Origin of the sequence: Desulfoscipio geothermicus DSM 3669 (assembly GCF_900115975.1) — a bacterium.
In the GTDB taxonomy this organism is placed as follows: Bacteria; Bacillota; Desulfotomaculia; order Desulfotomaculales; family Desulfallaceae; genus Desulfoscipio; species Desulfoscipio geothermicus.
On the sequence record NZ_FOYM01000022.1, the window covers coordinates 1 to 55,472 of the forward strand.

66 protein-coding genes and 5 pseudogenes (1 of these 71 running past the window's edge) are annotated in these 55,472 nt (G+C 48.9%); 37 read left to right on the forward strand and 34 right to left on the reverse strand.

The window, feature by feature from the left end; translation table 11 throughout:
* Positions 1-685: 685 nt before the first annotated feature.
* From BM299_RS20040 to BM299_RS12890, 7 genes are all read right to left on the reverse strand, one after another.
* Positions 686-928, reverse strand: a complete 243-nt coding sequence (locus tag BM299_RS20040) for a helix-turn-helix domain-containing protein (protein ID WP_092484962.1) — start codon at positions 926-928, stop codon at positions 686-688.
* Positions 929-949: 21 nt separating this feature from the next.
* Positions 950-2,251 carry a multicopper oxidase domain-containing protein gene (locus BM299_RS12865; RefSeq protein WP_092485144.1) on the reverse strand — a complete coding sequence of 434 codons (1,302 nt, stop codon included), beginning with the start codon at positions 2,249-2,251 and terminating at the stop codon, positions 950-952.
* A 35-nt stretch (positions 2,252-2,286) separates the two neighbouring features.
* The gene (locus BM299_RS12870; RefSeq protein ID WP_092484965.1) at positions 2,287-3,483 is read right to left on the reverse strand and encodes a multicopper oxidase domain-containing protein; all 1,197 of its coding nucleotides are present in this window, start codon (positions 3,481-3,483) and stop codon (positions 2,287-2,289) included.
* A 30-nt stretch (positions 3,484-3,513) separates the two neighbouring features.
* Complete coding sequence (locus tag BM299_RS12875) at positions 3,514-4,566, reverse strand: multicopper oxidase domain-containing protein (RefSeq protein ID WP_092484968.1); 1,053 nt, start codon at positions 4,564-4,566, stop codon at positions 3,514-3,516.
* A 97-nt stretch (positions 4,567-4,663) separates the two neighbouring features.
* The gene (locus tag BM299_RS12880) at positions 4,664-9,331 is read right to left on the reverse strand and encodes an SdrD B-like domain-containing protein (RefSeq protein WP_092484971.1); all 4,668 of its coding nucleotides are present in this window, start codon (positions 9,329-9,331) and stop codon (positions 4,664-4,666) included.
* Positions 9,332-9,523: 192 nt separating this feature from the next.
* Positions 9,524-10,003, reverse strand: a complete 480-nt coding sequence (locus BM299_RS12885) for a hypothetical protein (RefSeq protein WP_092484974.1) — start codon at positions 10,001-10,003, stop codon at positions 9,524-9,526.
* Positions 10,004-10,370: 367 nt separating this feature from the next.
* On the reverse strand, positions 10,371-10,919 hold the full coding sequence (locus BM299_RS12890; RefSeq protein WP_092484977.1) for a hypothetical protein: 549 nt from the start codon (positions 10,917-10,919) through the stop codon (positions 10,371-10,373).
* Positions 10,920-10,983: 64 nt separating this feature from the next.
* Here BM299_RS12890 and BM299_RS20045 point away from each other — a divergent pair.
* Both BM299_RS20045 and BM299_RS12895 read left to right on the forward strand, forming a co-directional pair.
* A pseudogene (locus BM299_RS20045) lies at positions 10,984-11,120 on the forward strand (ParB N-terminal domain-containing protein); the annotation flags it as partial.
* A 120-nt stretch (positions 11,121-11,240) separates the two neighbouring features.
* Positions 11,241-12,536: a glutamate-5-semialdehyde dehydrogenase gene (locus BM299_RS12895; RefSeq protein ID WP_092484980.1), complete on the forward strand. Its 1,296-nt coding sequence runs from the start codon at positions 11,241-11,243 to the stop codon at positions 12,534-12,536.
* Between the two features lie 87 nt (positions 12,537-12,623).
* Here BM299_RS12895 and rd (BM299_RS12900) read toward each other — a convergent pair whose 3' ends face one another.
* The 6 genes and pseudogenes from rd (BM299_RS12900) to BM299_RS12925 form a co-directional block, all read right to left on the reverse strand.
* Complete coding sequence (gene rd, locus BM299_RS12900; RefSeq protein ID WP_092484983.1) at positions 12,624-13,310, reverse strand: rubredoxin; 687 nt, start codon at positions 13,308-13,310, stop codon at positions 12,624-12,626.
* 25 nt (positions 13,311-13,335) lie between these two features.
* Positions 13,336-13,908, reverse strand: coding sequence for a rubrerythrin (gene rbr / locus BM299_RS12905; protein WP_281246380.1), 573 nt, complete (start codon positions 13,906-13,908; stop codon positions 13,336-13,338).
* Between the two features lie 62 nt (positions 13,909-13,970).
* Positions 13,971-14,165: a rubredoxin gene (gene rd / locus BM299_RS12910; protein WP_092484985.1), complete on the reverse strand. Its 195-nt coding sequence runs from the start codon at positions 14,163-14,165 to the stop codon at positions 13,971-13,973.
* A 21-nt stretch (positions 14,166-14,186) separates the two neighbouring features.
* Positions 14,187-14,561, reverse strand: coding sequence for a desulfoferrodoxin (locus tag BM299_RS12915; protein WP_092484988.1), 375 nt, complete (start codon positions 14,559-14,561; stop codon positions 14,187-14,189).
* Positions 14,562-14,628: 67 nt separating this feature from the next.
* Positions 14,629-15,804, reverse strand: coding sequence for an FprA family A-type flavoprotein (locus BM299_RS12920; RefSeq protein WP_207545183.1), 1,176 nt, complete (start codon positions 15,802-15,804; stop codon positions 14,629-14,631).
* A 272-nt stretch (positions 15,805-16,076) separates the two neighbouring features.
* Positions 16,077-16,232, reverse strand: a pseudogene (locus tag BM299_RS12925) (transposase); the annotation flags it as partial.
* 59 nt (positions 16,233-16,291) lie between these two features.
* Here BM299_RS12925 and BM299_RS12930 point away from each other — a divergent pair.
* Entirely contained in the window at positions 16,292-16,606 is a 315-nt protein-coding gene (locus BM299_RS12930) for a DUF1801 domain-containing protein (protein ID WP_131820645.1), read from the forward strand.
* Between the two features lie 150 nt (positions 16,607-16,756).
* Here BM299_RS12930 and BM299_RS12940 read toward each other — a convergent pair whose 3' ends face one another.
* Positions 16,757-17,230 (reverse strand): hypothetical protein, encoded by a 474-nt coding sequence (locus BM299_RS12940; protein WP_207545184.1) that lies wholly within the window; start codon positions 17,228-17,230, stop codon positions 16,757-16,759.
* Positions 17,231-17,329: 99 nt separating this feature from the next.
* Here BM299_RS12940 and BM299_RS12945 point away from each other — a divergent pair, with 99 nt between their 5' ends.
* From BM299_RS12945 to BM299_RS12975, 7 genes and pseudogenes are all read left to right on the forward strand, one after another.
* Positions 17,330-17,584: a type II toxin-antitoxin system prevent-host-death family antitoxin gene (locus BM299_RS12945; RefSeq protein WP_092484997.1), complete on the forward strand. Its 255-nt coding sequence runs from the start codon at positions 17,330-17,332 to the stop codon at positions 17,582-17,584.
* Positions 17,585-17,815: 231 nt separating this feature from the next.
* A complete protein-coding gene (locus BM299_RS20560; RefSeq protein ID WP_483863695.1) occupies positions 17,816-18,010 on the forward strand; it encodes a hypothetical protein in 195 nt (64 codons plus the stop codon).
* A complete protein-coding gene (locus BM299_RS20565; RefSeq protein ID WP_483863696.1) occupies positions 18,003-18,266 on the forward strand; it encodes a phage portal protein in 264 nt (87 codons plus the stop codon). The genes BM299_RS20560 and BM299_RS20565 overlap by 8 nt, the downstream gene beginning before the upstream one ends.
* A 382-nt stretch (positions 18,267-18,648) precedes the next feature.
* The gene (locus BM299_RS12960) at positions 18,649-18,936 is read left to right on the forward strand and encodes a type II toxin-antitoxin system Phd/YefM family antitoxin (RefSeq protein ID WP_092485000.1); all 288 of its coding nucleotides are present in this window, start codon (positions 18,649-18,651) and stop codon (positions 18,934-18,936) included.
* Positions 18,920-19,237 (forward strand): type II toxin-antitoxin system RelE/ParE family toxin, encoded by a 318-nt coding sequence (locus BM299_RS12965; RefSeq protein WP_092485002.1) that lies wholly within the window; start codon positions 18,920-18,922, stop codon positions 19,235-19,237. The genes BM299_RS12960 and BM299_RS12965 overlap by 17 nt, the downstream gene beginning before the upstream one ends.
* A gap of 253 nt (positions 19,238-19,490) precedes the next feature.
* A pseudogene (gene larB / locus BM299_RS12970) lies at positions 19,491-19,841 on the forward strand (nickel pincer cofactor biosynthesis protein LarB); the annotation flags it as partial.
* A gap of 11 nt (positions 19,842-19,852) precedes the next feature.
* The gene (locus tag BM299_RS12975; protein WP_092485005.1) at positions 19,853-20,254 is read left to right on the forward strand and encodes a DUF6920 family protein; all 402 of its coding nucleotides are present in this window, start codon (positions 19,853-19,855) and stop codon (positions 20,252-20,254) included.
* A 225-nt stretch (positions 20,255-20,479) separates the two neighbouring features.
* On the opposite strand, the gene BM299_RS12980 is transcribed toward BM299_RS12975, so the two are convergent.
* The 4 genes from BM299_RS12980 to BM299_RS12995 all read right to left on the reverse strand — a co-directional run bounded on the left by BM299_RS12980 (position 20,480) and on the right by BM299_RS12995 (position 24,875).
* Positions 20,480-20,659, reverse strand: a complete 180-nt coding sequence (locus tag BM299_RS12980; RefSeq protein ID WP_092485008.1) for a hypothetical protein — start codon at positions 20,657-20,659, stop codon at positions 20,480-20,482.
* A 245-nt stretch (positions 20,660-20,904) separates the two neighbouring features.
* Positions 20,905-22,263 (reverse strand): acetyl-CoA hydrolase/transferase family protein, encoded by a 1,359-nt coding sequence (locus tag BM299_RS12985; RefSeq protein WP_092485011.1) that lies wholly within the window; start codon positions 22,261-22,263, stop codon positions 20,905-20,907.
* 262 nt (positions 22,264-22,525) lie between these two features.
* A complete protein-coding gene (locus BM299_RS12990; protein WP_245779772.1) occupies positions 22,526-23,917 on the reverse strand; it encodes a sigma-54 interaction domain-containing protein in 1,392 nt (463 codons plus the stop codon).
* A 70-nt stretch (positions 23,918-23,987) separates the two neighbouring features.
* Positions 23,988-24,875 carry a DMT family transporter gene (locus BM299_RS12995; protein WP_092485017.1) on the reverse strand — a complete coding sequence of 296 codons (888 nt, stop codon included), beginning with the start codon at positions 24,873-24,875 and terminating at the stop codon, positions 23,988-23,990.
* A 211-nt stretch (positions 24,876-25,086) separates the two neighbouring features.
* Here BM299_RS12995 and BM299_RS13000 point away from each other — a divergent pair, with 211 nt between their 5' ends.
* A complete protein-coding gene (locus BM299_RS13000) occupies positions 25,087-25,437 on the forward strand; it encodes an Asp23/Gls24 family envelope stress response protein (protein ID WP_092485020.1) in 351 nt (116 codons plus the stop codon).
* Between the two features lie 281 nt (positions 25,438-25,718).
* On the opposite strand, the gene BM299_RS13005 is transcribed toward BM299_RS13000, so the two are convergent.
* Both BM299_RS13005 and BM299_RS13010 read right to left on the reverse strand, forming a co-directional pair.
* On the reverse strand, positions 25,719-26,768 hold the full coding sequence (locus BM299_RS13005; RefSeq protein WP_092485023.1) for a phosphodiester glycosidase family protein: 1,050 nt from the start codon (positions 26,766-26,768) through the stop codon (positions 25,719-25,721).
* Positions 26,755-27,123 (reverse strand): hypothetical protein, encoded by a 369-nt coding sequence (locus BM299_RS13010; protein WP_092485026.1) that lies wholly within the window; start codon positions 27,121-27,123, stop codon positions 26,755-26,757. Before BM299_RS13010 ends, BM299_RS13005 begins: the two co-directional genes overlap by 14 nt.
* A 163-nt stretch (positions 27,124-27,286) precedes the next feature.
* On the opposite strand from BM299_RS13010, the gene BM299_RS13015 reads away from it, so the two are divergent.
* The gene (locus BM299_RS13015) at positions 27,287-28,492 is read left to right on the forward strand and encodes a metallophosphoesterase (RefSeq protein ID WP_165608315.1); all 1,206 of its coding nucleotides are present in this window, start codon (positions 27,287-27,289) and stop codon (positions 28,490-28,492) included.
* A gap of 127 nt (positions 28,493-28,619) precedes the next feature.
* On the opposite strand, the gene BM299_RS13020 is transcribed toward BM299_RS13015, so the two are convergent.
* Complete coding sequence (locus tag BM299_RS13020; protein ID WP_092485031.1) at positions 28,620-28,880, reverse strand: hypothetical protein; 261 nt, start codon at positions 28,878-28,880, stop codon at positions 28,620-28,622.
* Positions 28,881-29,091: 211 nt separating this feature from the next.
* Here BM299_RS13020 and BM299_RS13025 point away from each other — a divergent pair, with 211 nt between their 5' ends.
* The 6 genes from BM299_RS13025 (at position 29,092) to BM299_RS13055 (ending at position 31,997) form a co-directional block, all read left to right on the forward strand.
* Positions 29,092-29,295, forward strand: a complete 204-nt coding sequence (locus BM299_RS13025) for a helix-turn-helix transcriptional regulator (RefSeq protein WP_165608316.1) — start codon at positions 29,092-29,094, stop codon at positions 29,293-29,295.
* 133 nt (positions 29,296-29,428) lie between these two features.
* Positions 29,429-30,040, forward strand: coding sequence for a tetratricopeptide repeat protein (locus BM299_RS13030; RefSeq protein WP_092485039.1), 612 nt, complete (start codon positions 29,429-29,431; stop codon positions 30,038-30,040).
* 572 nt (positions 30,041-30,612) lie between these two features.
* Complete coding sequence (locus tag BM299_RS13040) at positions 30,613-30,843, forward strand: DUF1659 domain-containing protein (RefSeq protein ID WP_092485044.1); 231 nt, start codon at positions 30,613-30,615, stop codon at positions 30,841-30,843.
* A 56-nt stretch (positions 30,844-30,899) separates the two neighbouring features.
* A complete protein-coding gene (locus tag BM299_RS13045; RefSeq protein WP_092485045.1) occupies positions 30,900-31,133 on the forward strand; it encodes a DUF2922 domain-containing protein in 234 nt (77 codons plus the stop codon).
* Between the two features lie 105 nt (positions 31,134-31,238).
* Positions 31,239-31,391, forward strand: coding sequence for a YvrJ family protein (locus BM299_RS13050; protein ID WP_092485047.1), 153 nt, complete (start codon positions 31,239-31,241; stop codon positions 31,389-31,391).
* The gene (locus tag BM299_RS13055; protein ID WP_092485049.1) at positions 31,392-31,997 is read left to right on the forward strand and encodes an N-acetylmuramoyl-L-alanine amidase; all 606 of its coding nucleotides are present in this window, start codon (positions 31,392-31,394) and stop codon (positions 31,995-31,997) included.
* 134 nt (positions 31,998-32,131) lie between these two features.
* Here the strand turns inward: BM299_RS13055 and BM299_RS13060 are convergent, their stop codons facing one another.
* From BM299_RS13060 to BM299_RS13070, 3 genes are read right to left on the reverse strand one after another with little or no spacing between them, the layout of a single operon-like run.
* Positions 32,132-32,662, reverse strand: a complete 531-nt coding sequence (locus BM299_RS13060) for a (Fe-S)-binding protein (protein ID WP_092485051.1) — start codon at positions 32,660-32,662, stop codon at positions 32,132-32,134.
* A 17-nt stretch (positions 32,663-32,679) separates the two neighbouring features.
* Positions 32,680-33,840, reverse strand: coding sequence for an aminotransferase class V-fold PLP-dependent enzyme (locus BM299_RS13065; protein WP_092485054.1), 1,161 nt, complete (start codon positions 33,838-33,840; stop codon positions 32,680-32,682).
* 47 nt (positions 33,841-33,887) lie between these two features.
* On the reverse strand, positions 33,888-34,082 hold the full coding sequence (locus tag BM299_RS13070; RefSeq protein WP_066633234.1) for a hypothetical protein: 195 nt from the start codon (positions 34,080-34,082) through the stop codon (positions 33,888-33,890).
* Positions 34,083-34,400: 318 nt separating this feature from the next.
* Here BM299_RS13070 and BM299_RS13075 point away from each other — a divergent pair, with 318 nt between their 5' ends.
* The 6 genes from BM299_RS13075 to BM299_RS13100 all read left to right on the forward strand — a co-directional run bounded on the left by BM299_RS13075 (position 34,401) and on the right by BM299_RS13100 (position 37,906).
* Entirely contained in the window at positions 34,401-35,141 is a 741-nt protein-coding gene (locus BM299_RS13075; RefSeq protein ID WP_281246382.1) for a cytochrome c biogenesis CcdA family protein, read from the forward strand.
* The gene (locus BM299_RS13080) at positions 35,090-35,272 is read left to right on the forward strand and encodes a thioredoxin family protein (RefSeq protein ID WP_342741336.1); all 183 of its coding nucleotides are present in this window, start codon (positions 35,090-35,092) and stop codon (positions 35,270-35,272) included. The genes BM299_RS13075 and BM299_RS13080 overlap by 52 nt, the downstream gene beginning before the upstream one ends.
* Positions 35,273-35,287: 15 nt before the next feature.
* Positions 35,288-35,677, forward strand: coding sequence for a putative zinc-binding protein (locus tag BM299_RS13085; RefSeq protein ID WP_092485060.1), 390 nt, complete (start codon positions 35,288-35,290; stop codon positions 35,675-35,677).
* Between the two features lie 445 nt (positions 35,678-36,122).
* On the forward strand, positions 36,123-37,166 hold the full coding sequence (locus BM299_RS13090; RefSeq protein ID WP_092485063.1) for a permease: 1,044 nt from the start codon (positions 36,123-36,125) through the stop codon (positions 37,164-37,166).
* Between the two features lie 114 nt (positions 37,167-37,280).
* Positions 37,281-37,520, forward strand: coding sequence for a thioredoxin family protein (locus BM299_RS13095; protein WP_092485066.1), 240 nt, complete (start codon positions 37,281-37,283; stop codon positions 37,518-37,520).
* A gap of 47 nt (positions 37,521-37,567) precedes the next feature.
* On the forward strand, positions 37,568-37,906 hold the full coding sequence (locus BM299_RS13100; protein ID WP_092485069.1) for an ArsR/SmtB family transcription factor: 339 nt from the start codon (positions 37,568-37,570) through the stop codon (positions 37,904-37,906).
* 151 nt (positions 37,907-38,057) lie between these two features.
* Here BM299_RS13100 and BM299_RS13105 read toward each other — a convergent pair whose 3' ends face one another.
* From BM299_RS13105 to BM299_RS13135, 7 genes are all read right to left on the reverse strand, one after another.
* Positions 38,058-39,056 carry a cation diffusion facilitator family transporter gene (locus tag BM299_RS13105; RefSeq protein WP_092485072.1) on the reverse strand — a complete coding sequence of 333 codons (999 nt, stop codon included), beginning with the start codon at positions 39,054-39,056 and terminating at the stop codon, positions 38,058-38,060.
* A gap of 22 nt (positions 39,057-39,078) precedes the next feature.
* Positions 39,079-40,080: an arsenic resistance protein gene (locus tag BM299_RS13110; protein WP_092485074.1), complete on the reverse strand. Its 1,002-nt coding sequence runs from the start codon at positions 40,078-40,080 to the stop codon at positions 39,079-39,081.
* A gap of 130 nt (positions 40,081-40,210) precedes the next feature.
* Positions 40,211-40,702, reverse strand: a complete 492-nt coding sequence (locus BM299_RS13115; protein WP_245779774.1) for a putative zinc-binding protein — start codon at positions 40,700-40,702, stop codon at positions 40,211-40,213.
* Between the two features lie 682 nt (positions 40,703-41,384).
* Entirely contained in the window at positions 41,385-41,549 is a 165-nt protein-coding gene (locus BM299_RS19420) for a hypothetical protein (protein ID WP_165608314.1), read from the reverse strand.
* Between the two features lie 49 nt (positions 41,550-41,598).
* Positions 41,599-41,886 carry a hypothetical protein gene (locus tag BM299_RS13125; RefSeq protein ID WP_092485083.1) on the reverse strand — a complete coding sequence of 96 codons (288 nt, stop codon included), beginning with the start codon at positions 41,884-41,886 and terminating at the stop codon, positions 41,599-41,601.
* Positions 41,887-42,037: 151 nt separating this feature from the next.
* The gene (locus BM299_RS13130; RefSeq protein ID WP_092485086.1) at positions 42,038-42,964 is read right to left on the reverse strand and encodes a permease; all 927 of its coding nucleotides are present in this window, start codon (positions 42,962-42,964) and stop codon (positions 42,038-42,040) included.
* Between the two features lie 17 nt (positions 42,965-42,981).
* Entirely contained in the window at positions 42,982-43,368 is a 387-nt protein-coding gene (locus BM299_RS13135; RefSeq protein WP_245779775.1) for a PadR family transcriptional regulator, read from the reverse strand.
* A gap of 146 nt (positions 43,369-43,514) precedes the next feature.
* Between BM299_RS13135 and BM299_RS13140 the strand changes: the two genes are divergently transcribed.
* The 3 genes from BM299_RS13140 to BM299_RS13150 are packed head-to-tail and all read left to right on the forward strand — an operon-like array spanning position 43,515 to position 44,682.
* A complete protein-coding gene (locus BM299_RS13140; RefSeq protein ID WP_092485089.1) occupies positions 43,515-43,871 on the forward strand; it encodes a YnfA family protein in 357 nt (118 codons plus the stop codon).
* On the forward strand, positions 43,868-44,191 hold the full coding sequence (locus tag BM299_RS13145; protein ID WP_092485092.1) for a YnfA family protein: 324 nt from the start codon (positions 43,868-43,870) through the stop codon (positions 44,189-44,191). Before BM299_RS13140 ends, BM299_RS13145 begins: the two co-directional genes overlap by 4 nt.
* Before the next feature lie 17 nt (positions 44,192-44,208).
* Positions 44,209-44,682, forward strand: a complete 474-nt coding sequence (locus tag BM299_RS13150) for a (2Fe-2S)-binding protein (protein WP_245779778.1) — start codon at positions 44,209-44,211, stop codon at positions 44,680-44,682.
* Here the strand turns inward: BM299_RS13150 and BM299_RS13155 are convergent.
* Positions 44,679-45,650, reverse strand: a pseudogene (locus BM299_RS13155) (permease). The gene BM299_RS13150 and the pseudogene BM299_RS13155 overlap by 4 nt on opposite strands.
* Positions 45,651-46,133: 483 nt before the next feature.
* On the opposite strand from BM299_RS13155, the gene BM299_RS13160 reads away from it, so the two are divergent.
* From BM299_RS13160 to BM299_RS13200, 9 genes are all read left to right on the forward strand, one after another.
* On the forward strand, positions 46,134-47,318 hold the full coding sequence (locus tag BM299_RS13160) for an SAM-dependent methyltransferase (RefSeq protein ID WP_092485094.1): 1,185 nt from the start codon (positions 46,134-46,136) through the stop codon (positions 47,316-47,318).
* Positions 47,319-47,351: 33 nt separating this feature from the next.
* Positions 47,352-47,882, forward strand: coding sequence for a (Fe-S)-binding protein (locus BM299_RS13165; protein ID WP_092485097.1), 531 nt, complete (start codon positions 47,352-47,354; stop codon positions 47,880-47,882).
* A gap of 84 nt (positions 47,883-47,966) precedes the next feature.
* Positions 47,967-48,701, forward strand: coding sequence for a DUF169 domain-containing protein (locus tag BM299_RS13170; protein WP_207545185.1), 735 nt, complete (start codon positions 47,967-47,969; stop codon positions 48,699-48,701).
* Positions 48,702-48,877: 176 nt separating this feature from the next.
* The gene (locus BM299_RS13175; protein ID WP_165608317.1) at positions 48,878-49,243 is read left to right on the forward strand and encodes a carboxymuconolactone decarboxylase family protein; all 366 of its coding nucleotides are present in this window, start codon (positions 48,878-48,880) and stop codon (positions 49,241-49,243) included.
* 250 nt (positions 49,244-49,493) lie between these two features.
* On the forward strand, positions 49,494-50,708 hold the full coding sequence (locus BM299_RS13180; protein WP_092485103.1) for a tungsten cofactor oxidoreductase radical SAM maturase: 1,215 nt from the start codon (positions 49,494-49,496) through the stop codon (positions 50,706-50,708).
* Positions 50,709-50,853: 145 nt separating this feature from the next.
* Positions 50,854-51,102 (forward strand): hypothetical protein, encoded by a 249-nt coding sequence (locus BM299_RS13185; protein ID WP_092485106.1) that lies wholly within the window; start codon positions 50,854-50,856, stop codon positions 51,100-51,102.
* Positions 51,103-51,305: 203 nt separating this feature from the next.
* Entirely contained in the window at positions 51,306-52,370 is a 1,065-nt protein-coding gene (gene arsB / locus BM299_RS13190) for an ACR3 family arsenite efflux transporter (protein WP_092485109.1), read from the forward strand.
* Positions 52,371-52,430: 60 nt separating this feature from the next.
* Positions 52,431-52,793, forward strand: coding sequence for an ArsR/SmtB family transcription factor (locus tag BM299_RS13195; RefSeq protein ID WP_165608318.1), 363 nt, complete (start codon positions 52,431-52,433; stop codon positions 52,791-52,793).
* 49 nt (positions 52,794-52,842) lie between these two features.
* Positions 52,843-53,559: a metallophosphoesterase family protein gene (locus BM299_RS13200; RefSeq protein ID WP_092485115.1), complete on the forward strand. Its 717-nt coding sequence runs from the start codon at positions 52,843-52,845 to the stop codon at positions 53,557-53,559.
* 632 nt (positions 53,560-54,191) lie between these two features.
* Here BM299_RS13200 and BM299_RS13205 read toward each other — a convergent pair.
* A pseudogene (locus BM299_RS13205) lies at positions 54,192-54,341 on the reverse strand (IS3 family transposase); the annotation flags it as partial.
* 42 nt (positions 54,342-54,383) lie between these two features.
* Between BM299_RS13205 and BM299_RS13210 the strand changes: the two are divergent.
* Entirely contained in the window at positions 54,384-54,647 is a 264-nt protein-coding gene (locus BM299_RS13210) for an SPOR domain-containing protein (RefSeq protein ID WP_245779776.1), read from the forward strand.
* A gap of 425 nt (positions 54,648-55,072) precedes the next feature.
* Here BM299_RS13210 and BM299_RS13215 read toward each other — a convergent pair whose 3' ends face one another.
* Positions 55,073-55,472 carry the 3' portion of a DUF5714 domain-containing protein gene (locus BM299_RS13215; RefSeq protein ID WP_425429490.1) on the reverse strand. The gene runs 377 nt beyond the window's last position, so 400 of the gene's 777 nt are visible here — the last part of the coding sequence; its start codon lies off the right edge, out of view; its stop codon occupies positions 55,073-55,075.

Genomic DNA, 55,472 nt, shown 5'->3' on the forward strand with positions numbered 1-55,472 from the left:
CATAAATAGACATGATTTTTGTCAAAATAGCCATGGTATTTTTGGTAATTATTTCTTTATTTTTCATGATAGAGACGGCTTTTCGAACAGGCTCTAGAAGATGAAATTTCTAAGTTGGTAATTGGATTATATGACGAGACTTCTGGTTCACCACTACCTGAAATGAAAAATATTGCCAAAGAATGTCTTGATATATGGGATTTGATGTTTGAAAAGCAAATTGGGCCAATTAGATTCTTAAGTCAAAAACTGATGGAAAGGTGAAAAGTATTTTTAGAGTGATTTCATAGATGTAGGATGGCTTGCGCTATCTGCTGAGAAATACAATGATTCATAAATAGAATACAAAGAAAATTTATCTGATTCCTATATAAAACATTATACCCGCCAAGGCCCTTCTAGCATCAGGCGGCATCTTTTTTGTATCCTCAGGGCACGTTGAGTGCATAGTTCTGATAACTCGTAAAGAAAATCACCAAAGAACCACTATGTATATAGTGGTTTGAATCAGCATAAAACACTATATATACGATTTTAGAAGTGAAAAAATAGGGCCGTTTTTTCCCAAAAATTGATGATAAACCACTGATAAAAACTTGGTTATTTTAAATTTTGTAAAAAAGTAATATATCAACATTTATCGAACATTCTTGGTAATATGACACCGGTGCGGGAGAGTGGTTAATTAATACTTTTCCTGCACCGGTGTTTGTATAGATGGTCTGTCCCAGGATATATGTTTGACAAAAGTTAGATGCCGATCTTCCCTTTCATCAGAGACTTTGCGGCTTTTTCCTTTGTCTGAACGGTAGCCGGGCTTTAATCCTTCCAAGCCACCCCGGCGGTAGGCAAAAAGCCAGGCTTGCATGGTCTTGGGGTTATAGTTTTTCAGGCGCACCGTAAACCTATTCAGAGAGAAAGTACGCATGCTGGAGAGCAACACCCCGGCTTAATTGGAACGGGCCATCCAGGGATTGTAAAACGGAGGTATAGGGCAGGGGATTGCGCTGCACCGGTTTGAATAGCCCGAAAAACCTGCGGAATTATATGCTCGGATTCTGTAAGTATAGGTCATAAGCGGATACACGTTATAATCTGTATAATTAGTCAGGTTGGGAGTACTTAATACAGCAATGGTCTGAAAATGTTCGGTTCCGGTTTTACGCTCCAGCACGAAACCTAACTCGTTTGTTGACCGGTCTTTCCAGTTGAGATGGACTGCAAGTGGACGCCACGATGCCCGGCAGGTAAGGTCCGACGGCGCTTCGGGTAATTCAACGGGTTCAGGTGGTGTCACATCCAACCGGGTAGCCATCCCGCCGGGGAACTGGGTTACATTATAAAGGTGATGAAGGTCCCGGTCATGTAGATAATATTGTCCTTCGGCCTCAGCAGTAAAAATAAGGTCGTAAGTCTCTCCTGAAGCAATGGTGATTGTGTTTTTTAAATAAGTTGCATCAATGGAGCCCTGTCGGGGTTTTAAAGGCCAGCTGTCCACAGCCGCCACCCGGGCGGTAATGCCTTCGAGGCGGAAAGTGTGGTTTTGTGAGCCGGCATTTACGCATCTTAAAAGAACCTTTTGTCCGGTGGCAGCGTTAATTTTGGAACTCACCGGCTGGTTAACGAGGAAATCTGACTGATCGGGCAGCACGGTATGGGGAAATGAACGCCCGTTAATGACCCAGTGGTCCGGTTCAAAGCCCAGCATGTTGAATTGGTTGCCGGCCCCGATTTGGGCATTGAACCTGCTGTCCACTTCGCCCAGGATCAGCACCTTTTCCACGTCAAAGTAGGTACCGGTATTACTTCCGTAAGCGGTTTTATAATCCGGATGGACGGGATTATCTATACCCTTCGGGTGAATTACTATTGCTCCGTATAGCCCCATGGTCACCTGTTTTTCCGGACTTGTTCCGCTTTCATACAAAAACACTCCCGGGCGGGTGGCGGTAAAGGTGTAATTCACCGACCCGCCTGGGGCGGCGTGGGTATTATATGAAACGAAAATCCCATTATCCTTAACAGGTGACGGGATAGATTCCTGGCCCGGGAAAACCAATGATACAAACTCGCTAAGATTATTGTTTAGAGTAATTATTATTTCATCGCCAACCCTGGCCCTTATTTCAGGACCGGGAAATTGCGGCTCGCCGCCGGCTGTAGTGGCAAATCCCCAGAAAGGAACCTCCGCCTCGTCGGGAAATTTTATAGTCCCCTGTTTGGCCCATAAATTCAGGTTTATAAAACCCATCATTATATCTCCTTTCTGTTCAAACCGCTCAAGCACTAGTACGCTTCCGTAGGCAGCATACCCTGATGGGGTGCCAAAGTTCCGGAAGGGTAAACTGCTATCATGGTCATCATTCCGCCGGGGAAGGCACCCCAGTTGGTTATCTCGGGTTCCGCATGGGAGTGGAGCATCAAGTGATATTCCCCGGCCTGGTTATAGGAAACCACGTCGGGAGGAAGCTCTCCTTTTTGACCCAAATACGGGCTGCCGCTCCACATGGTCCACCCGAGGTGGCCAATGGCCATGTTCCGCAAATTGGGCAAAGTGGTGGGTATCGGGTTGGTCACCGGGTTATAACCTAAACCGGTCCAGGTATATATTTGGTCATAGGTCTGGCCCGCCCCCGTAAGGACGGTAAACCTTTTATATGACAGGTCGGTAGTACCTCCACCGTTTTGATTCCGTAATAACCTTCCGTCCAAACCCACTAACCGGGTATGGTTGCCGTGCGGGTGCAAGGGATGGTTTTCCACTCCGGCCCCGGCATAGCGTATGAGCACTTTTTCGCCGGGTTCCATCATGATCATGGAGCTGCAGGGTTGATTGGGCAAATGGGGGACGTTGTCGGGAAGCATGGTATCACCGGCGCACCGGCCGTTAATTGTCCAGTACCTGGGTTTATACGCCTCGTATGGCTGACCATATTCCACGGCCTGGTGAAAGTCGGGGTCTATCTCGCCGGTAATTAGTAGATATTCCCGGTTAAATTCGGTGTCGGTGCCCGCTCCGTAGGCAGTTTTATACTGGCTGTCATGGGGTGTGTAATCGCACGGCCGGACGATAATGGCCCCGTACAATCCCATTTGTAACTGTTTGAAGGGGTTTGTTCCGCTCTCATAGAGGAAAGTACCCGGGCTGGCGGCGGTAAAGGTATAGGTAATGGTTTCACCGGGCAGGGCATGGTTGGTCAAGGAAACCAGGATGTCGTTTTCATACTGGGGCTGAACCGGCTGTCCGTTTGCCTTTACATTTTCCTGCCCGGGAAAAAGCAGGGATACCGGCTCCTTGAGGTTGTTGGTCAAGTTAACGGTAACCACGGTTTCAGTTATGGGCGCCTCTTGCTTTACTATAATAGTGGGGCCGGGGAGCCGGGCAGAGCCTCCCTCTTGGTCGGTAAAACCCCAAATATATATGCTTTTGCCGTCCGGGGTGCTGATATAACCGTCCGTTGCCCACAAATTTACGGTAGGCATAGATTATTCCTCTCCTTTGGGTTATACTTATTAGGATTGGTTGGGCTCCGTCTGGGGCGGCAGTGTTCCGGGTTCAAAAATCTGCACTTCGGTGATCATTCCACCCGGCCCCATCCCGGCCAGGGTATTTTTAATTAAATTTCGGTTATACAAAGGTAAAGTGAGGGGATAAGTATCCTCTGCTTCGGGTGCGGTAAATATGGCGTCCGTAGACTGCCCCGGGGCTATATAAATGATGTTTTTGTTATAAAAAAGATCTTCCCCGTACAGACCCGCCGGGCGCATGGCATCCAATCCGACCACCTTCATTACGGCACCGAGCAGTTCGATGGCGTGCTGCTGAAAGCCCAGGTTAACAAAGCGCAGCAACACCTTTTCACCGGCGTGTGCCTTTATCAGTGCAGGCCATGGCTGCTGCCGCAATCTGCAAGCTGATGTTGATGCAATGGTATCCGGGTAAGAACGGCCGTTGATAAACCAGTAAGTTGGTTTATAATTCGTCCAATCCGGTTCCTGCACCGTGGCAACCAAATTGTGGATCGTACAATCCAGTTCGTGCAGGAAGATAAAGTACTCCCGGTCATATTCCGTTCCGGTGCCGTAACCGTACGCAGTTTTGTAATCCGGGTCTGCCGGGTCATAGTCCCGGGGCCGGACGACCAGCGGCCCCACCATGCCCATTTGGATATGTTCCACGGGCTCATGGTGACAGTGATACATATAGGTGCCGGGATCCAGGGGTTTGTAATGGAATACAAAATCCCTGCCTACGGGGACGGCCACGGATGCTTCCGGAACGCCGTCATAAATCGCCATCTGGTTTGGGAATCCGTGATAGTGTATGGTGTGCGGGTCATCCAGGTCCGGCCTGGTGGGAGTTCCCACGTTGGTTAGTGTAAGATATACCTCATCTCCCACTTGTAGTACCAGCGGTGGGGCCATAAGTTCGGCTTTGCCCCTGTAATTAAAGATTTCATTCTCCGGTACCCCGGTTATATTTACGAACCCGAAAATGTAATGACTTCGACCGTCGGGAGTGTCAACCCACCCGTCGGTGGCCGCCAGTCGTATATCCACTCTCATCCTGTTACCTCCTTTGGCCTGGTGATTCGTTGCCGGGACGGACCGGCAGGCGCACAGCCTCCCGGTCCGTCCCGGCAAACGGCGTTTAATTGCCGGTTTACTCCCGGTACTGATCCGCCCCGATGTCTATGCCGGGACCCCTGCTGTCTCCGTCAAAGTCATCCGTCGGGGTACTGTAGCCTTCAAAGGATCCGGTACCCCGGCCGATCACCGGAGAACCGCCGGTCAGATGATAATCCCCTTCGAGCTCCGGTACGGCGGTAACTATGATGACACTCTTAAAATCCGGCTGGGCGGCGAAGGTGGCGGCTCTTACAGTGGTATCGTACTGTTGTACAAAAGCCGGGTTAGCTACTAAATTATTGCCACCCCCCGGGTATTCTTCAGTCAGGCTGCAGTAATGGGGGCTAAATGTTCCGGACGTGCCGAAAACCTCCAGGTCCATCACTCCGCCTTCGGCCAACTGCAGGGTCTGCAAATCAAAATAATAAGCCCGGTTATCCCAGAAGATATTGTTAAACAGTACCGGATCGCTGAAATCAGGCGAACCCGGGGGCAAAACAGCCCGGAAGGCCGTGCTGTGAACTTCACTGACCAGACCGGCCCCGTGGGGCGACCGGTCGCTGTCTTCGGCCGTGGCGGTGGAAATATTTTTGGCAATGGTATTGTTATAAATAATTACATTTGAGGCGTCGTCAAGGGCTATACCGCCGCCCAGGTCTGTGGATACGTTATTGACGATCATGTTGTTGTAGATCTTAATTTCATAAGTGGTGGGCTGCAGCAGCCTGATGCCGCCGCCGTCGTCGTTGGCCAGGTTGCCCTGGATCAGATTGTTATAGATACTGACGCTGCCCGAGCCGGGGGAGAGTTCCCCGGGCGGCTTGGGTAGTTCCCCGCCTACCAGTATCCCGGCTCCTTCGTCAAAGGAAGCGTTAAAGAGTATACAGTTGTGATGGATGCTCCCGTTATGGCTCAGGCCGTAGTGGGAAATACCACCGCCGTATTCGGCGGAGTAGTTCCCGCAGATTTTATTATGATCAATTTCGTAATTATCCGCGCCGTTAAAAACACCTATTCCACCGGCCAGGTTAAGTCCGCCGTTATTCAGGATGCGGTTGTGATGTATCCTGATGTTCTCATTATGGTTGCTGCCCGCATAAGGTTTACCGATGGTAACGGCGCCGCCGAATCCCCCGGAATTACTTTGCATAATGTTATTGCTTATTTCCAGGTACCGGCAGTAAGCATTAACGTATATGCCTCCTGCACCGTTGCCCCTGGCGTTGATAATGCTAAAACCGTCAATTAGGGAGCTAAACTGCATGTCCAGATCCCCGTCTTTGGCCAGTACGGTCATTGCTTGGCCTTCGTAAATATCAGGGGTATCAATATAATCATAGTCAATGGTGCTTAAAAGGTTGCGCCATGGCGCAGGGTCCGTGAGGAAGAACCGGCCGTCGATGGTTGAACCCTCTACGGCTACCGGGTTTCCGTCCGGACCGTCGGGGTTAATGCCTCCGGGCCCCATTCCCTGCAGTTTCAACCTCTTGATCGGACCACCGGTTTGCCTGGAATATAATATGGGATTTTCGTAGTAAGTGCCCGGATGGACAACGATTAACGTTTCACCGGCGGCAGCATTGACTGCTTCCTGAATGGTGGCGTAATCCCCGGTGCCGTCCTGCTTAACATGCAACACCCTGGGGTTATAAACGCTGCCCAATACATGAATGGTAATCCCGGTGGGGCTTACCTCGCCGTTGTCACCGGTTACCAGCAATTGCCCCGTTCCACCCTGATCGGAGACAATGGACGGCAGTATTTTTACCGTGATGGATGTATTATTCCAAGCCAGCACCTCAACATGGCTGTCGTCGCCGTTTATAGTTACTCTCCCCCCGCCCTGTGCGGTACCGAAATCAAGCCCGGTCAGGGTTATGATTCTTTCTTGGCCCGTCACTACCACCCGGTCTACCCTGAATATTTGCGGTATACCGCGCTCCACATTGCACTGCGGGGGGCGGGCAAACTGTGACCCGCTGTGGGCAACAAAGGCGGTTATGGGGAATAACGCTACATCTGCATAAGTGGTTTTCCCCGGCCATACGTCAAACACCAGGTTTAGGGTCTGGTAATTGGGATTATAATTAAGGTTTGGTTGGCCGGGGTCACCGGGGTCGTTGCCTACAACCCGGTACATATGCGGGACTAACCCGGATGGGGTGGGTACGTTGGCGGTGTAGGTTGAGGGCAGCAGCACTTCAAAAATACCGTTTTTGTCCGAGTATACCGTGGTAATTAGTCTACCGTTGTAGTCCCTGATGCCGACGGGGGTATGGGGAATGCCTCTTTTATCGCCGTAAAAAATGAGATTGGGGTCGGTTTCAATATTTACATCGTCCGACAGTAAACCCAGGATCCTGCCGGGAATGGGGACATCCGTATACAGGAAGAAATCTGCCGCCGCGTTTTCCCCGTTTCCCAGGATTACCTCTTTCATGTTGCAAAGAGGCCGGTATTCACCGTCGTAGGGGCTCCGGGGGTCCTGCACCTTGTGCAGTTTTCCGGCGCAGGGGGGGGCGGGAATCCAGGCCCGGCTTTCGGGCACTGGTTTTGTTTCCGGACATACCGGTTCCCCGTTTTCCTCGAAGGGAAAATCAGTGTTCATAACATACCTGTCACCTTGGTCGGTGTTTACAGACTCCTCTGCTACCACCCTGTATAACGGCCTCGGGCCGCCGTCCGGAAGGGGGTTGTTATAGTCCGCCTGTGGGACTGCTTCAACGTAGTAGGTTCCGGCCGGCAGTGGTTCCGTCAGGTATTCGCCGGTGTCAGGATCAGTTACCGGCCGGTAATTTTCGTCAAGGATCCATTTTTCTTCAAAGGCATAACCTCCGTCAAATACTCCCGGCCTGACCTGGTTCCCCAGGCTGGGCTTTTCGATACACCGGGGGTCCTCCGGACCATAGGGAGGAACACAACCCGTGGGGTGGGTCCAGGCGTCCGTTTCAACGGTGTTGATCAGGATAAGGGTTCCATCGTCGTTTTTTTGATAAAGATTTACCGTTACTCCGGGTATACCGGGTTCGTAATCCTCTGCCGCGGCATAACGGGGATCAAATTCATTGCGCATGGTGGCGTAATAAACAATACCGGTTATACCCCCGTTTTCGCCCGGTTTATAAGTTCGCTTACCGAAATCTATATAGTTGGTACTGCCGGCCCAGGTTAATACGGCAGCAGTCAGCGCCCCGTCAAACACTTCGGGCACGGGGTAACGTCCTTCGGGATTGGCGGCAACTCCTGTTCGGGCTAAACGGGTAAAGCTCACCTCTGCCACAGTAAAACGTTCCAGTTCAAATACCTCGTTGAAATTGTAATTGCCTTCAGAATCAGTGATGGTTGCGTATTGAATTGAAGCATCTTTAAAACGCGTGAGCACCCCCGTGAAGGGAATACCTTTTTCACCGGGGTCGGGGATACCGTTTTCATTATTATCCATAAACACTTTTCCTTTAATCCAGCCGTACCAGCGGGGAATTGCTATTTGCCCCGGGTAATTCACCGGGTCATCTTCCACCACCACGTCCCAGGAACCGTTTGGGCCAGGTACTTGCACCGTGCGAAAAGAGATGATATAATCCAGGAATTCATCCCAAACGGCCATCTGGTACAAACCAGGAAGAACATTCTTAATGTAAAAAGAACCGTTCTCTTCTCCGCGGCCCAGGTAGACCTGCTGGTCGTTACCCCCGATATCAGTTAGGGCAATCCAGGGACGCTTTACCGGCTCTCCCATCAAAATTGGCACATTGGGAGCTTCAAACTCAAGAACCGTGCGCACTTGCCCCCGGATAAAGCCCCTGGTCTCTCCCGGTTGAGGGGCAGGAAACTCCATAGGCCGGACGAATCCGAACCATACCAACGGAAAACGGTAGAAGAACTCATCGACATAGCCGTCATTTCCTTCCTCCACCCAGGCGTCAATAACATGCGTTCCCTCAATGGTGGTGGTCTGTACCCAGTCCGTCCCGTCAGGCGGGATTGCCTGCACTCCGTATTTGCCCGGGGGAATGTTTTCCACCACGGCATAACCCTCTGCATCGCTCAATATAACTCCACCGGTATTGGGTATGGGAACAGGTTTGCCGTCGGCATCGAAAATAATATTTCCGTGGCCATCTTTCTGATATTGGGTTCCCAGTGGGTTTCCGAAATAATCTACGGTTAATTCACCCACCGCGTCTTCAATAATAATGCGGAATCCTTCCAGCCCTGTTTCGGAAGGCAGGTCCGGCTCCCCGTTGACCGGCTGGTTGTCGTGAAAAACAAAAGCCCGGATTTTACTTAGTGGAAGGGGGTGGGGGAGCAGTTCAACGACAACTTCCGCATCACTGCCGTCCACTGTGACCCAGTTACCGCCCAGCTTGTATCCCGGCGCCCTGGCGGACACAAGATAACTGCCGTCGGGCACGTAAACAACGGGGTTGGCGGAATCTCCCACGGTAACTACCGGGCTGTGGCTTGCCGGGGGGTTAATGGAAGGAATTTTGCTTTCATCAATTTGATCAGCAGGCACTCCTAATTGCGGGTCACCGATATTGTTCCGGTTAATAATAAACTTGAAATCATCAAGGGGAACCGGTGAACCGTTACTCCGGCGGCCGAAGACTTTAACCGTAAGAGCCCGTATTTCCGTTGCCGTACTGGATGTGGCAGGACGTTTACCTGAATCAATTGATGAAAATACGTCGCTGGCCATTTTTTACTAGCCTCCTTCAATGGGTTTAATACAATTTAGCCAAAAAAGTTTATCCTGGACTCCTGGCAATATGACACCGGTGTGGGAGAGTAGTTAATTAATACTCTTCCTGCACCGGTGTTTGTATAGATGGTCTGTCCCAGGATGTGTTTGACGGAAATTAGATGCCGATCTCCCCTTTTAATACAAGTATTAAGTATCTAGAATAAGAAAAATATCGTCAAAATCTACTTCGTTGTCATCCCCGGAAGCAACTGTAATGGTTACCACGACACCAAAGGGAGCCCCGAAGGGGAGTGGACCGCTGAATCCTTCATAAGATAACCAATCATCTTTACTCTTCTCTGGATTTGAGTCCGCCGGTATTTCAATAGTTATAATAGGTAACAAGGATCCCAAAGGAGTAACTGTGGCGGTTATATCTGTTGGTTTTTTTTCTTGTATTTTCATCCAAAATAAAAGTCTTAATGAACTTAAAGGCAAAATAGGCAGGAGGACGAACTGGCTGATTGATGCCGAACCCATGTTTGCTGTCAATTTTACAAACTCGGTCCCTGTGTGGGCTTTGTCACTACTGCTTGAAGACTCAACAGTTACGTCACCCGCACTGATCCAGGGCGGGAGCGATCCCGTTTCAAACCCCGGGTTTACTAAAAGTTGTATTTCCGGCATATTATCACCCTCTCTGGTTTTTGGAGAATTCTTTAACAGAACAGGTATTGGCTTAACAATAACTTGATACCCAAAAACCCCTCCTTTCTCCCGGAAAAAGAAAAATCTATATGGAATATGTTTCTGCTAATACAATATAATAACAGTACTGCAAAAGTGTGCATGTCCGGGGGCTTTTTATTCGTCTCCCAGCCCTTTATGTCTGAACATAAACCTGCCTCCGTACTTGTCATAGCCCAACTCTTCTCCAAACCGGTGCGGTACTACCAGTACAGCTTCCGATTGTGTCATATAGATAGCCTCCTTAACCTGATATCTCAGCCGCTATATTTTTAAGCCCCTAACCCTTCTTCGGTTCTTGGAAGGGTCAGCCCTGGAAAAACGGGATTCCCGACTGAATAGGGGGTGCCAGGGGTATTGGCGGTAGGGCTGCGGGTGTGACCGTTCCGGCAACCAGCGCCAGGTCGTCAACCAGTATCCCGCTCGTCCCGGTGGCGGGCTTTTCCAGGCGAATGACTACCTGGGCGGCCACTGCGCCGGCAGGCACTTCGCCGTATTCATCATAATAATTCCATCTCTTTCTAGAAAGGTTACGGCTCCTTATGTTAATAACCATGCCGGGCGGAATAACTGTACCCAATGCACTTAAGAAATTTACTTCAGATCTGACGCTGGATGAGCACTGAACATCCTCGCTGCGGTACTTCCTGGCCCGGAAGGAAAATCTGAGCGGAGTACCGGGGGTGATAAAGAAAACTATCTGTGATAACTCGGCAATTAAAGTCGGGTTTGCCAGCAGTAACGCCGATCTCATGCCGGAATGGGCAATCTCGCTGTTAATTGTAACGGTGCCCCGGGTTTGGAAGTTAAACAGCTCATTTTCAAATCCCCTGTTTAATAGAATCTGTTTGGCCATGAAATCACCTCTTTTTTTATCTCTTTCCTAACATATTCCATCGGCATATTCTTGGTCACAAAATATTTTATTATTTCCTGAATTTTCACTTGGCAAGCTGAAGTCCGCCAAATACAACCCGAGATAAGATTTAAGCCGGGCGACCCGGAATATGAAAAACTCAAACGGTTAATTCAAGAGTTTGGCTATATAGAGCCGATAAAGTCACTTGTATGTCAACAGTGTTTTTGTTAAATCAAGAAGGGAAATGGCTTGATTGATTGAGGCAAATTTGATAAAACAAGATATAAAGCAATAGAATTTATCAGGGAGAGGTTTTGCATGAGCATGAATGAACTGGCACGCCGGGTGAAGGATGCTTCCATAAAGCTGGCCGGGGCGGAAACGGAGCTGAAGAACAACGCCCTGGCGAAAATCGCTGATGCTTTACAGCAAAGAAAAGATGAAATCATCATGGCCAACCGGGAGGATTTGCAGAGAAGCGAGCAGGAACACCTCCCTGCACCCCTTTTAAAGAGGTTAAGATTTGACGAGGCCAAGATTATGGATGCCGTTGACGGGATAAAAAGCCTGATCAAACTGGAGGACCCCGTAGGCAAGACCTTATTGTCCACGGAACTGGACGAGGGGTTGGAATTATACAAGGTAACCTGCCCCATAGGGCTGATAGGGGTGATTTTTGAGTCCAGGCCGGATGCCCTGGTGCAGATTTCGACCCTTTGTTTGAAGAGCGGCAACGGTGTGTTGCTGAAAGGCGGCTCCGAAGCGAAAGAAACCAATCGCGTTCTGGCCGGTATTATCAGCGAGGCAGCGGAAGAGGCGGGCGTTCCCGCCAACTGGGTCAAGCTGTTGGAAACAAGGTCCGATGTTGACGAGATGCTTAAGATGGATGAGTATATCGACCTCATCATCCCCAGGGGATCCAATGAATTTGTCCGGTATATCATGGACAATTCCAGAATTCCCGTCATGGGACATGCGGACGGCATATGCCATTGTTATGTTGATGAGGATGCCGGCATTGACATGGCGGTGAAAATTGTTGTCGATTCCAAAACTCAATATGTGGCTGTTTGTAATGCCATGGAAACGCTGCTTGTGCATAATAAAATTGCCGCCAAGTTTTTGCCCGAGTTGAAAAAGGCGCTTGACGCCAAACAAGTTGAAATGGCGGGCTGCCCAAAAACTTTGGCTATAATTCCGGTTGCGCCGGCTGGTGAAGAGGAATGGAAAACCGAATACCTTGATTATAAACTTTCCATAAAAGTGGTGGAAAGTATTGATGAAGCCATTAGCCATATCAATACTTACGGTTCCGGCCATACCGACAGCATTATTACCGGGGATAAGGGAAAGGCGGTCCGGTTTATGAATTATGTGGATTCAGGCAATGTTTTTTGGAACTGTTCCACGCGTTTCAGCGACGGGTTCCGTTATGGGTTTGGAGCCGAGGTGGGAATCAGCACCAGTAAAGTCCATGCCAGGGGCCCGGTGGGTCTTGAGGGTTTGGTTATTTACAAATATAAATTAATTGGCAACGGCCATATAGTAGAAGACTACGCAAACCGGTCCAAAAACTTTAAACATAACAAAATGAATAAGAAATGTCCAATGTAAAACATGCCCGAAAGTTCTGGGCTGCCGGCGGTATTTTGCCGGCAGCCTTTGAACTTTTTCGGGATAAAACCAGCGATTACCTGGTAATTATTCTTCTTTGGAAAACTCATCCTTGCCCGCGCCGCAAACGGGGCAGACCCAGTCTTCCGGCAGTTTTTCAAAGGGGGTGTCCGGGGCGATGCCGTTTTCCGGGTCGCCTGTCGCCGGGTCGTAAACGTAGCCGCAAAGATTGCACACGTATTTGTCCATTTTCTCCATCCTTTCCGCTTTTTGGGGGGTATAGGTCGGGGCGGTTTGGGGCACGGTTCCCTTCTTAATCTGGTGGTAGTAGGCGTAGGTCATGGCAATACCTTCCTTCAGCACTTCCGCCCCGGTTACTTTGCCGATAAATATGTGGTGCGTTCCGGCATCCACTTCCTGGATCACTTCAGCTTCCATACAGGCCAGTACATGATCAGTTAAACAGGGTACCCCGGTAATACCCGGCTTATAATTGATACCCGCGAATTTATCCACCTGCCGGCCGCTCTTGAAGCCGAACCGGCCGATCAAAGAAAGCGGGGCTTCTTGGGCCAGTACGGACACGCCGAAGACTTTACTGTCCCTGATAAATTCACTGGTCAGGTTTTGCTTGTTGATACTGACGGCGACGGTGGTCGGGTCGTTGGATATCTGAAACACTGTGTTGGCCACCTGCCCGTTGATTTGGTCACCTTTCTTGGAGGTGACGATATACAGTCCGTAGCTGATTTTATGCAGGGCTTTGGGGTTCAAGTCAAAACCTCCTTGGTTGAACTACTTAGTAATTGGCGCACCAGAGTTCGTAATAACTCCGGGGATGGGCGCAGGCGGGACAGTTTTCCGGCGCGCTTTCGCCCTCGTGCAGGTAACCGCAGTTACGGCACTTCCAGATCACCTTTTCTTCCCGCTGGAAAACTTTATTTTGTTTGATGTTTTCCAGCAGGGCGTTAAAACGTCTTTCATGCCCGTCTTCCGCCCTGGCTATGGCTCGGAAAACGGCGGCGATTTCAGGAAAACCTTCCTCATCAGCCACTTTGGCAAACTCGGGGTACATGTCGGTGTGTTCGTGGTTTTCCCCCGCAGCGGAAGCCCGCAGGTTTTCCTCTGTGCTGCCGATTGTCCCGGCGGGGAATGAGGCGGTGATTTCCGCTTCTCCGCCCTGCAGGAACTTAAACAGTCGCTTGGCGTGTTCCTTTTCGTGGTCCGCCGTTTCCAGGAAAACAGCGGCTATTTGCTCGTAACCCTCTTTTTTGGCTACGCTTGCGAAGTAGGTGTAGCGGTTCCTGGCCTGGGATTCTCCCGCAAAAGCGGTCAGAATGTTTTTTTCTGTACGGGTACCTTTTAATTGCATAATAACCAGTGCTCCTTTCAATTCCCTGCAGGGTAATGCATACTCCGGCAGGGGATTTCATATTAGTTTTCCCTGGGGAATTTTGACCGGGCCACCTGGTGTTCCGGTCTGAACCGGTCTTTTTCCGCCAGGCATTCCGGGCACTCCCAGTCTTCCGGCAATTCTTCAAAGGAAGTGCCCGGGGCGATGCCGTTTTCCGGGTCGCCCGTCGCCGGGTCGTAAACGTAGCCGCAAAGCTCGCAAATCCACTTTTCCATCTCGAACTCCTTATTGTAAAATTAAGCTTTCCAGTGGCCGTGCAGGTTGCAATAAGTCCTGGCCGTAATGTTGTCCGCGTCAACGGTGAATACCGCCACCGGCTTGTCGCCGGGTTGGAGAAACTGCCGGTAAGTTTTATCGCCGGCAATTACTTCAATCCACTCGATGTAGTGTTTTTCCTCCATCGGGTGCTCTGCGCTGCCGACTTTCACCGTTACTTGCCCGGCGGCCTTTTCCACCACCGGAACGTGTTTTTCCCTGGCGGCATCCACCGTGTTTTCGGCCAGCAGTGCCATGGGCCGGTTGCAACATACCAGTTGCCCCTTTCCCCCGTGCAAAACTTCCACAATATTACCGCAAACATTACACTTGTAAACCTGTCTTAATTCAGCCATGTTAAAAGTCCTCCTTTATTTGTAATTTAAAATTTATACCGTACCGGCCCCGGTTATCCGGCCGGTATCAAATCTGTTCTCCCAGCTTTCTGCCTGCGGCCCTGACCGACTCCAGTTCCTCGTCACCGGGCAGGTATTGGATGTTGATAAAATCAAGTGGGGTTTCCCAGCCCATCTCTTTCATGACGGCAGCCACTTCTTTGGCACCCTGGCCGCCCCAACCGTAAGAACCGAAGGCCAGGCCGATGCGTTTTTTCGGTCGCAGGCCCTTGATATAGGTTAAAAATGCGCTGACGGTGGGCAGCATGCCGTTGTTTAAAGTGGGGGAGCCGATTAAGATAGCTCTGGCGGTTAACAGGTCGGTCATAATTTCGGAGATGTGGCTGGTCTGTAAAAACCTCATTGTAACCGGCACTCCCGCATCCTCCAGCCCGTCCCGGAGTGCCAGCGCGATCCTCTTGGTGGAATCCCACATGGTATCGTACACAATGAGCGCCTTTTTATCAGTTTCATTGCCGGCCCACCGGCGGTATACCGGCAAAATCTTTTGTATGTAAGAGCGCCAGATTACCCCGTGGCTGGGTGCGATCATGTCTATGTCCAACCGGCCCACGACATCCAGTGCCTTGTTCACGTTATCTCCGTAGGGGAGCACTATATTGGCGTAGTATGTGGCCGCCTCTTCATGAATGATATCCCAGCCCACCTCGTCGTCAAAACGCCCGTCGCCGGCTATATGCTGCCCGAAAGCATCGTTGGGCAAAAGAAGTTTATCCTGCGGGATGTAGGTGACCATGGAATCGGGCCAGTGAACCATCGGCACATGTACAAACTTCAAGGTCCGGGAACCAATCGACAGCTCTTCGCCCGACTTGACTGCCAAAAAATCCCAATCATCCTTTTTATAATACCTTTTCAGTCCTTTTTGGCCCTGCGGGGAGGTAACCAGTTTCGCTCCGGGGGCCAGTTCCATGATTTTGGGCACGCTGCCGGAGTGGTCCATCTCCACGTGGTTTGATACCAGGTAATCTATTTTTGACGGGTCCACAATTTTTTTGATTCTGCTCAGCATTTCATCAAACAGGTAATGCTTGACGGTATCCACCAGGGTAATTTTGTCATCCACAATAAGGTAGGCGTTATAGGTGGTGCCCCGCGGGGTTACATATCCGTGGAAGTAGCGCAGGTTCCAGTCGATGGCGCCAACCCAGTATATTCCAGGTTTGATTTCTACAGGTTTCAATTGCATTCCCCTTTCTTTGCGTCATAAGTTTATAATCAATTTAAATTTATATTAATTATATATTACTTGCTTGGTTTGTCAATATAAAATATCCAAGAAAATTATAAAATTTTTCAACGGTAATAAAAAAACGGTCGAAAAACCCGAAAAGGGACCGGCATCTTTTCAAAAAGCGAAAAAAGAGCCGGTCCCCTTTCGGGTAAATCATTTACAATGTTATTATACTTTTCCAGCAAAACATGTACCGCAGTGGCATCATCAAAGCCGTTTTCAAGTATTTGCAGGGAGCGAACGCGGCCATTCTCCCTTACTTTTAGTACCAAAGCATCCACCAATACGAACGGGTATTGTATTTTGCGCAGGTCACGGTTATTCCAGGCGCTTACCAGCGGGTCGAGTTTCTTGCACAAGTCGGAAGCGGTGGACTTGGGTACATGGAGTCGGGTGGTTTACTTTTGGGATTAAGGTAAAAAGGTTGGTGTAAATGATGAACCAAGTTGATAAATACATTGCTACTCTTGAGGGTACAAAGCAGGAGTGGGTATCGGAGCTGGTATGCTTTATGAGGGAAGTATACCAGGACATCCCTGAAACCTTTGATTATAAGATGCCTACATATAAAGGCGATGGCTTTTATATTGCCTTTGCCGCACGGAAAAATTATTTTTCCTTTTACACCAGTGATGTGAGAGTTTTATCTCTTATAAAGGAATTATCGCCAACTGCCCAAACTGGGCAAAGGTTGTGCAAAACTAAAATATACCGACCAAGCTGCGGTAGAGATATTGACCGACGTAATTAAAGAGATTGTCGATTATCATGAAGCACAGAAAAGTACTGCGGTTATTGATCTTGAGGCGGCGAAGAAGTGGGCTGAAATTTCACCCGACATAAGACGAAAGCTGATTAATAATGTTTTTTGCAGCAAGTGTGGTGTAACGGTCATAGTGGATTATGTTTTACATAACGACCGTTTCGGGATTGTGCTTAAAGGTAAATGCAAAAAGTGTGGCGGGGATGTGGCTTCCTCTATTTTTCGAACAACCCTCATGGTAGCATTTCCAACATATTTGTAAACAGTGGCTGATGTTACAAATTCAGCAGAGCAGGATTTTGGCATGTCTTTTTGCGTATCGGGCTGATAGCCAAAAGGTTCTAAAATAGTTTTTACCATCCGTCCCAGTGCTTGTTTTGTGAAATTATCAGTTAAATCAAAAGTAGGTGATGGGAGATTTTTATAGTAATTTTCTACTTCTTGAATGCAGGCAGATAAAGCAGGTTTGTCTGCTTCGGTTGCGTCTATCATTGCGATAATGTTATCGTCCTTTGATAGGATGTTTTCAAAAATATGGATTGCTTCCGGATTGCCGTCATATTTTTTACAGTTTGGGTTTTGGGCAATAAAATCCCTAAATGATGCTTTCACAGGATATCCCTCCTTATCCTAAGTCCCTTCATCGTTGCTGTTGTATTTTACGAAGAATATTGCTATAATAATAACAGCAAAAGGGAAAGGAGATTTATTATGCCTAACATTAAGCCGATTTCCGATTTAAGGAATTACAATGAAGTGTTGCGCAGCATAGAGGAGGGTTCACCAGTCTTTTTAACAAAAAATGGCCGTGGCCGCTATGTGGTTATGGATATGCAGGAATATGAAAAAATGCAGGCAAAATTAAAATTGCTTACTGAACTTGCTAAAGGTGAAAAGGCAGGGCAGGAAAATAGATGGCTAACCATTGATGAACTAGAAGCATCCCTGGGGGTAACGAATGGTTAATCTTAAAATCTCGCCCAAAGCGCAAAAGGATATGCTGGAGACAAAAGAATATATATCTCCGAGGAATTAGGTAATCCTACAGCAGCAACGAATGTGCTTGCTAAAATCACCAAACGATTTTGGGGATGTTGCAGAGGAAGAAGACAACTGATTATCAAATATAAGATTTTGATTGGTAAGAGCATCGCTTAGACGGTGCTTTTTTTATGCTTTTTTTCAGGAGGAACGAGCATGAAACTATCGATATTATCAAGATTTTTTCAACCAAGAGCAGGTCCTAACGACAGGCGGGACAGTCCCATAAGTAACAAGCTTAAGGCATTCCTTCTGGGAGAGGATATCGGTACAGGTATGGCTTCTATTGCAGGTGTCAGGGTAAATGAGGAAACCGCAATGCGCGTAACTGGCGTTTATGCCTGTGTCTGAGTCGATTGCCGAGACGGTGGCCAGCCTGCCCCTGCCCTTGTACAGGAGGCTTGACCGGGGCAAGGAAAAGGTCACAGCCCACCCTTTGTATTCCATACTCCACGATATGCCCAATCCGGAGATGACCAGCTTTACCTTCCGGGAGGTGCTAATGACCCAGCTTTTATTGTGGGGAAACGCTTATGCGCAGATAGTACGAGGGAAGGGCGGACAGGTGCTAGAACTGTGGCCACTTTCGCCTGTATTTGTCAACTGAAAACTTTTAGGTTACCATAAACACTTTCGGGTTAAATTTTGGAATAAATAAAACCCAGAGAAAGATTTTAGAGCTATAAAAAAGATGAATACGAAAACTTATCATTTTCATGCACTCAAGGCATGTTGAGACAGTAGTTTGCTTGCAAAGAAAATACGGCTAACCCTACCTTTATCGTGCTTCAATCGTCCTCCGAACAGGGGGTATAAAAGCGATAATGTACCTTATCGATAAGACAAACAACCGCCTTTCAAAGATAGAAGAAAAAACCTTTCCTGAACTTACGGATGTAAGTATGCATTAATTTACTAGGCCACATTGGTGTAGTATAATAAGAATACTATAAGAATAAAATAATACTACGCAAAAGGAGTGGTCATAGATGATTAATATAAAGCCATCGGCTGCAATTCGAAAAAACTACAACGAGATTTCCGAGCTGTGCAAGAAGTCCGGACAGCCTGTGTACCTGACCAAAAACGGTGAGGGAGATTTGGTGGTGATGGATATTGAAGCCTTTACAAGACGCGAAAGCATGCTGCGCCTCAGAGAAAATTTAGTCGCTGCTGAGGAAAGCCGGTTAATCGGCAAAAGTGGTTATTCCATTGATGAGGTATCCTCCATGATGAAAGCAGCCGTTAAGGAGGTGTTGGATGGACAGCGAGGGTAAAATATATAAAGTGATTATCTCCGATGAGGCGGCGCAGATGCTGGTATCTCACTCCCGCTTTCTGGCCCGGGTTAGTGAAAAAGCTGCATTAGATCTCATAGCCGAGTTTAGCGAGAAAGCAAAATCTCTGGAGGAATTTCCAGAGCGAAACCCTTGGCTATCCGATCCTTTCATCCCTGCCGGTAAGTATAGAAAGCTCCTTATAGGCAAACGGTATCTACTCATTTATCAGATAAAAGGCGATACCGTTTATGTGGATTATGTGGTGGACTGCAGGCAGGATTACGGCTGGCTGTTGTAAGAAGCATATTAAAACCAAATCGGAAATTAGCGCAAGATCATATGCCGCCGCAGAAATGTGGCGGCTTTTCTGCGTTTTACGAAGGTGAAACGTGCGCGTTGTTCCCGGACAACCTACGCAGAAATGCGTAACAAAACCGGGCAAACCAACTCGGTTTGAACCTCATGCCCAATCTGACAGCTGAAATGCTGTCCGCCAGGGAATACCGGCCCTGGTTGAAAGACCTGATACTCCGGCGTGCAAAGGTCACCTTGTAGTTGAGGAAGCGGCAGAAACCGCTCAAATCCTCGGTAATAGAGTAGAGAAGATTACAGATGTAGGGGTTGCGGGAATCCATAGATTATTTGCAGCATTAGATATTATAAGAGGTGCAAAGGTTATAATCGTGGTTGCAGGAATGGAAGGCGCTTTAGCCAGTGTTATCGGTGGACTTGTCGATAAGCCCATTATAGCTGTCCCCACCAGTGTGGGCTATGGGGCAAATTTTAATGGACTTGCAGCACTGCTGACAATGTTAAACAGCTGTGCCAGCGGCGTAAGTGTTGTAAATATAGATAATGGATTTGGTGCAGGTTATAATGCAAGCATCATAAATAACTTGTAGGGGTTTGTCGCATGCCCGAAATTTTGTTTGTAACATTGGTTGGCATTCCGGTAGTTTTAGCCCTGGTGGCAGAAGCTTCGTTTTTTGCAAATTTACAGTTCAATAAAGATGTTAACAAAGAAGTAGGACAGTTTTTCAGCGGTATGGAGAGTAAGCGTGATATTATTCAAAGAAATGATCTTGAGGGACTGCCGCCGGTGGTGCAAAAATGGCTGGAACGGTCCCGGGTGGTGGGCAAGGAAAGAATAGAGGCAGTACGCTTAAAGCAAAAGGTATCCATGAGGATCAAAGAGGAAGGACCCTGGATGCCCGCCGCCGGGGAGGTTACCTGGAAACTGGAAACAGGGGACTGCGACTGGTACCGGTTTGAGATTAAAGAAATCGAATATAATAAGCCGGCCGGTTGCCGGTGAAAGCCGGTGCGTGCGGGTTGGCTCTTTGCATGTGACAAATTCGGCAAAATAGCTTGATTGCTTAAGACAAATTTGATAAAAATAAGAATTTAAGCTATTATTAGGATACCCAAGAAATTTTAATAAATTGTACTGAACGGTATTAAAACCGAAAGGGGACCGTAACCTTTTGCAAAAACAAAAAAGGTTACGGTCCCCTTTTCGGCAAATCAATTATCAATGTATTTATTTGCAGGATTTGGTACTGTTGCACGGGGTTTCGCCCCATTCATCGGTCATATGTAATTTGCTGACAAACTCATCACAGGGCCTGCTGGTGGTTTCCACAGGTTTGTGGTTTTTTTCACACACTGCGGCTTCAATTTTTTTCCATTGCTTGAAGTGCAGGCAGTCCTTACAAAGCATTGTTTTACACCTCTACTCCCGTTTTTAAAATAATACCCAACTCCCCACAAACATTATAATTAAAAACAACCAGTAATACCAGTAAAAGTTTGAGAGTTTAAATGGGCGTTCCAACAGGGGCATAAAAAAAGCCCTGAAAAAATTCCAGGGCCAAGTCTAAATGAGGAGGCATAATAACTGCGGTATTATAGCCATGATAACATGCGGCTGAAGAGGTTCTCAATATAAAAAATATGCCAATGATGCTAACTGACCATCTGGGCGGTAGTGGGTTTTTTGTTGGTTTTGGTCCAAATATTCATTCGGGTTGCTTCTTTTATTAAGTCCTCGCGGAACTTGGGATGGGCCAGCTCAATCAGGGCTTCAGCCCGCTCCCAGGTGGATTTGCTTTTCATGTTGGCCAGGCCGTATTCCGTGACAATATACATTACCGTGGAGCGGGTGGTTGTGACTATGGTGCCCGGGCTCAGCGTAGGAGTTATACGTGAATGCAATTCACCGTCCTTATCGGTATAAGTAGAGGGCAGGCAGAGGAAAGCCTTGCCGCCTTTGGAAAGGTAAGCTCCCTCGACAAAGTCCACCTGGCCGCCGGTGCCGCTAATTTGGCGGGTGCCGGCTGATTCCGCGGCAACTTGTCCATAAAGGTCCACTTCCAGAGCGCCGTTTATGGACATGACTTTGTCATTATGCGCAATAATATGCGGGTAGTTGGTGTAGTCTACCGGGTAAGAAGCTACCCCCGGGTTGTTATGCACAAAATCATAAAGTTTTTGACTGCCCAGTGCAAAGGTGAACACCATTTTTTCCGGGTCAATATTTTTGCGCTTTCCGGTTAACTTGCCGGCCTCCCACATATCCAGGTAGGCATCGCACAGCATCTCGGTATGGGCGCCCAGGTCTTTGAGGTCGGATTGGGCGATCAGTTTTCCCAGGGCATTAGGCATGCCCCCGATGCCCAATTGAATGCAGGATCCGTCTTCCAGTTCATCCAAGATCAGCCGGGCTATTTTTTGGTCCACTTCGCTGATGGGGATTTCAGGAATGGGCGAAACATTCCAGTCCGCTTCCACAATCATGTCAACTTCTGAAATGTGAATACACTCACCGTAACCGCCGGGTACCCGGGGCATCTTGTGGTTAACTTCCACAATAATTTTCTTGGCTATTTTAGAAATAGCCTTATGGAATGTATTGGATAAGCCAAAGTTAAAGTAACCGTGCTCATCCATGGGAGCCACGGCAACCATCATGACGTCACCTTTCGCGTATTTAATATAACTGGGACATTCCCGGAAAAGTATGGGTACATAGTAACAGAGCCCGTAATCGTGCATCCTGCGGTCAATCAAGGTAAAGTGACCGCTGTTGAAAATAAAGCTTTCTTTTTGCGGGTCGGATAACACGGCCATGGGCGGCCCATAAACCCGCGCGGCAGAGCGAATGTTCACATTTTGCAACTCTCCTTTGCGTTTGGCCAGGGCTTTATCAAGTTCCACCACCTGGTTGGCAAAAAAACCGTAATCCACCCAGTCACCTGACTTTATCACTTTCACCGCCTCATCGGCGGTGCAGAGCTTGGACCGGTATTCTGCGCTGTATTGCATGCTGACTCCTCCCCGATAAAAAATTCTAATTTTTTTTACATATTCACAAAAAGCAAGAATAATGCCAAATGCAAAATAACCTAAAAATACAGCAAATTTCAATTCTCTGAAAATTATAATCAGACTGCGGGGGATGGGAAGGTGTCCGCATTTTGCATCACATTATGCCTCAACCCCTTATTGCATAAAGAATGGGGGATGGTGTCGCATAAGTAGCAAAAAAGCGACACTTGTGGGTGCCGCTCTGATGCTGGTAAGCAATTTAGTCCATTTTTACCATTTTGCGATATAAAACCGAGCGGTGCACGCCCAGTAGCCGGGCTGCTTCTTTTTTGTTATGGTTGGTAGCCGCAAGGGCGTTTAAAATGGCCCTGGTTTCCGCTTCCCTGACCACTTCCTGCAGCGGCCTCACGGCCCGCCCGCCCGGGTTGCCGGCTAATTGTTTTTGCAGACGCTTTTCCAGTACGGGAAAGTCATGGGGGTACAGAATATCCTGTTCACTCAGGTTGATGGCCTGTTCCAGAAAGTTTTCCAGTTCGCGGACATTTCCGGGCCAATCGTATTGTAAAAACAGGTTCAGGGCTTCTTTCGCCAGTCCGTTGACCGCGGCGCGAAGGCGCCTGTTTAACTTTTCAATCAGGTGAGCGGCTAATTCCGGAATATCAGTTTTGCGCTCGCGCAGGGGCGGGATATGCAGCATAACCACGTTCAGGCGGTAATACAAGTCCTCCCGGAACTGTTGTGCCATGATCATCTCTTCCAGGTTGCGGTTGGTGGCCGCTATCACCCGCACGTCCACCAGCACCGGCCCGGTGCCGCCGATACGCTCTATTTCCTTTTCCTGCAGCACGCGCAGTAATTTGGCCTGCATGGACTTGTTCATGTCGCCGATCTCATCGAGAAAGATGGTGCCGCCCTGGGCGAGTTCAAACTTGCCAAGTTTGCCGCCCCGCCTGGCACCGGTGAAGGCTCCCTCTTCATAACCAAACAACTCGGATTCCAGTAATTCCGTGGGGATGGAGGTGCAGTTGACCCGCACGAAGGCCCGGTTTTTGCGGGGACTGGCGTTGTGGATGGCGTGGGCGAACAATTCTTTCCCCGTGCCGCTTTCACCGGTAATGAGCACGGTGGAGGAGGTCTGGGCCACCTTATGCACCTTTTGCTTCAGCCGGAGCATCTTATCGCTGTGGCCGATGATATCACCAACGACGTATTTGGCACGCCGCTGCTGGTCCAGTTCCGCCCGGTAGCTGGCCAGTTCTTTTTCCAGTTGCTTGATTTTCTTGGCAAATTCCATGGCCAGGGACAGTTCATCCTTAAACATGCTCCTGCCAAGTACGCCGATGATTTGCCCATCCTTAAGTATGGGCAGTCGGGTTACCGCCAGCTGATGTCCTCGGATGGTCCAGATGTCGCCGAAGTGGGGCTTGCCCGTCTTGAGCACTTCCAGCAGGCGGGTCTGCGGCACCACTTCCAGGATGGGCCGGTTGATTAATTCTTCCGGTTTATAGCCCAAAAAGTCGGCGTATTCATAATTGATCAGGCGAATGATACCCTGAGTATCTATAAAAATGGTGGCTTCGTTGGGGTTTTCCACAATTGCTTTCAGCAGTTCTTCCCTGGTCAGGGAGGAGTAGTTTTTGGGGTCAGCCAATCCAGTCACCTCTTGACTTAACATTTCGACAATTTATGCCGAAACCCTGCGTGACCGGCTGTATTAATTTTCATTCACGGCTTTGCAGCATGACGCCGGTGACCACCAGGGCGCCGCCCAGCAACTGCCAGCCGGTCAGGGTCTCCTGCAGCAGCCAGAATCCCAGCAGGGCGGTGGAGACGGGTTCAAAGGTGCTGATAATGGCGGCGCGGGAGGCGCCGATTATCTCCACGCCCCTGAATAGCGCAGCCAGGGACAATACTGTGCAGATCAGACCCAAAAACAGCACGGCCTCCCAGGCCTGCAGGTTGAGTGAAAAGTTTAATGCCCCCTTTATACTTCCCAGGCCCAGGAAAAAAAGGGCGACGATACCGGTCATGTAAGCGTTGTAAACAGGTACCGGAATATCTGCAAGCAGCCGTGTGCTGCCTACCAAAAAGATGGCGTTCATTACGGCGGCACCCAGGGCCAGTATTACCCCCCGTGGGTCCAACCCGTGCACCGGCTGCCCTAGGATAACGGTGCACCCGGCCAGGGTCATAAACAGGGCGGTCATTTTACGCCAGGTAAGGGGTTCTTTTAATAAAAAGTAAGACAGTAGGGTGACGATGGTGGGGTAGACGTATAAAAACAATATGGCCATGGCTGCCGGTATGTACTTGAAAGCATAAAACAGGCAAAGCACGGTTACCGACTGGCCGCCCAGGGCCAGCGCTGCCACGGAGGTAATCCGGCTACGGCTTAATTTCCAGGGGCGCTTGCTGATAATCATTTCCGCCCAAAAAAAGAACGCCGCGACGGCATAGCGCAGGAACAGGGTGGTCATCACTCCGGCCCCTTCCCGGTAGGCTATCTTAGCGGCTATGGCCTCGGTGCTCAGGCTGATGGTGGCCACCAGCACCAGCAGGATACCCGTAGATTCCTTTCCTTTTTTTTCTGTCGTAATTGTTTGTGTCATTTTAGCCCCCGCCCGGCTGGTACATATGACCAGTATATTTTTTACCAGATAATCATAGCACTGTCCCGGGCGGGGTGCAAATACTAAATTGTTATCCCCATAAAATGGAAGCCAGATGTATTTACAGAAGGCTGAATTATGGTAAAATAAAGTAATTGATTGTTGCTGGCTTGATAATTGTATAAGTTTTAATTGTTAAGGGGGATTTAAAGTGAAAAATTATCCTTCCGAGCATAATTCACTGGGGACCATCAGGTATAACGAAGAAGTGCTCAGGACAATGGTAAACATGGCCCTTTCTGAAGTGGAAGGGATTTCCGGCGTTGATGGCCGTGGTTCCGGTAATATCCTGGGGCGTAAAAATTATACCCATGTCAATAAAATCAATGTGGAAGAAAACAAGGCGGTCATTGAGCTGTCCATTGTTGTGGAATACGGGCTGCTTTTACGGGACGTGGCGCAACAGGTGCAGCAGAAGGTGCGGGAGAGAATAGAGTCAATGACGGACCTTAAGGTCGAGGCCGTGAATGTAACGGTGGCCGGCCTCGACCTTAAGGAGTAAACATTTTGCGGGGCTGGTAGTTCCCCGCAAGTGATGTATCGTAGCGCCGGTAACGGGACTTGGCGAAGCCGAGGATGCCGGATTGGCGGGACGAATCGCGTAGGTATAATAATCATGGCAAGCCAAATGAATGCGACAGTTAGTGACGAACTCAATATAACTAACATATTGCACGCATTATGCAGTACCGCCAAATCCGGCCCGAGGCAAGCCATAGTCCCGTCGGCGCGGAGATTCTGAATGCAGCGGGGAACAACCAGCCCTGTAAGTATATGCAGTCTTTACGGCATCACGACTATATTCGTCGCTACCGGGCGTTCCTTGCCGTCGGAGGGGCGATTGAGCACCTCTCCATTGAAAACGAAAGCGCTGGAGCCGCCGCCGTCCAGGTTGTACGCCTCGATTACGCCCAGCTCGATTAATTTTATCTGTAGGTGCTCCAGGGTGACCCCGCTGCTCCAGTCGGACTGGCGGCCATCTACAACAATCAAGATCAAGTCGTCATTGCCGTATTCCCCGATGATGGTGCGCGGTTCCTTTTTGTGCTGCCATTTTTCGGGGATGGGCAGCGGCTTGCGATTTTTTATCAGTGCGGGCACAAAGCTGACCCCGGCCACGGGCCGGTGCTGCATCAGCGCGTCTTTTTCATAAAAGATGCCGCCTAAAAGCTCGCCCTCGTTGTCCACGCCGGCAAAGAAAAGGTCCTTGTGGGAAGGCTTGAAACCTCCGACCAGCTTGCCGTTGACCACGGTATTGCCGATGGGCAGGGTATACTCTTTGCCGTCCTGCATCATGCGAAAGAAACCGCCTCCATTGATGCCCAATATTGCGCCGGTGCGTTTTACCGCCGCGCTGGTGATTTCACTTTCACCCAGCTTGCCTTTACCCAGCACCACTTTAAAGGCGCTGGGGTCAAACAGCTTGATTTTGGCGATGTAACCGCGGTAACCCAGCTCCTTTAACTGGAAAACCTTGATTTCCACCCGCTCCGACCGGTGTTGGCCGATGGGTGGCCCCAATCTTTCCAGAATGCGCTGTTCGTATATGGCATCGGACAGCTTTTTTTGCGTACCGCTCTTTTGCGCCAGTTCTTTTAAAATGCGTTCGTGTTCCGCAAACTGGCGCTGCTGTTCCGCGGCCGTTTGCCGGATAAAACCGATGTTTTTTTCCATGGCCAGGGCTTCATTATTAAAAGCCGTCATGACCGGTTCCAGCTTTTCAAAGGGCACGGGAAGCAGGCCGTCGTTTTCGTACAGCGCCAAATAAGCTCCCCCCAGCAGTCCGAGAAAAGGCACCAAAAGGGCAATAAAGAAGAAGTTAATAATCCGCATTGCCTGACTCCTTTAATATATTCAGGCTTTTTTCCAGGTTCCTCAATTGCTCGTCCAGTTCGGTGATCCGCTTGTTGACTTCTTCGCTGGCGGAACCGGTGCTGGACAGGGTTTTATCGGTTTGGGCCAGCGCTTCTTCAATGTCATTCATTTCAGTGCGCAGGGATTGAATTTGTTCTTCCAGGGCCTGTACGTTCAGGGCGTTGGTTTCCTGAATCTCCCGCACTTTTTGCTCCACATATTCCCTGGCCTGCCAAAATCCCGCCGTTGTCAACCCCAGCCATAACAACACCAGCAGGGCGATACCCAGCACTCTTCCGGCAGGGGGTCTTGGCCGTTGCTTTTCTTGTGTCAATTTTTCCACCTCAAATATTTTTATAAAAAATCCATCCCTACAATTCGTTGTGTGATTTTCGTTTTCCTGCCATCTTTCGCATAAACCGACAAGTTTTTGTCGCCTGTCATTGCCGCTGTGCATAAAGTAGTATTAATAATCAGTCAATCAAGAGGTGGTTATATTGCCGGCAGTAGTGGCCATCAGCGACCTGCACCTGGGCGAAGAATCTTCGGCCGCCAATCCGCTGCTGCGGGAAGCGGTTCCACCTATCTTAAAGGACCGTGCCGAGTTTAAAAACCCACCGGTCAACACAACTCCGCTAAAATTAAATAAACTGCTGCATGGTATTGCCCGAGAGGCCGGCGGTATATCGGACCTGGTGCTGCTGGGGGATATAGTGGATCTTTCCCTGGCCTCGTACAGCAATTGCGCCCTGCAGGCCCGAGAATTTTTTCGGCAGGTCCTGGGGGGGGTGCTGCCCGGGGCGCTGGTCTGGGTTCCCGGTAATCACGACCACCACCTGTGGGTTCAGGCGTGCGAGGAAGAGTATATTGAGGCGCCCCTGCGCGAGGGCAGCCTGCCTGGGGAGTTTGCCAGGATTACCGGTCCGGGTAAGGGAACAGGCGCCATGAACCGGCATAACAGGGGAGTGCAGTTTTTGCTGGGTCTTTTGCCCCCGCACGTACGGGACCGGTTCTGGCTGGCCTACCCCAATTATGTGACCGCCTGCGGGGGAGGAAATTTGCTTTTTCATCACGGGCATTTTTTTGATCAGAGCATGTCCTGGATCGGCACCTCGTTGGTGGAAGCGCAAAACCTGTCCGAACTGGAGATATTTAACGCGCCTTACCTGGATTTTATCTTTTACGGCAGCGGTCAGTCGGGCCGCCTGTCCGAACAAATCGAAAACATATACGAAGAAATCCGGTGGGCTTACGAGCGCCTGGGGATTGTACTGGATTTTATTACCTTGAAAAAGTTTTTAAAGTGGTTGCTGGGGCGTTTAAAAAAGGGCGGCGACCGGGGCACCGAACTGGACAAAAAAATGGCCGGGCGCATCGCCAGGTATCTGGGATATATCCAGCGGGAAAGGGAGACGGCCCCCGCCTTGTACCCCGCTGAATTCAGCCTGGTGTTCGGGCACACCCACCGGCCGCTGGCGGGGGGGCGGGTGGAAAACTACCCGGTCTATAACACCGGCGGCTGGACTGTGGATGAATTGTGGCCCGGGCCGGACAACCTGCGCACCGGTGTCTTCATTGCCGTCCCCGGGCGGGAATTTATCGTGCAGGGGATAGAGCTTGACCGGGAGATTTATGATTTTTGCCACAATCTGAACCACGCTTACCGGGAGGCTGTTAAGTTTGACCCGGGCGCCCCCGGGTGAAATTCCCGGCCGGGTGGCAAGGCGTTGGACAGCCGTATCAAGCAGTGTCAATTGACAATTGTTTTGCTTATTCTGTCCTGGTTTTTGTTGCAGTCGTCGCCCGAATAGCCATTCCTGAGAGTAGGGATTATTGTTCGGAATCTCCGGGCTCGGATGACTCCTTGTCGGGTTCAGCTACCTCGGCCGGTTTAAACCGTTCCTGGTCCACGTCGCCCAGCTTGCCGGTTTTAATTTTATCCGGGGCTTCTTCCGGCTGCACCTCGCTTTCATCATAAATCAGCGGGTAGCCGGTAAGCGGAGTATGTTTAAAACCCTGGGAGCGTACTTTTTCCGCTTGTTCGGCCGTCAACGGTATTTTTTCCCCATTGGGCAGTAAAATCTTGATCATGTTGCTTCACCTCTCTCGGTTTGTTTGGTAACTTAAAAAATTAAGAATTTGTTTCCAATAAGGCGCATGGCGGGCATAAGGCGCTAAAATATCCCCGGAACAATTGTTTGGGGACTTGCCTGTATTGCTGCGCGGCGGTAAATTGATACTCATATTATGTGAAAAGTTGACGGGAAATACCCGAATTGTCGTATGGGAGAGGTGAATTGTTTTGCGGGATTTGGGCGGCGTGGTGATCCGGGCGCGTAAAAACAAGCAGTGGAGTCAGCGGAAACTGGCCCAGGTAACCGGGTTATCCAGATCTTTTATTAATGATATTGAACGTGGCCGCAGCACGGGCACTTTGCGTACCTGGGTGACATTGGCCCGCGCCCTGGGTTTTTCGCTTGATGAAATATTTTTGGGCAAGCGGTAAACCGGTCGGTTGAATTGTTTTTACACGCGTAATTTTCTCAATAGGCAAAAATTTTTACCATTCGGGGGGAATTGCAAACATACCGCTTGTATCAGGCGTACGATGATACAAACGGAGGTGATCAGGTAAGGCCATGAACAGGCATCTGTTTTTTACCATTACGGCGTGCGTAATTACGGGCTTGACCCCCTTGATTTTTACCGAAAAGGACAATATTTTGATGTTTATTTCCATAGCCCTGGCTGCGCTTTTTTTGCAGGTTTACTGGCGGGATATTCTGGTGCAGGCCCTGGTTGTCAGGGGGCGCCTGGCCGTTAAAAGCGGCGATTACAAAAAACTGCGGGACAGTTACGAAAAAATTCACAGGTTGCTACCCCGCAGTTTTGCCGGAAAGATGGCCATGGGGGTGATTCATTCACTGCAGGAGAATTGGGCGCATGCCGAGTCATATTTCAGGCAGGCCATTTATTATAAGCCCGGGAACCTGTATGCTTGTTTGAATTTATCTGTGGTACTCTTGCGCAGGGAACACTATCACGAAGTTATAAAATTGCTGAAGGCGTTGATTTTTGCTTATCCGGGGTCCATTCAGGCTTACAAGCTGCTGGCCGAAGCCTGTTATGGCCTGGGCAGGTTGCATGAAGCCTGCCATTACTTGAAAGCCGCCCGTTTAATTGATTGTCGCGACCCGGAAATTCAAAGATTTATCAGCATCATTGAGCAGGAGATCGACCAGGCTGCCTAGCTGAAAAACCGCGGGGTTTCAACCGCGGTTTTCTTATTGTTGGAAAGTATACGCAAAAAGGGGACTGGTTCCGTAAAAGGGGACAGGCACCGATTCGTTTTGTAAATCGGTGCCTGTCCCTCTTTTACGGTGCCTATCCCCTTTTTATTCTTGTGTGGGAGGCGGTTGATCCCCATAAACGCCCCGCCGGCATGTGGCATGGAATACACGGGATATTCGTCCCTACCGGGAGAAGGATATGCATGGCGCGTTTTTTTTGCACATCTTATCCAGAACATGTGTTCCACAGGGTGGGTCTGTGCCTTTCCTGTGTCACCCTCCGGCAAAGCCCGGGCACCCACCTGGTCAAGGCGGCGCCAAGCACCTGTTTTTACAATATTTTTCGGAATGCACTGAAAAAGTGGACGCGCATCACGAACTTTGGCCAATTCCTACTTTACAAACAAATGTTTGAGTATTAAAATACAAATTGACCGGACAGAACAATTGATCTGCAGATCCCTGGACAGCCTGCCAGCCGGTCACGGGTTGTTCCTGGGAAATGCGAAACAGTGAAAGGAGGGGAGATGGCAATGGCAGTCAACAATGTGGCCACCGGTACGGTGCTGCGCATGCAGTTTCAAACCGGAGTGGATGCAAACGGCGATCCCGTGTACCGGAGTAAAAACCTGTACAACGTCAAGCCGCAGGCAACTGACCAGGACCTGTTCGACGTGGCCAATGCCCTGGCGCAGCTGCAAAATTACACGCTGGCAGCAATCATGCGTATTGACAGCGCCAGGCTGGAAGAAGTTGTAGGTTAGCAGAAAAACCGGTTAATTTATTTATCTATTAATTAAATTGAAAAGGAGGTGGAATAATGGCGGAAACCACCCAAACCCTGCGTTTGGTGTTTAAAAACCAGGCGGGTTCCAACTACACCATCAGCCTGGACGAGCCCAAGGACACCCTTACCGGCGCGGACATCGAGGCGGCCATGGATACTATCATCGCCCGCAATATTTTGACCACTTCCGGCGGCGACTTGGTGGCCAAGTACGACATCAAGATCATCGACCGGACCGTCAACGACCTGTTTGACCCGGCACCCTAGTAGCAGATGGGGGAGGTTCATCCTCCCCCTAATTATTAGGCATTGACTTCGTTCGCGCGGGGAGCATCAGGAAAAATTATAATACTGTTTTAAGGAGAAATGCTAATGGAAGAACTGTTGAAAAATATTGCCAATGTTGGCTTTCCCATAGCTGTGGCGGCTTACCTGCTGGTGCGTATTGAAAACCGTCTGGATAACCTGTCGGTCAGTATTGGTGAACTGGCCCGGGCGGTCAGTGAAATGCGGGAGGAGATATAGATGAAACATAGTTATATCATCGTGCATCATACCGGCGCAGAGGAAAAGGATGCCGAACGGGTGCGCCGGTATCATCTTTCCCTGGGCTGGCGCGATGTGGGGTATAACTTTGTCGTAGAAAGGGACGGGCGTGTGGTGAACGGGCGTTCACTGGACATACCCGGCGCGCATTGCCTGGCGGCAGGCATGAATCACCGGAGCATCGGCGTGGCTCTGATCGGTAACCTGGACAACCACCCGCCCACCAGGCCCCAGGTTGAAACCCTGCCGTCTTTACTGTGGTCGCTTGCGCACAGGTTTGGCATCCCGACGGAGCATGTACTGGGCCACCGGGAAGTGCCCGGGGCGGCCACGGCCTGTCCCGGGCGGTTTGTAGATATGACCGCATTGCGCCGGGCGCTGGGCGGCCGGGCAAAAGCGCCCCAACCGGACGCACCGGTATCCGGGGGTCGGCGCGATGCTCCGGTTTTGCCGGAGATACCCGCGCCGCTCCTGTGGCGTGTGCAGGCCGGCGCCTTTCAGAGCCGGGAGGCGGCGGAGCGGCAGGCCCGAAGGCTGCGCGACCTGGGCATCGACGCCCTGGTGGTGGCGCCGGAAGATATATAATTTATAATCATTACCGTTAGCGGTGAGAAAAACACCATGGCCAGGGCCAAGGCAATGGAGATGTTTTTACCGCTTACGCCATGAGGCAGCGCCACCGTTTCAGGGATGTGTGATGGACATCATTTTAGTTTGTACTAAAACCCCAGCGCTTCCATGATACCCTGCAGTGGCTCCAATAGGTCTTCTTTTCCCGGTTCCCAAATCGGCGGGCAGTCCTTTAATTGTTTTTCCCCCAGTATCAGCTTAGCGGCAAAAGCCAGACAGGTGGGCTCGCCGCATAACCGGCAGCCGGACTGTTTGGGCAGCCAGCCGTATATCTCCAACGGTGTGGGTTTGGCCCTTCTCTCGTACATGGGTTTTATTTTGTCCTTATTGGCGTAAGTGTCATTAATCAATTTTTTTACCCAGTCGGTCAATTCGTAAGCGTCTGTGCTGCTGAGCGCTTTGGCCACGGTCAGCTCCATGGGGTAAAGGGTGAGTAGTCTTTGTTCTTTGGTAAATGTTAGAAGTTTGCCATCGTGGTTATACACAGCATTTTTAATTACACTATTGAGGTAGGGCATCACTTCCGTAATATCGTCGGTCAGCCTGGCCTTGAACCTGATTCTGTTCGGCACCACGATACAGGGCTGAATATATTCAATATCAATATCCCTTAAAAACAAAATTATTACCTCCTTCCTTAACTGATTGATGAGTTAAAGCGCATGATCTCCTTTAAGGCCAGAACTAAATCGTCGACATCCCGGGCGGTGTTGAAAACGCCAATGCCCACTCGCACCGTGCCCCGGTCAATGGTGCCGGTGGTCCTGTGGGCCAGGGGAGCACAATGCAACCCGGCTCGAACCATGATGTCATATTTAGTGTCCAGCAGATAAGCCACCTGCTCGGGTTTCAGGCCCGGCAAATTAAAGGATATAACTCCCACTTGCTTGGATGCGTTGAGGGGGCCGTACATTGTCACGCCGGTGAGGCTGCGGAATTTATCCAGGGCGTAGCCGGTTAATTCCATTTCATACTGTCTGATCTTTTCGACACTTTCATTTAGTATATAATCCACACCCGCGCCCAGCCCGGCAATGCCTGCCAGGTTCGGAGTACCGGCCTCAAATCGGTCTGGCAAATTGTCCGGCTGGTCATCTCTGAGGGATTCACCGCCCGTACCGCCGAACTTTAACGGGTTTATATAATACTTTTCATTAATATATAATCCCCCGGTACCGGTAGGTCCCAGCAGTCCCTTATGCCCGGTGAAAGCCAGGAGGTCGATGCGCATGGCTGCAACGTCAATGGGATAAACGCCCGCTGTTTGCGCTGCGTCAACCAGTAAAGGGATGTTTTTTTGCCGGGTCAGTTCGCCAACCTGCTCAATAGGCATGACGGTACCTGTGACATTGGAAGCATGTAATAACACAACCAGCGCCGTATTCGGGCGAATGGCGGCGGCAAGTTTCTCCACTTCCAGGTACCCCTCGGGTGAGCATGGCACAGCTGTAATGGTGATGGCCTTTTCCTTTTCCAATTGTTTCAGACAGCGCCATACCGCATTATGCTCCATGCCGGTGGTGACCACATGGTCGCCGTTTTTTAAGATGCCCTGCATAGCCAGGTTCAGCGACTCGGTCACGTTGGCGGTAAATACAATGCGGGACGCATCTTGAATATTGAATAACCTGGCCAGGGACTTGCGGGTCTGAAAGGCTATTTTATCGGCCTGCAGTGCCTTGCGGTAGGCCCCTCGCCCGGAACTGGCCCCGATGTTGCGCAGGAAGTTGTCCACGGCCCGGTACACGGCTTCCGGTTTTGGGAAAGAAGTGGCGGCGTTGTCAAGGTATATGGACAAGGCAATCCCTCCCTTTATGCACCACAAGGGTGCTACTTAATCACACTTCACTTACGCCTTTGAATCTCATTTTCCGCCAACAGCACCAGCTGGGCGGGGTCCAGACTCCGGCCGTCTTCAATTACCGGTTCGATAAAATAACTGCAATATTTAAATAACTCGTGGTCTCCGGGCTTAATCAGGCGTCCGGTAACATAGCACAGATCGTTGACCCGCAGGCCGCAATTGGCACAGCCCCTCATAAATACACCTCCCGTAGCGTGCTAATAAGGTGAAATAATGGCACTCGCGTTCCGTCTCCGGCGTTTGGGGTATCGTCAGGTAATGGTACTTCATACAGCGTAGCCGGTCATTCTCCCGCTTGGCGATACCACAGCGTGTACAATTTATGGGCATTTTATTCTCCGTGGTATAAGTCAATTATTATTTAATTATAGTAAAATTCGAGCATTTTGCCAATATAATTATGAAAGGGGATTAAATAATAATATTGACAGTTATGATTTATAAAAGTTATCATTAAATAAAATAATCATTATATAAATAAATATTAATGACTGATAGGTAAGGACCTAGCCAGCGGGCTCAGTCCCTGCACACTGCCCACAGCGGTTTTTGTGGTGGGCTACGTGGGCGGTTACGCTGAAAAATCAAAGCTGCGTGGGTTTGCCCTGGCGCTGGCCTTTGTGTTGGGTTTATCCCTCACCCTGGCCGCTATGGGCGCGGCGGCAGCCCTGGCCGGCAGCTTATTTCTGGAAAGCGATGTTTTATGGTATATGCTTTCTTTAGTCCTGCTGCTCATGGGTTTTAACCTGCTGGGTTTATTTAAGCTGCCTGATTTACCCGGACTTAACCTTAAGGCTACAGGGACCAGAGGCTTTTTAGTGGCGTTTTTACTGGGCATCCCCTTTGCCTTTGCCGCTTTGCCCTGCACCACGCCGGTCACAGCCGGTGTTTTGGCCTATGCAGCCGGTAAGGGCAGCGCGTTTTACGGGTTTATACTGTTATTTGTCTATGCTTTGGGGCGCAGCTTGCCCCTGCTGGTTGTCGGCACTTTTACGGGACTGGTAAAAAAGTGGACCGGCTGCAAGTTTGGAGCGATATTTTGCAGAGGATCAGCGGCGGGATATTGCTGTTGCTGGGCCTGTGGTTTTTATGGGATAAAATACTACATTAAAAGGAGGCGCAACTGGTGGACATTAAAGTGCTGGGTCCGGGCTGCAAAAAATGCAAAGAGCTGGAAAAGGCAGTGCATAAGGCCGTGGAGGAGATCGGCCTGGACGCTGCGGTGGAAAAAGTAGAAGAAATGGACAAAATCACCGCGTACAACGTGTTGATGACACCCGGACTGGTGATTAACGGCAAGGTAAAAGTGTTTGGGCGGGTACCCAAACACAAGGATATCATCCGTTATATCCAGGAAGAAATGTAAGGGAGGAGATTGAAAATGGCCGAAAATTGCACTTGCAGTTGTAGTTGCGATGCTTCCGAAATACTTATTATACCCTGTTCGGGAGCGTCCAACGTGGGGCAAATTGCCAACCAGGCGGGCGTGGAATTAACCAAAGCAGTAGTAGGCAAAATGTTTTGTCTGGCCGGCATCGGTGGGCACGTGGAAAGTTTTGTGGAATCGGCCAAAGGGGCTAAAAGAATAGTGGCCATTGACGGCTGCCCCGTGCAGTGCGCCAAAAAGACCCTGGAACATGCCGGAGTGACCATCACCGACTATGTGGTGGTGACCGAAGAGGGCATCAAGAAAGACCATAATTTTAACCTGGCCGCGGAAGATATCAATAAAATCTGCGCTAGAATTCGTGCTTCATTGGGTATCAGTTAGCTAGTTCATTAAAGTAGCTGTACAACTTGCACAAGGTGTTAATTTAATTGCATAATTGGGACATTTCTTGACCCCAATGCTTCGACCAATAAGCACAAGGTGTGTCCCCTTTCCGCAATAGAGCGGGGGTTTTAGCTTGGCTGACCCCGCTTTTTTTCTTTAAAAAATTTCACCCTGCCAATATATAACCAAAATTTGTTCCAAATACATTGACAGAGAATAAGGGAACGAGTATATTAATACATAAAGATATTATTATATAAGTAATTAAATAACCTTAAACCTTGGCAGAACAAAGCTTTAATAGCCTTTGGCCAGGGTAAAGGAGGAATTAATATGGTTTAACGAACTGCAGACTAATTTGTGCCCCGCACAACAAATTAGTTGCCGGTTAATTAATCAGCAAACTACAAAATCCATTAGAGCTTTTGAGGAGATGAATAACATGACCTTTATGGCGATATTACAAAGCGGTATTAACGAGCTTTTGGAATACCTGTCGGCGCACGTGCTCACCTGTCTGGTTCCGGCTTTCTTCATCGCCGGCGGCATTGCGGCGGTGGTGTCTACCGGGGCGGTGTTAAAATATTTCGGCCCCCGGGCGCCCAAACACTTGGCTTACGGCGTGGCCTCGGTTTCCGGCGCTATCCTGGCCGTGTGCTCCTGCACCGTGCTGCCCCTGTTTGTGGGCATTCATAAAAAAGGCGCGGGCTTGGGCCCGGCGGTCACCTTTCTTTTCTCCGGCCCGGCCATCAATATCCTGGCCATAGTGCTTACCGCCCGGAAAATGGGCTGGGAGTTGGGCCTGGCCCGGGCCATCGGCGCGGTGGTGTTTTCCATAGTCATCGGCCTTTTGATGGCCTTTATCTTCAGGAAAGAAGAGGCCGCCAGCGGTGATGACGGCGGTATGTTTGAAGGCGAAGAGGGCAAGCCGATTGGCCATCTGCTGGCCTTTTTCGGCACCCTGGTGGCTATTTTACTTTTCGGCACGGCGGCCATTCCTTTCTGGAGTAAAATTGCCATCATCATGGCGCTGCTTAGTTTTCTGGCCGTGGTGCTTACCCAGTGGTACGATGGAGATGAAGTAAAGGAATGGCTGACGGAAACCTGGAAATTTGTTAAACTAATCTTCCCCATCCTGCTGGTGGGCGTGTTTGTGGCCGGCGTTTTAAAAGCCGTGATTCCCCAGCACTGGATAGAAGTTTCCGTGGGCGGCAACTCGCTGAGTGCCAACCTGCTGGCCTCGGTGTTCGGCGCGCTGATGTATTTCTCCACCCTGACCGAGGTGCCCATCGTCAAGGCGTTTTTGGACATGGGCATGGGTAAAGGCCCGGCCCTGGCGCTGCTCCTGGCCGGCCCGTCGCTCAGCCTGCCCAACATGCTGGTAGTCCGCAACGTCATGGGTACCAAAAGGACCATCGTATATGTGCTGATTGTGGTGGTGCTGGCCACAGTTACGGGTATGGCGTTTGGTAGCATCACGGGCTAGTGGTGTCATTATAACCGTTAAAAGTTACGAATTTGTTACCATTGGTTATATTTTTTAATACGAATGCAAAATATGAAAAACGATTAACAAATAATTTTGAAATGAGGTATTCGCATGGAAATTAAAGTTTTGGGACCTGGCTGTAAGAACTGCAAAGCGCTGGAAAACGTAGTGATGGATGCGGTTGCAGAACTAAAGGTTGACGCGCGGGTGGATAAAGTGGAAGACCCGGGCAAAATTGTGGAGGCCGGGGTAATGATGACGCCGGGGCTGATCATCAACGGTAAGATAAAATCCACAGGCAAAGTGCCTAAAAAAGACGCCGTGAAAAAAATGATCCAGGAGGAAATGTAAAGCGGGGGATAACTTTATGTGCAATGGAATCTAGGTAAGGCACACCAATGGATAAGATAGCCGAGTTTTACAAAGCCTTGGGGGATAAAACCCGATTACAAATATTAAAGATGTTGTCAACCCAAGAGATGTGCGTTAATGAAATCAGTGACCGTTTAAACAAGTCTCAACCGGCTATATCACATCACCTTAAGATTTTAAAGCAAGCAGGGTTGATTGTTAATAATCGAGATGGCAAGTGGATTAAATATTGTATTAATGTCAACGCTTTTGAAAATATTCTCCAGGGTGAGAACGAAGAAGTAATTAAAAGCTACGCACAGCCTATCCAAAGGGTGCTGGAAAATTTAAACCCAGAGAAGAATGGTAATTATAGGCAAGATTAATTATTCTCAAAAAGCAGGCCAGCCGGGGAGTTGAGGTGTTCACCCTCGGCTGGCCTGATTATATTTGTTTTGTGATGACTAGAATACATTATTCCGTATTTTTCTGGAAAAAGTTAAATCTAAGACCACATTGATTTTAACATCAACAAGGTTATGCCAGGCTGTGATGTTTATGGTGATGGTGGTGGTGTTGAGTTGTACCGCCCCCCTGGCTGGATGAATACAAGTTACAGGTGATTTGTTTGGCTAACCGGCATTCCTGCTCAAGTTGAATGGTACTGTGAATGATGGCAAAATCCCTGGCCAGGATTAGATTACACTTATTAAGCAACTCCTGATAATTAATACCAGCACCAACAATGACATGCATGGTCAGGGAGGGGATGCCGCTGGTAATACTCCAAATGTGCACGTCATGAATGTTTTTAACGCCCGGTATTTGTTGTAAGGCCTTAATAATCTTTTCCGCCCGCACTTCCGGGGGGGTCCCCTCCATTAAAATATGCAGTGTCTCCCTGGTTAAATAATAGGCGCTTCTTAGCAGCATTAAACTAATGCCGATACTAATCACCGGGTCGGCAATATACCAGTGAAAGCGCATCATTAACAAGCCGCCGATAATAACTCCGAAGGATGCCAGTGCATCGCCGACAACATGCAAAAAAGCGCTTTTGACGTTTAAATTGTCACCAGCGTGGGTATTCAACAGCAAAGCTATCAATAAATTAGCTACCAAGCCTACCACAGCAATGATTAACATTTCCTGGCTGCGTATATCAGGCGGAGCCCACAGGCGCCGGATGCCTTCAACCAGCACCCAACCTGAGATGACAAATAATGTTGCTCCGTTAATGAAAGCCGCCACTACTTCCAGGCGATGAAACCCGTAAGTATTTTGCATGGTTGATGCTTTGCGCGCCTGGAGTGTGGCCAACAGGGTAAGGCCCAGGGCTCCGGCATCCGTAAGCACATGCCAGGCGTCACTGAGCAAGGCCAGGCTGTGGGTCCAATAGCCACCGATTATTTCAGCCAGGAATACTGCGGAGGTAAGCAATAGCGCTATTATCAGTTTGTTATTGACCGCGCCGGAATCTTGACGCTGGCCGTGGTTATGCCCGCATGGGTGATGATGGCTGTGCTGGTGGTGCATAAATTACACATCCTTTATAACACTAATTTATTTCAACAGGGTCCGGGGCCGAAGTTACATTTTGCGCCCAGTATTTTTGTAGTTTCGGTGTTAGCCTGAAAAACCCCGCCATAAAAAGCACCTGCACCAACGGTTTGATGGCAATAATCATCACCGTGAGCGGTGAGAAAAACACTACAGCCAGGGCCAGGGCAATGGATATGTTCTTACCGCTAACACCGTAAGCCAGCGCCACCATGTCCGGGTAACTGGTGCGGGAAAGCCGGGCGTACAGCACAGATAGGCCGAACAGCAGTGTATAAAAAACCACCAGCGGCACGGCAATGATGCCAAGGTACTGGGGATTGCGCACCAATGTTACGGACTCTGCCATCATAGATATAAAAAAGACCATATACATGCCCAGAGCGGAAACCGCCGGAAAAACCGGTTTTAGTTCCATAAACTTTTGGGGCCCCCATCTTTTCACCAGCCAGATCCGGGTGAGGTTGCCCAGTATTAGCGGAATCACGATGGTATACATAATCGTCTGCAGCATTTTAAAAGCATCAACCGGCACATATTTGCCGGCCAGGTAACTCATCCAAAGGGGAATGAGCACAATGCCAACCAGGAAACTGGTCACCGTAATCACCAGAGTCATGGGCGCGTTTCCCTTGGCCATTGCTGTCCAGGCCACGATCATACCGGCGCAGGGAACCACACCGGTAAGGATTAGTCCCACTGCAAAGTCAGGGTAACCGGCTAAAAACACTTGAGCCAACAATGCCGCCAGTAAAGGGGAGAGGAGGTAATTAAAAACCATTACTACCGACATAAAGCCCACTCGCTTGGCGGCACCGGCAACCTCATTAATTTTAATACCCACCATCATTGGATAAAGCATCACAAAAAGGGCGACCGGGTAAAGTACCTGCAGCTGTTTGCCCACCCCCGGTAGAATATATCCCACCAGCAGCCCCAGAACAATTACCCCCATCAATAGCTTGATCATGTGTTTGTTAATAAATTGGGCGATGCGCATTGTTAATTCCCTCCCAGTTAAAAATATGTAAAAATACTTAAAGAACGAAAGCTTGCACTTAGCCTTCGCTCTCCAAAGTATTTAATAAAAATATCAGCGACTTTTATTAAGATTAAATCAAATAATCAGGTTATTCAGCTGGTACAGAATTATACACTTTGTTAACGGCCTGGACGATGTGGTCGGATATTTTGTTTAAATCCTGGGCGGCGTTTAAATCGAAATCTTTTTTGATGCTGAGGTCTTTGGTAATAATAATATTTTTGTCAGGTTCCAGCTCATATTTCCTTAAAGTCTTCATTGAACACTGCATTGGGCAGCCGTCCACGGCCACAATGCCCCGGGCGTTTTTGGCGCCGTTATATATATTTTTTAAGCCTGCCGGGATGCTGGCCAGACATAAAAGGGCCGCTTTGTCATAGCCCGCTTTGTTGGCTGCCTGTACGCTGGCTAACATTGAGGCCTGGCCCACGTTGGATGCGCCGGCGCAATAGAATACCGCTACCGGGCTGGGTTTTTCCTCTACAGCTTCACCCTGGGTCTTTTTGTTCATGTAAGGCAAATACCAGTTTTCTTTTAACTGTTCCTTAGATTGTGCATTTACCGGTTCTGTTTCTGGCACTGTAGAACATCCGCAGCCGCAACCAGTTTTGTTTTCCATAGTGGTCATCTCCCTTAATAAGTGATGTGTTATATAGGTTTATCGTAATTAAAGCATATTATTATATTATGTTACAATTGTGTATTTGTCAAGGTGGCAGATTACATAGTCGGTAAAACTCTGTACCAAAATAACACCTCCTGCCGCTAGCTTGTTCAGCAATAATAAAATGAAGGATTTGATTGTTCCGGCACTTAAAACCAAATGAAAAAAAATAGGTACCGCCCTTGGTGGGCGTCTGATTGTCGCTTACGGTTATCCGTGGTTCTTTTCCGCCTACGGCCTGGGTCTGGCGGCGCTGATCTTCCTGGCATGGTTGGTGGTGCCGGGGATAGTTGCCCGGCAGCAGCCCGAACCCCGCCCGGCCGGATAGCTGCATACATTTGCTTTGTAACATGAGAATATAATTTTTTAGCAGGTTATTTACCAATTCGCCCATAATATCATTTGTTTAACAGAATCAGCCGGTAACTCCTACCTAGGGAATTACCGGCGATTTTATTGCCGTATTATTTTCGACTCACTGGGAGTAATTTAGTTCACTTATCACTGTGGTGACTTGGGGACAAATAAAAAACCCAGAATAACCGCACCCAAGGTTGTTCTGGATTAAAAGACCAAAGCTAGATAACTGATTGCCCAATTATTTTTTATCTTCCTCCACAGGGATGATTTCCATATCACAGCACCCACTTTTTTTCTTTGGCTTATCCTTAACTTCCACAATCTCCATGTCGCAGCAGCCTTTTTTGGGTTTCTTAAACATCCCCCAAAAACCTTTACGATCTTCTTTCTTATTATCGGCCATATTAAAACCCCCTCGTTTTTTAATTGCCGTAGCGCTCGACATGATTAAGCTAGGCTATTTTATTTTTCTGGTCGGCAATAAATTTCTTGTACTCCTTAAGGAAGAGTCTTTGGTACTCCTCCCGAGCGGAGTCAGGGATATAATTTTTCCCCTCCAGCCTGTTGGCGATTTCTTCAGCTGTATCGTCATTCGCCTGCCATCCCTCTGCGTAGATAGCTGCAAGCACCCCTTTCAGACCAATTATCCCCATTTGGGTGCCGTCCAGAAAGGTAAGCTTGGTCAGGTCCCGTACAGGCGGCGCGCAGCAGACGCATCCCGGGTTAGCTCTATTGGACATGGCTTTACCTCCCATACTCTTTTTCACGTTCCGCGAACAGTGTAAGCAAAGCAATTCATTTGACGGTAAGGCTATTTTATATCTTCTTCCGCCAGCAAGATTTTCCTCTTGCTTGGTGTTGGCCATATTAAATGTCGGCTATATTGAATTTTTAAAATACCAGATTGAAGAAATACCCGGCCAGGGCAGCCACCGCCAGTATGGTAATCACAAAGGCAACGACCAATTTGCGGCGGAAAATGGAAGCCAGGATAATCAATTCTGGGATACTGGCCCCGGCACCGCCGATGACCAGCGCCATCACCGCCCCGATGCTCATGCCCTTGCCTAAAAGTACGGCGCTGATGGGGATGATGGTTTCCGCCCTGATGTACATGGGGATGCCGATCAGGGCGGCTACCGGTACGGCCAGGGGATTACCGGGGCCGGCCAGTTTGATCACCAGCGACTCGGGTACAAAGCTGTAAATGAAAGCACCGAGGGCCGAGCCCAGCAGCAGGTAGGGGAAAACCTGACGAAACAAGGACCAGGCCATCCCGCCGGCCCGTTTAAATTTAATATTTAAAGTAACCGGTTCCGCGGTGGCGGCAATTTCCTCCATTCCTTCGGCTGAACAGCAGCCCCGGCGGATAACCACTTTTTTATACTGGTCGGCCAGCCCCAACTTTTCCCACAGCAGGCCCGTAAAAACAGCGGCTAAAAAAGTGATACCGGCATAAACAGCAGTAACTTTTAGCCCCAGCAGGCTTAAAAACAAACCGAGGATTACCGGGTTTAAAAGCGGCGAAGCAACTAAAAATGACATGGCTGCCCCGAAAGGAGCGCCGCCGTTTAACAGTCCCACCAGGATGGGGATGGTTGAGCAGGAACAAAAGGGGGTCAGTGCCCCCAGCGCGGCACCGATGATATTACCTATAAACTTCTTTTGCCTGGTCAAAACTTTCTGGATAGTTTCGGGCGGGATAAATTCCTGCAGCAGCCCCACCAGGAAGGTGACGCCGATAAACAACAGGATCAGTTCCCCGGCGATAACCAGGAAAAACCTGCCCGCCTCAGCCAAATTATTTAGCTCAAACATATGCCAACCTCCCCAATTTATACCTGATCAAGGTTATTGTCGTTGACTTCTCTTAAAATATATTGGGCTGCTTTGGTCCAGGCTTCGGCGGCTGTTTGATAGGCGAGAAAGCCTTGCCTGGTAAGGGTGTAAACCTTGCGCTCCCGGTTGCCGACCACCTGGGCTTGCGACGTAACCAGTCCGTTTTGTTCAAATTCATGTAAAACGGGGTACAGGCTGCCCTCGGTGGGGGCGCAGCAGCCTTCGGTTAAAGCAGCCACTTCCTTGGCGATTTCGTAACCGTGCAGCGAGCGGCAGCACAATACCCGTAATATAAAAAAGCGGGATAGACTCATCCTGATTAGGCCGTTCCAATATTCTTCCGTCAAATATTTAATATGTATCACCACCTTTGCATATACCACTAATGCATAGCCCTTAGATATATAATAGGTTAAAAAAATTGGCGTGTCAATATTTTTTATCTTTAAAAAGTAGACGTTGACTTTTAAAAAAATGAAACATTATTATATATAAGCTATACAATATCAAAGACACAGGGAGGTTTAAAATGTTTTTTAGATCGATAAGTCTTTTTTTTCTGGCCGGTTTGGCTGAAATCTTAGGTGGGTATTTTATATGGATTTGGCTCCGGGATGGCGCCTCTGTAGTATGGGGTTTAACCGGCGGTATTATATTAATAGCTTACGGAGTGATACCTACACTGCAAAACTTTCCCGATTTTGGGCGCATTTACGCGGCTTACGGGGGTGTGTTTATTATCATGTCGATTTTATGGGGCTGGTGGATTGACGGGGTAACTCCCGATTTTTATGATTGGCTTGGTACATTTGTGGCTTTAATTGGTACGGCAATAATCTTATGGTACCCCCGTAAGGGACAAGAAAAGGAGGCTGCCGGGCAATGATTAAATCAGCGATACTCTTTGTTCTGGCTGGTTTGGCCGAAATTGGTGGTGGGTATTTAGTATGGTTGTGGCTGCGTGAACAAAAGGGATTATGGTTAGGTATTATCGGGGCTATGGTGCTTGTATTTTATGGTGTAATACCAACACTACAGGAATACCCTCATTTTGGCAGAGTATATGCGGCCTACGGTGGCATTTTTATTGTTTTGTCCCTGTTATGGGGGTGGTTTATTGACAAAAAAAGGCCCGACAAATATGATTGGATTGGTTCCTGCGTTGCTCTTGCCGGTGCCGCAATAATTATCTGGACTCCAAGGTAAGATTAGAGGTGCTAAATATAGTGTCAAATATAGTATGTGGTTTTAATGCGTCGGATCATATTAATGCACTTTGTCCTGACTGCAATACACCAGGCAAAAAAATAAGGCCGGAAACGCTAAAGAATTTGCTCAAAAACGATCGCCTCCCGGCCAACCCAAATGGTTACAGTCTGTGTTTATCTCCTGAATGTAATGTTATATATTTTGGAGAACAGACCTTTTTAAAAGACGATATCAAAGTGAAGGTCTGGTTTAAGGAATCAGATTCGGATACACCGGTGTGTTATTGCCGAAACGTAACGGCCAAAGATATATTTGAGCATATAGCTGTAAGAGGCTGCTGCAATAATATTGAAGACATCCAATCCCATACGGGGGCTAATACCGGTAAAGATTGCCTAACCCAAAACCCCGCAGGTTCGTGATGTAGACCGGCAGTGCAATCGGTGATTGCCAAAGCTCTAAATATTAGAAATCGGCAAAAGGACTAATGTAGAAACCGCCAGCCCACCGCGTTGAACAGGTAACCCGTAAAAATTATGGCCAGGCCCACCACCGCGATGAAGATGGCGATCAGGCGGGGCTTTAAAACTTTGCGCAGGATAATCATTTCCGGGAAGGACAGAGCGGTAATGGACATCATGAAGGCCAAAGCGGTGCCCACCGCCACCCCTTTACCCAATAACGCCTGCACTACTGGGATGGTGCCCACGGCATTGGAATACAGGGGGATGCCCAGCAGCACCGCAATAGGTACGGCAAAGGGGTTGCCCGGGCCGGCCCACCTGGTTAAAAGGTCTTCCGGGGCATAGCCGTGAATAGCGGCACCCACGCCAATGCCGATCAACACGTAAATCCAAATACGGCCCACGATATCCTTAACGTCATCCCAGGCATAGTTTATCCTTTCCCGCCAGGTCATTTCCGCCGCTTCAGCTGTGCCCATCCTGGTTTGATATACATATTCTTCCACCTGGTTTTCCAGGCCCATTCTGCCTATAAGAACGCCTCCCACGATGGCCACGGCCAATCCACTGACCACATACAGGGCGGCCAGTTTCCAGCCCAGCACGGCAATCAACATGACCACGGAAACCTCGTTCACAATGGGTGAGCTAATTAAAAACGAAAACGTTATTCCCAGTGGAATGCCCGATTCCACGAAACCTATAAATATAGGCACCGAGGAGCACGATCAGAAGGGCGTAACCGCACCCAGCGCCGCGGCCATAAAATGCCCGGTATACAGGTTATGCCGGCTGAGGATTTGCCGCGTTTTCTCCGGCGGGAAAAAACTCCGGATAACGCTGATAATAAAAATCATTAGTGCCAGTAAGAGGATTATTTTAATGGTATCGTAAAAAAAAAAGTTTACCGCTTCGCCCAATCGGGTATGCGGCGACAAACCCAGCAGTTGATAGACCACGTAGTCGGCAAAGCTTTGAATCAATATGTCCACCTCCTGCCTTTAGCCTGACCTGCGAGACAAAAATAAATAATTATATAATTCTGGGATTTTTGTTAATTGGTGATGTAAGTTACCAATAAATTTTTTAGTGTGCCGGTATTGCTATTGCTAAAGATATTTAACAAAAAGCTGTTGACACGAAAGACGGTAGAGAATTATTATATAAGCAAATTATTATGTAGTATCTTTTGCCACAATACATAAATATGCTTTTATATTTTGGGGATAATTGAGGTTAACAAAATGCTGAGGCCTTAGTGCACCCGGTGGCCAACTCGTGAAAACCATGAAAAGACCAGGCCGAGCTTTTAAAGTGCTTAACCAGCCCTGGAAGAAATTGCGGCCCGCCCGGTAATGTTCGAAGAAGTGCAGGTAGCAATTATTGCCGGTTTTAAGCAGAAATTAGGAATAACATTATTACGTATAGAAAACCGTGTAGTCTAGCCGGATGGCTAATCTCGGAGGTGATTATTAATGCGTAAACACTTGCTGAAGTCTTTTTTTGCAGGTGTAAAACACGCCAATTTCGAGGTGGTGTACTGGGACGGGGAAACAGCCCGGTACGGAGACGGGCAGCCCCGGGTGAAAGTGATCTTCAATGAGCCGCTGCCGCTAAACTTTAACTTGGATGACCCGGTACTTGCTTTCGGTGAAGCATACATGGACGACATTGTTGATTTCGAAGGCAGCCTGGAGGAAATATTCCGGGTGGCCGAATTAAATAAGGACAGCATTCCCGGTGGCTTGACCGGAAAGGCGGTTTCGGCCGTTAAAGTACTGAGCGGCGCAGCGGCCAGGTTGAAACAAAAAAGCGATATTCAACATCACTATGACCTGGGGAACGACTTTTTTTCGCTATGGTTGGACGAAACAATGAGTTACTCCTGCGCCTATTTTAAAACCCCCGGTGATTCATTGTACGAGGCTCAATTGCAAAAAATTGATCACATTCTCAAAAAAATTCAGCTGCAACCTGGGGATCGTCTATTGGACATCGGCAGCGGCTGGGGCTGGTTGATTATAAAGGCGGCGCAGGAGTACGGCGTACAAGCGCTGGGCATTACCTTAAGCGAGGAACAATACCATGCCGTAAAAGAACGCATCAAGAAACTGGGCCTTGAGGGGCGGGTGGACGTCAAACTGCTCAATTACCTGGATCTGGACGAGCAGGAATACCGGTTTGACAAGATCGTCAGCGTGGGTATGTTTGAACACGTGGGGAAAGAAAACCTGCCCAGGTACATGGAAAAAGTCAACAAACTGCTCGCTCCCGGCGGGCTGTCTGTGTTACACACCATTACCGGGGTGCGGGAAAAGCCCGTAAACTCCTGGATTGAAAAATACATCTTTCCCGGTGGTTATATCCCTTCTTTGCGGGAAACAATGTGGCTGTTGCCCGAATATGATTTTCACCTGCTGCACGCGGAAAGCCTGCGTATGCACTACGCCATGACCCTGGATCGCTGGTATGAAAACTTTTTAAAGCACGTTGATAAAATTGAGCAAAAATACGGCCGCCGGTTCGTGCGCATGTGGGGCTTGTACTTGCGCGGCTGCGCCGCTTCTTTCAGGGTATCGGGTTTGAACATCTACCAGCTGTTGTTCTCCAAGGGGCTGAACAACAACCTGCCGATGACCCTGGAACACGTTTACCTTTAGAAAAACAAGAGCGGAAGGATGTGAGAAACTTAAATGGCTTTAAATTACGAGATCACCGGCATGGCGCCCTGCCTGGCCGACGGGGCCAGGGTAAGGGTTACCGCCATGTGGAACCAGGATATAGGGGAATTGTTGCCCTACGTTAACGCCGTGGTCAAGTATGCTTCCTTTGACCCCGGAGGGGTGGTGATAACTTTTAAATACCGGGGCTGCCCGGTAATTCTGGAAAGGCGGCGGGTAACCCTGGGTCAGTTGGCCGACCTGGATGAAGCCGAGGATATTATGGATGATTTGGTTGATTTTTTACGCCGGGTGCAGGACAAGAAAGCAGAAATAACGCCCCTTAACCAACCGAAACCACAGCCCCAGGTGCATGAAATAATCAGGATGCTGCCCCGTAACAATTGCGGCCAGTGCGGCGAGCCCACCTGCACGGCTTTCGCCCTGAAATTGGTATTGGAGCGGCAGAAGGCGGAAAATTGCCTGCCTCTGACCGGCGATGAGATCTGCACGGTGCTTAAAGTGTTGGAATCTCTGGATAACCGGCAGTTGAAAATTGAATAACCATATAATGAAAATTTTTTTACCCAGGTATATTAATAAATATTTATATATTTATTAGATTAATTAAAAGGGGAGTGTACAAAAATGAAAAATGCTGATTACAGTGCCAGGATGGTCAATTTGCTCGGGTTGGAGTGCCCGCCCTTGGCCGCCAAGTTCCTGAAACCGGGCGAACTGGTGCCGGAAGGTTACGACAACAGCAAGAAAATGCGTTACTGCCAGGCGCTGATGATGGGCAAGCACGGCCATAAAGTGCTGGTCAACGGAGACAACATCACCTGCCCGGCCTCAGCTTCGGCTTTTGGTTTCAAGCCGCTGCCGGAAAAACTGCAAAACGGCCAAATGATGACCGGCATGGGCCTTTTCGGCAACCCCGCGGCGGCAGCCAAAACCATCGGCCTGATGCCTCGCATGAAACCCGGCGAATGTGCCGGTGTGCTGGTGGCACCGCTGGCTCAGGCGGATTTTGTTCCCGATGTGGTGGCGCTGGAGGGGAAACCGGAAAAGCTGATGTGGGTGGCCCTGGCCGATATATTTGAAGCAGGCGGCAGACACGGCTTCCAGACCGGCGTGTTCCAGGCCACCTGCATTGATTCCACCCTGGTACCGTACCAAACCGGCAAACTTAATGCCAACCTGGGTTGCTACGGCTGCCGGGATGCCACCGATATTCCCGAGGTGGAGTGCCTGTTGGGCTTCCCCGCCGGCAGTCTGGATAAAATAGTCGGCGCTCTTGAAAAACTGGCTGCAAAAGCTATTCCGCGTTCCCGGGCCAAAGGCGCCTATAACTCGATGGCGGCCTGCGATGGCCAGAACTAATTCGGAACGCACAACTTGTTTAACTTTCACAGGCGGTATGCAGTAAGGGGACACATCCTCAGCGTTAAGGGGATACACCCTCAGTGGTAAGGGGACACACCTCCTGCGAATGAATGTCCCCAACGTATGAATGTCTCCAACGAATGCCGAAATATAATTTGAAGGGGGATATAAACATGGAAAACCAAAAAACTCCGTCCGTAGAGCAAATCCTGCAGATGATGGAACAAAACCTGGGTGAAAAGCCCGTACCCATGATCATGATGTCGAAACTTGTTCCGGAATGGGTGCCCAAACAGGCCCAGGAAGGAAAATTTGTTTTTGACCTGCCCAACATATCGGAAAAGTATAAACACCTGATTATAATTGCGGCGGCGCTGGCGGCGGGCAGTAAAATGTGCACGGAAATGTACATGAAAAAGGCCAAAAAAGCCGGTATAACCAATGAAGAAATCGGCGAAGCAATCCTGACGGCCCCGTTTCGCACTAGCTTCAACCGTGTTTGCCACTGCCTGGACGGCATACAGAAAATTACCGAGTAATTAAATCAGTGCTTCGCCAAGTTGCTTGAGCCCGTTGAAGATTATGGTCTAATCACCTAAAAATAGCTATTTATCCTAGTTTTAAACTAAACTTATGATTATGGTGGTTGGTATTGCATTTGCTTAAAATATAAGTAAACTTTTATATATAACCAAACCGGCATACTAAGCTATGTCGAAATGTTACACATGTTCCGTTATGGGATAAACTGATGTGTTATATGTTAACAATTTCAGCGGGAGGTAGATCATGTCAAAAAGGCATGTAATTACAGGCTGCAGCTTTCAAGCGGGTCAAACTGTCTCCATTGAGCCGGGCGGTCAGATTATGCTACCATCGGATACTAGTCAAACCAACGGTAATAACGGTGCTGTAGAGGCGTTATGCATCAAAACTAAAAACGGTTTTCAAATTATCCCACGGGTAGTTGATGTTAGAAAACTATATATTGAAGCCACCACGGTTTGCAACTTTGCTTGCACAACCTGTATTAGAAATTCCTGGCATGACGAACTGTCCCACATGGAGTGGGGTGTTTTTAAGCGCATTGCAGAGAGTTTGGACAGGTTGCCGCGACTCGAGCGTGTCCACTTCGGCGGCTTCGGCGAGCCCTTCAGCCACCCCCGGCTGCTGGACATGCTGGAAACAGTAAAAAACAGGGGACTACGGGCTGAAGTCATCACCAACGGTTCATTATTATCAGAGGAGGTTATCAATAAACTTATTGATCTCAAACTGGATATGATATTTGTTTCCCTGGACGGCCCGGACGAGGCAGAATACTGCCATATCCGGCAGGGGGCGGATTTTCACGGGGTTCTGAACAATTTAAATCTGCTTAATGAAATAAAAGCCCAAAGAGGCGTACACTACCCCGAGCTGGGCATTGAATTCGTAGCTACCAAGGATAATTTCCATAAACTACCATGCCTGGCCAAACTGGTACAGGAATTGAACGCGCGCCGGATGATTGTTACCAATGTGTTGCCTTATAATGAGGAGATGAAAGATCAAATTCTTTATGACATGGACGATACGGGGGCGCTTTTTGGTAATGATTCGGTTTTGCTGATGATTCAGGCCCAAATGCCGTATATGAAATTGCGCACCGAACGGTACTGCAAATTCGTCGAGGACAAGGCAATGGTCGTCAACCACATGGGTTTTGTTTCGCCCTGTTATGCACTGATGCATTCGTACAACTGCTATATATATGGCCGTATTAAGGAAATGTATCCTTTTTACCTGGGTAATGTAACTGAAAAAAAACTGGACCAAATATGGACAGAACCTATTTACATTAACTTTCGGCGGGCTGTTAATAATTTCCATTTTCCATCCTGTACCGATTGCAAGTTCCTGGACGGCTGTTCATATGTGGATAACAATGACGGTGATTGTTGGGGCAACAGCCCGTCCTGCGCAGAATGTCTCTGGTCCAGGCAGTTAATCGCCTGCCCTTAAAAATTATAAGAGCTTTACAGGTATTTAACAATAAAGCTATTGACATACAAGGTAATGATAATTATTATATAAGCAACTTATTATGTATTATTTTTTGCTGCAAGATATAAATGAACTTTAATGTTTTAATTGAGAGGAGGTGCCATTGAGGTTGGCTAAATGCTGTGACCCCGGCGCACCGAGAGTATATAAGATTGAATTGGATACCGGCACGGTGGGCATATTGGGGTTGGACCTCATTATGGCCGAGGTGAGCTTGATGGAGCCGCTTTCTGAAGAGGAAGCAAAGAAAGAATTGCTACAAAGGGCCGCTGCCAACAATTATATTCCCGGTTCCGCCAGGGAAAAATATGCCGAGGCATTGTACAGGGAATATGTGAAACAAATTGAATGAGGAAAAGGGCGAAACAATAATACCGCAACTTTATATGGGGTTGTGATCACACCTGGCCGGATACTGGGCGGCAGGGTGTGATCCACCGGTCAAGTCCCTTCAAAAAAAGAGATAATCGACTGGATTAAAGAATGCTAATTTTATTTTTGGTCTAAAATATAAAATAATTTTTATATAATAATTGAGTGGGGAGGTTAAAACTGATGCCTGACTCAGTAACTGGCAAACTAAATTTTCTGGACCGGTATTTAACGCTCTGGATTTTCCTGGCCATGGCAGTTGGGGTGGCGGGTGGTTACATTTACCCGCAAATCGCTGACTTTTGGGGACAATTCCAGGTAGGCACCACCAATATCCCCATTGCCATCGGTTTGATTATCATGATGTACCCGCCCCTGGCCAGGGTAAAGTACGAGGAAATAGGCAAAGTATTTACCAACGGCAAGGTCATGGGCCTCAGCCTGGTGCAGAACTGGATTATCGGCCCGCTGTTGATGTTTTTTCTGGCCATAATTTTCCTGCGGGGCTACCCGGAATACATGACAGGCCTTATTCTGATCGGCCTGGCCCGCTGCATTGCGATGGTCATAGTCTGGAACGGACTGGCTAAAGGAGATTCCGAGTACGCCGCCGCCCTGGTGGCATTAAACTCTATCTTCCAGGTACTGTTCTTTTCGTTATACGCTTACTTTTTCATTACCCTGATGCCCCGGTGGTTTGGCCTGGAGTCTTTGGAAGTACACATTTCGATGGCGGAAGTGGCCAAGAGCGTGTTTATCTATCTCGGTATACCTTTTCTGGCGGGTATTATTACCCGGTTTACCTTAATGCCGGTGAAGGGCAAGGAATGGTATGACAAACAGTTTATGCCCAAAATCGGTCCTTTAACTTTAATTGCTTTGCTGTTTACCATCGTGGTGATGTTCTCCCTGAAGGGCAATTATATTGTTACCCTGCCGATGGATGTGGTTAGGATTGCCATACCACTGGTCCTGTACTTTTTAATCATGTTCATATTTTCGTTCTTTATGAGCAAAAAGATGGGAGTCAATTATGAGCAGGCCACAACCCTTTCCTTTACCGCCGCCAGCAACAATTTTGAGCTGGCCATCGCAGTGGCGGTGGCGGTGTTCGGTATCAATTCCGGCCAGGCTTTTGCTGCGGTAATCGGCCCGCTTATTGAAGTACCGGTGATGATCTGGCTGGTCAACGTAGCCCTATCTTTCAAACGGAAATATTTCGATCAAAGGGTGCTGCCGACCAGGTGATACAAGAATTTAGCCGGGATGCAACCGTTGCTCCCGGCTGTATCTATTGGGGGAAGAATAATGAAGGCTGTGTTGGACTTTTTAAAAATTTTAGCTGATGAAACCCGGCTGAAAATTATCATGATGTTATCCCGGCGGGATATGTGTGTCTGCGAAATCATGGATGAGTTGGGTATGTCTCAGCCTGCTGTTTCCCACCATCTCAGGATCTTGAAGAAAAGCGGCATAGTGCGGGATGACAAAGATGGCCGCTGGGTATTTTATTCCTTGAATCAAAAGGTTTTTGCGCAACGGGTATGTACTAATAATGACTTGTTTAATCAAATAAGGGGCAACTTGGAAAACCGGCAATCGCACCGGGATTACGACGCCTGTCTGCGTATGGAAAAAGAAATACACTCATGCCTTAAAGCAAACAATTAGATGGTTTAATTAAAGCTGGCCGCGCTGCCAGGCAATAGGGGGAATAAATATGCGAATTGCAGTTTTTTCCGATATTCACGGCAATAAACATGCCCTGGATGCAGTTTTGGCGGACATACAAAGCCGTGAACCGGACTTGGTGGTCTGTTTGGGCGACCTGGTTGGGTACGGGGCTTATCCCGACGCGGTGGTGCAGGCCATTCGGGAGAGCGGTATCCCCACTGTGATGGGGAATTACGATGACGCAATCGCCAACAGCCGCATGGTCTGCGGGTGTGACTATAAAGATGAAAAAGCTATGGAAGCAGGGGTTAAATCGATCTCCTGGACCACTGAAAATACCTGCCGGTCAAGCAAAGAATTCATGATGAGCTTGCCGGACAGGATTAACAAAGAAATCGGCAGGCGCAGGGTGTTATTCGTACACGGCAGCCCCCGTAGGTTAAACGAGTACCTTTACGAGGACGTGCCCGCCGCTGATGTGCTGGCCATGTTGCATGAAGCAGATGCCGACGTGCTGGTGTGCGGACATACTCACTTGCCATACCACCGGGTTGTGGAAGGCCGGCACATAATAAACGCCGGAAGCGCCGGCAAGCCCAAGCACGGCGACCCGCAGGCGGTGTATGCGCTGATTGAAATGGACGCTGATATACGGGTGGACTTTATTAAAGTCCCATACGATTATGAATCTGCCGCCTGGGCCGTTGAAAAGGCCGGCCTGCCTGCTGAATTCGCTGCGATTATAAGAACGGGTATTAGTTAGTCGGCTACGAAATTTTAGTCTAAAAAATTGTCATGCCCGATTTTTCATTTCTTATTCAGAGAAAACTTTTGTGGAAAAGCCTCCGGGCTTGTCCCGGAGGTGGTTGTGCGGGCGGCAGCCCGCACTGGATGTCGGACACCCTGCCGAGAGGCAGGGCAGGCCGGCGCTGCGCAAGTGGCAAGCGCGGCAAAGGGTACATCTAGCGCGCTCCCGTGAGGGACGTGACGGAGGAGAGAGGGGTAACCGAGAGGTCCCTATCCGAAGTGTGCAGGTTGAAAGCGCAACGCTGAATTGGTCTTCCCCCGATAAATTAGACAGTGATTTAAGCGCTTTTTCTTTGTTTTTCACAGTTTTTTACGTAAGCATTTAACATGAAGCTTATCCTCAACATGACGGACCGGCGGCCTTGACATCCACCCGGCGCGTGTTGATTATTAATTACCGACGGGCGGCTCCAGGAAACATACACTTAGATACAAGCCCGTCTGAATTGCAAGTGTAACACGCGCCGGGGCCCGTCTGTCAAGGCTTCCCTTCGGCGCCTTATTTACAGTACATGGTTTTTCCCTCTGGGCTCACCTAAAAACATAACTTATTAATATTGGATTTATTTCCATGCGCAGTTAATATTGTCAAGAAGCGCATTGTCCTAGCTTTTCATAACTTTCCGGACTCATGTAGTTTATTGAAGAATGCATCCTAACCCGGTTGTAGAATACTTCTATGTATTCAAACAAGTCCCGGCGTGCCTGGGCACGAGTCTTATATAGCCGATGGTAAACTAATTTGGCATCCCGACGGAGCATGTACTGGGCCACCGGGAAGTGCCCGGGGCGGCCACGGCCTGTCCCGGGCGGTTTGTAGATATGACCGCATTGCGCCGGGCGCTGGGCGGCCGGGCAAAAGCGCCCCAACCGGACGCACCGGTATCCGGGGGTCGGCGCGATGCTCCGGCTTTGCCGGAGATACCCGCGCCGCTCCTGTGGCGTGTGCAGGCCGGCGCCTTTCAGAGCCGGGAGGCGGCGGAGCGGCAGGCCCGAAGGCTGCGCGACCTGGGCATCGACGCCCTGGTGGTGGCGCCGGATTAGTAAGTGGAGGTTGGGGAATCAGGTTTCTCAATGACCATCCCGGAGAATGCATGAATAGCCAACTTTTTTTATAATTACAAAGATACTACGAAACAAAATACCCGTTCCCTTTTTCGGTACGGGCATAGATAAGGTAAGCAGAATAAAATAATGTCAATCTTTCGAGCCAATCGTCTTTTTCAATGGCAAGGTAGGGGGAGTTATTTTGCCTTTGCTCTATCAGCCCCATATTCATAAGAGGCGATAAATATTGGTCAACCAGACCTTCTAAATTTGAGAGTTTAGGAAGTTGGGGCCAGTGAGGAATATCCCGGAAATACTTAAAAACAAACTTAATCGCATTTTCAACATCGGTATGAGGTAAGCTTCCGATACCTGTTGCTAACCCATTAGGGGTAATTTTTCTAGAATTTCATTCACCATCGCTATCCTTGATAATAGTGGCATCTTTCTTTTCTACAGCCGTGCGGGTGCCGGTGGCTGTCGCTGCAGACCAACTCTCCGTCGCAAGGTAAGGCAATTTTTAGATGTTCTTGTACGAGTTTACAGCTTAAAGTCAAAGCCGTCCGTACAAAGTTTTTGCAGCAACATGGGCCTGTTTGGTTTGCTATGGCTTCGATAACCTGAGACACAACACTCATGGTAGCGGCAGTTTCCTTATCCTTTGGACAGGCGGCACCCAAAATAACGCTGAAACAAGCCCCGATAGCGGGAGCTACGCCGCAAATACCAGTTAAGCCGCAATAGGCGCCTATGGCCTGTTTTCTTGTCCGGCTCAAAGCCTCAGTAATTTGACTTTCCGTGATTTTAATTTCTCTGCTGTTT

Excerpts from the sequence above, each read along its gene's own strand:
- BM299_RS20040 (WP_092484962.1), bottom strand. The coding sequence starts at position 928 with ATGCGTACTTTCTCTCTGAATAGGTTTACGGTGCGCCTGAAAAACTAT.
- BM299_RS12865 (WP_092485144.1), bottom strand. The coding sequence starts at position 2,251 with ATGGGTTTTATAAACCTGAATTTATGGGCCAAACAGGGGACTATAAAA.
- BM299_RS12870 (WP_092484965.1), bottom strand. The coding sequence starts at position 3,483 with ATGCCTACCGTAAATTTGTGGGCAACGGACGGTTATATCAGCACCCCG.
- BM299_RS12875 (WP_092484968.1), bottom strand. The coding sequence starts at position 4,566 with ATGAGAGTGGATATACGACTGGCGGCCACCGACGGGTGGGTTGACACT.
- BM299_RS12880 (WP_092484971.1), bottom strand. The coding sequence starts at position 9,331 with ATGGCCAGCGACGTATTTTCATCAATTGATTCAGGTAAACGTCCTGCC.
- BM299_RS12885 (WP_092484974.1), bottom strand. The coding sequence starts at position 10,003 with ATGCCGGAAATACAACTTTTAGTAAACCCGGGGTTTGAAACGGGATCG.
- BM299_RS12890 (WP_092484977.1), bottom strand. The coding sequence starts at position 10,919 with ATGGCCAAACAGATTCTATTAAACAGGGGATTTGAAAATGAGCTGTTT.
- BM299_RS12895 (WP_092484980.1), top strand. The coding sequence starts at position 11,241 with ATGAGCATGAATGAACTGGCACGCCGGGTGAAGGATGCTTCCATAAAG.
- rbr (WP_281246380.1), bottom strand. The coding sequence starts at position 13,908 with ATGCAATTAAAAGGTACCCGTACAGAAAAAAACATTCTGACCGCTTTT.
- rd (WP_092484985.1), bottom strand. The coding sequence starts at position 14,165 with ATGGAAAAGTGGATTTGCGAGCTTTGCGGCTACGTTTACGACCCGGCG.
- BM299_RS12915 (WP_092484988.1), bottom strand. The coding sequence starts at position 14,561 with ATGGCTGAATTAAGACAGGTTTACAAGTGTAATGTTTGCGGTAATATT.
- BM299_RS12930 (WP_131820645.1), top strand. The coding sequence starts at position 16,292 with ATGAACCAAGTTGATAAATACATTGCTACTCTTGAGGGTACAAAGCAG.
- BM299_RS12945 (WP_092484997.1), top strand. The coding sequence starts at position 17,330 with ATGCCTAACATTAAGCCGATTTCCGATTTAAGGAATTACAATGAAGTG.
- BM299_RS20560 (WP_483863695.1), top strand. The coding sequence starts at position 17,816 with ATGAAACTATCGATATTATCAAGATTTTTTCAACCAAGAGCAGGTCCT.
- BM299_RS12960 (WP_092485000.1), top strand. The coding sequence starts at position 18,649 with ATGATTAATATAAAGCCATCGGCTGCAATTCGAAAAAACTACAACGAG.
- BM299_RS12965 (WP_092485002.1), top strand. The coding sequence starts at position 18,920 with ATGGACAGCGAGGGTAAAATATATAAAGTGATTATCTCCGATGAGGCG.
- BM299_RS12975 (WP_092485005.1), top strand. The coding sequence starts at position 19,853 with ATGCCCGAAATTTTGTTTGTAACATTGGTTGGCATTCCGGTAGTTTTA.
- BM299_RS12980 (WP_092485008.1), bottom strand. The coding sequence starts at position 20,659 with ATGCTTTGTAAGGACTGCCTGCACTTCAAGCAATGGAAAAAAATTGAA.
- BM299_RS12985 (WP_092485011.1), bottom strand. The coding sequence starts at position 22,263 with ATGCAATACAGCGCAGAATACCGGTCCAAGCTCTGCACCGCCGATGAG.
- BM299_RS12995 (WP_092485017.1), bottom strand. The coding sequence starts at position 24,875 with ATGACACAAACAATTACGACAGAAAAAAAAGGAAAGGAATCTACGGGT.
- BM299_RS13005 (WP_092485023.1), bottom strand. The coding sequence starts at position 26,768 with ATGCGGATTATTAACTTCTTCTTTATTGCCCTTTTGGTGCCTTTTCTC.
- BM299_RS13020 (WP_092485031.1), bottom strand. The coding sequence starts at position 28,880 with ATGATCAAGATTTTACTGCCCAATGGGGAAAAAATACCGTTGACGGCC.
- BM299_RS13030 (WP_092485039.1), top strand. The coding sequence starts at position 29,429 with ATGAACAGGCATCTGTTTTTTACCATTACGGCGTGCGTAATTACGGGC.
- BM299_RS13040 (WP_092485044.1), top strand. The coding sequence starts at position 30,613 with ATGGCAGTCAACAATGTGGCCACCGGTACGGTGCTGCGCATGCAGTTT.
- BM299_RS13045 (WP_092485045.1), top strand. The coding sequence starts at position 30,900 with ATGGCGGAAACCACCCAAACCCTGCGTTTGGTGTTTAAAAACCAGGCG.
- BM299_RS13050 (WP_092485047.1), top strand. The coding sequence starts at position 31,239 with ATGGAAGAACTGTTGAAAAATATTGCCAATGTTGGCTTTCCCATAGCT.
- BM299_RS13055 (WP_092485049.1), top strand. The coding sequence starts at position 31,392 with ATGAAACATAGTTATATCATCGTGCATCATACCGGCGCAGAGGAAAAG.
- BM299_RS13070 (WP_066633234.1), bottom strand. The coding sequence starts at position 34,082 with ATGAGGGGCTGTGCCAATTGCGGCCTGCGGGTCAACGATCTGTGCTAT.
- BM299_RS13085 (WP_092485060.1), top strand. The coding sequence starts at position 35,288 with ATGGCCGAAAATTGCACTTGCAGTTGTAGTTGCGATGCTTCCGAAATA.
- BM299_RS13090 (WP_092485063.1), top strand. The coding sequence starts at position 36,123 with ATGACCTTTATGGCGATATTACAAAGCGGTATTAACGAGCTTTTGGAA.
- BM299_RS13095 (WP_092485066.1), top strand. The coding sequence starts at position 37,281 with ATGGAAATTAAAGTTTTGGGACCTGGCTGTAAGAACTGCAAAGCGCTG.
- BM299_RS13100 (WP_092485069.1), top strand. The coding sequence starts at position 37,568 with ATGGATAAGATAGCCGAGTTTTACAAAGCCTTGGGGGATAAAACCCGA.
- BM299_RS13105 (WP_092485072.1), bottom strand. The coding sequence starts at position 39,056 with ATGCACCACCAGCACAGCCATCATCACCCATGCGGGCATAACCACGGC.
- BM299_RS13110 (WP_092485074.1), bottom strand. The coding sequence starts at position 40,080 with ATGCGCATCGCCCAATTTATTAACAAACACATGATCAAGCTATTGATG.
- BM299_RS19420 (WP_165608314.1), bottom strand. The coding sequence starts at position 41,549 with ATGGCCGATAATAAGAAAGAAGATCGTAAAGGTTTTTGGGGGATGTTT.
- BM299_RS13125 (WP_092485083.1), bottom strand. The coding sequence starts at position 41,886 with ATGTCCAATAGAGCTAACCCGGGATGCGTCTGCTGCGCGCCGCCTGTA.
- BM299_RS13130 (WP_092485086.1), bottom strand. The coding sequence starts at position 42,964 with ATGTTTGAGCTAAATAATTTGGCTGAGGCGGGCAGGTTTTTCCTGGTT.
- BM299_RS13140 (WP_092485089.1), top strand. The coding sequence starts at position 43,515 with ATGTTTTTTAGATCGATAAGTCTTTTTTTTCTGGCCGGTTTGGCTGAA.
- BM299_RS13145 (WP_092485092.1), top strand. The coding sequence starts at position 43,868 with ATGATTAAATCAGCGATACTCTTTGTTCTGGCTGGTTTGGCCGAAATT.
- BM299_RS13160 (WP_092485094.1), top strand. The coding sequence starts at position 46,134 with ATGCGTAAACACTTGCTGAAGTCTTTTTTTGCAGGTGTAAAACACGCC.
- BM299_RS13165 (WP_092485097.1), top strand. The coding sequence starts at position 47,352 with ATGGCTTTAAATTACGAGATCACCGGCATGGCGCCCTGCCTGGCCGAC.
- BM299_RS13170 (WP_207545185.1), top strand. The coding sequence starts at position 47,967 with ATGAAAAATGCTGATTACAGTGCCAGGATGGTCAATTTGCTCGGGTTG.
- BM299_RS13175 (WP_165608317.1), top strand. The coding sequence starts at position 48,878 with ATGGAAAACCAAAAAACTCCGTCCGTAGAGCAAATCCTGCAGATGATG.
- BM299_RS13180 (WP_092485103.1), top strand. The coding sequence starts at position 49,494 with ATGTCAAAAAGGCATGTAATTACAGGCTGCAGCTTTCAAGCGGGTCAA.
- arsB (WP_092485109.1), top strand. The coding sequence starts at position 51,306 with ATGCCTGACTCAGTAACTGGCAAACTAAATTTTCTGGACCGGTATTTA.
- BM299_RS13195 (WP_165608318.1), top strand. The coding sequence starts at position 52,431 with ATGAAGGCTGTGTTGGACTTTTTAAAAATTTTAGCTGATGAAACCCGG.
- BM299_RS13200 (WP_092485115.1), top strand. The coding sequence starts at position 52,843 with ATGCGAATTGCAGTTTTTTCCGATATTCACGGCAATAAACATGCCCTG.